Genomic DNA, 57,671 nt, shown 5'->3' with positions numbered 1-57,671 from the left:
TGCAATCCGGGCCGGGGCGAGGTTTTCGGCGTGGGCGGGGAAGGTCAGGTCGAGCGGCGCGGGATGGCGGTAGAGGAGCAGGACGACGTCATCCTGGTAGCCGCTGGGTGGCTCGAGACACGACATGGATTGGCCGACCAGCTCATCCAGTTTCGCGTCGCGTCGCTCGGAGATCAGGTCGGCGAGGCGGCCGATGCCCTCCTCCAGCGCGACGCGCCGGCGTTCGACGAGGCCGTCGGTGTAGAGCGCCAGTGTGGCGCCCGACGACATCGTCACCCGGCCCTCCGGCCGCGGCCAATCAGCCCTCATCCCCAACGCGATGGTGTGGGCGTCGTCGAGCATGCGGATGGTTCCGTCGGCGTGAACGAGGATGGGCGGCGGGTGCCCTGCACTGGAGTAGACCAGCTCACCGGTAGCGGGGTCGAGCACCACGCACACAGCGGTGGAACATCGAGCACCGGGCAGTCGCGCAGCGAAACGATCAAGCCCGATGAGGGCGGCAGCCGGGCTGGGATGATCGAAAAGCAGTGCACGACAGGCGCTTCGCACCTGTCCCATCACGGTGGCCGCAGTGAGCCCGTGGCCGACGCAGTCGCCGACCACCAACGCGATGCGTCCGTCGTCGAGGTCGACGATGTCATACCAGTCACCGCCGACCTGCAGCGGCGGGCTGGCGGCCTGATAGCAAGCGGCGAACCCGTCCGGCAGCTCAGCCGGACCGAGGATCGCATGTTGCAGCGCCAGTGCGGTTTCGCGCTGCTGGTCGACCTGATGCACACGCTGCAAGCCCTGACCCAGTCGGCCGGCCAGTACGGTGAGCAGTGTCTGGTCCTCCAGGGTGAACGACCGCGCTTCGCTGAGATCGATCCAGACCACCAGGACGCCGTCGGGGTGCTGCAACGCGATCGCGGCCGTGCCCGGTTGCACGACATTGGCCGTCAAGAGGTCGCCGTCGCGCAAGGCAGTGAGCGCCTGGCGGGTGTCGCCGGGAAGGTCGGCCCACTGCGCCGACTCGCCGACCGCCACCACCTGCGGACCTGTGTCGTTGCCCCGCGCCGGGGAACGGTGGTCGGAGAACGTCACGGCCAGCACGCGCCGTGCCCGCCACAGCCGCCGGAGTTCCTCCGCGGCCGCCTGCACTGCTTGGTCGACGGTATTCGCGAGGGCCAGCTCCTGGTTGAGCGCATGCTCACGACCAGCCGCAAGCGCCAGGGCGATGGCGGCGTGCCGGGCGAAGTCGCTGACCAGCACGAGGTAGTCGTCGTCGAAGGGGGGCTGATGAGGACGACGCGCGACGGCGATGACACCGAGGACCGCGTCGTCGGAGACGAGCGGCATGACGATGGCCGAGCGCTCACCCACGTCGGTGAAGCCTTCGATGGGGTACTGGAACGAATCGGTGATGAGCGGCAAGCCGCGACGGGCCACGCCGCCTGTGGTGGAGGCGTCCATGGGCACCTGCTGACCGATCACCTCCGTGGCGTAACGGCCTGCGGTCGCGGCCACCACCAGGGTGTCGACTTCGTGAGCGGGCACATCGGGTTCCTTGGGAACCAGCAGGATCGCCTGCTCGGCATCGGCCAGCTCGAGTGCCCGGTTCACGATCAATTGCAGTGGGCCCATCTGTGGATCACCGGACAGCAACGCACTGGTGATCTCCCGGCTCGCCCTGGTCCACCTCGCCGACTCGCGTTCGCGCTCGAACAGTCGCGCATTGTCGATGGCGGCGGCTGCGGCCGTGGCCAACGCGCGCACCGCGCTCTCCTGCATGTCCGAGAACACCCGGCCGGGCCGGTCGTCAGCCAGGTACAGGTTGCCGAACGCGGCCCCCCGCACCGTGATCGGTGTGGCGAGGAGCGCCCGGATCGGCAGCGCTCCGGCCAACTCCATGTGCTCTGCGAGGTCGTCGATGCGTAGGCCGTCGCCCACCGGGATGTCGCCGAGTCGGCGCGTGGCGGCCTCGGGCATCCCGGCGTCCACGAAAGACATCAGGGAGCCGTCGGTCGCCCGAACACCCAGTGCTGCGTACCGGGCGCCGGTCAGTGTCAGCGCCCCGTTGACGATCCGTTCCAATGTCACCTTGAGATCGAGATCGGAGCTGATCTCGACGATGACCCGCACCAGTTGTTCCATCTGATCCCGGACGGCGACCAACTCGTCGAGCTGCTCGTGCATTCGCGTGACGAGCTCGCGGCGGCCCGGCCAGGTGAACGCCGATTCCCCATCGGCACCGGTCATGGAACGAAGCTACCCCGCTACTTCAGCAACCTCCTACCGTTCGCGGCTCCGCCCCCAAGCATGGGCCGCGCCGGTGACCGTCATGCAGTTGCCAAGGTCCGCGCAGAGCTTCGTGGAGGTCCCGCTGATCTTGGGTGATTCGTCACAATCCGACCTTTCGCGATTAGCCCGTGACGTTGGCGGCAATTCCACTGGCACGTGCGCGTCAGCGCCAGAACCATGTCATCCGACTTATAAGGAGTTCAATCTTGTCCGCCACCGACACCGCGAAACTGCTCAGCCAGCTCCGAGCGATCCTCGACTTGACCAACACCGAGATCCAGATCGCCGAAACCCGCGTCGCCCAGGCGCGCACCGAAGCCGTCCGCACCGAGCTGGAACAGAACGCCGCCAATGGCCGCTCCCGCACCGAGGCCATCGAAACCGCCATTCGCGAACTGGGTGGCTACCCCGACGTCATCGGCCCGTTCATCGGCCGCGCCGCCGCCGCAGTCAAGGCGATGACCGAGCAGGCATCGCCGTTCGACGAAGCACTGTTGGGCGACCTCGCGCTCGAGGACCAGCTCCTGCAACGGTCGCGGTACCTCAAGGCCCTCGCCGTCGCGGCGAAGAACAGCGACGTGCAGGCCCTCGCCGACCGGCTGATCACCGCGCACACCGCCACCGTCGAATGGCTGGCCACCGTTCTCGCAGAGGAAGCCCTCGGCGGCCCGGCCGCATTGCGCCGCACCCCGCTGCAGGCCGCCACCGGCGCCGCGGTGCGCGCGGTGAACCTTCCCATCACCTGGACCACCCGCGGCGTCGACCGCACCGTCGAAGCCTTGCGCAGCACCGGCCCGGCGTTCACCGAGCTCGTGAACCGCGGCCAGCGCGTGACCGACGTGGCCACCAAGACGCTGAGCGCATCGCGCGATGCTGCGCTTGCCGCCGCTGAGCAGGTCACCCGTGAGGAAGGTGCGGGCAAGGCCGCGGACGCGTTGCATTCTGCGCGCACCGCCACCGGCGTGCTCGACTCGTCCGAGCTGCCGATCTCGGACTACGACGAGCTGACTGTCGCCGATGCAGTGGCCGCGGTGAAGGACCTGACCGATCCCTCGGACGTCCGCGCCGTCGTGGCGTGGGAGGAAGCGCACAAGAACCGTGCGCGCGTCGTGTCCGCGGCGCAGACGCGCCTCGCCGCGATCGCACAGGAAGTTGTCGGCATCAGCTGACCGAGTTCTTTCGATGTAACGCCCCCGCGGCCGTGGTAGGCGGGGGCGTTGCCTCGCCATGTGCACCGCCTGTGAAGGATGCGTCGGGGTCGGGGTCGCCACCAAAAGCCCGACGCGTGTTTGCTGAAACTGTTAGCCTGCTCGAATGAAAGTGACGGGAACGAAGCGCGTGGGTAGCGAGGTGTCGGCGCAAGAATCGTTTCTACACTTGTGGATTCGTTGACGACGGTGCCCGATAACTTGTGGCGGCGTCTCGACCATTACTACTTCCTGACAGCGTTTCTGGCTTCGCGGGATGTTCAGGCGTTGTGTTGTCGTGTCGTCGCGGCCATGCTCATCGGCCTCGGTGTCATCTCGGTGGCACTGATCGCGAGCCCCCTGGGACCGCACGGCGCCACGAATCGGGCGGTTGCCGTCGCAATTGCTGTGTGCTGCCTGGTTATGAGCGCGGTGTGGCTACGCCGCCGCTGGCCGTCGGCTACGGAGTCCCGGATGACCGTGGTGGTCGGGACCGTGTGCGTCGCGGTGTCATGCCTGATTCAGTCCGACCCGGTCGCCGGCCTGTTCGGCGCGAGCACCTTCGGGTTGGTGTCCGCCTACACCGCCCTGTTCCACACCCCGCGCCTGCTGGCACTGTGCTGGACCGCGGCAGCCGCCACGTTGACCGTGCTGACCGTTCGGTGGGCGGGCCACGACCTGGCATTCGTGGTGTCCTCGGCACTGCTCGTCGCCCTGGTGGTCGTGTTCGTCACCTTCGCCGGCCGAATGACCATCTGGCTGCTCGACGCCGACATCTTTCATCCGAACCTCGACGCCCTCACCGGTCTGCTCAACCATGACGGGTTCCACGAGAAGGCCGCCACTCTGTTGACCTCGAGCAGCCGCACTGACGACCGCTTCTTCGTGGTCGCAGTGGTCAACCTCGACAGTTACTCGCTGCTGCGCAGCCTGGCCGGCACGATCGGAGTCGACCGGGCCCGGATCGAGGTGGCCCGCCGATTGCGTGACACCGCGCGCAGCAACGCGGTACTCGCCCATCCCAGCGACTCGGAATTCGTGATCGCCGACCTCTTCACCGAGCCCGACACCTCGCCGTTGATCGAGCGGGTACAAGGCACCATCAACGCGGCTTCAGCCCGACTCACCGCCAGCATCGGGGTGGTCTGCACGCCGCTCGCGCCGGTCGCGAAGCTGCCCGCTCCCGACGTGATCGACGAACTGATGGCCGTCGCCAGCAACGCCATGTACAACGCCCGCCGGGCGGGCGGCAACCGTGTGACCTACGTGAACGACCCCGCACTGACGGTGCTCGACGCGCCACCCACTGATGAGTGGCCCGACGACGACACCCGTTGAGGCACGCGTGCACTGCGATGTCGACGAGGGCATCGGCATCGCAGTCGGTCTCCTTCACGGTGTGATATCGCGCACCGCATTGGTTTGCAGGGCCACGTGTGAGGCAACTGTCTTGCCAGGCGAATGTAGAGGTCGACTTCTACATGCGCTCAGGCCGCGTCGGTTCAGACCACGAGCCGGCGAGGCCGTCCCGAACGGCGTTAGCCGGCTATGACTGCGCCGTCTTACGTGAGAGGTCTTCGATCACTTGATGAGCGATGTCTCGGAGCTTGACGTTCTCGCGTTGTGATCGCCGGACGAGCAGTTCGAATGCCTCGTCGGCGGTGCACGCCATCGCAACGCGCAGCGCGCCCTTGGCTTGATCGATCTCGGAGCGGGAGTCCAGCGCCTGTTCGAGCTGAGTGACAGTCTGCAACGTGCGCCGCCAGCGATGGGCATCGGTGACCGCCCGGCTCGCCGCGTCGGTGTAGAGGCACAGCAGCTTTTCGTCGACCAGGTCGAACGCCGACACGGTTCGGCTGTAAATGTTCACCGATCCGACGAGCTCGCCGTCGTGACCGGCCACAGCGCCGACGATGAGCGGGATGGACAAGGTAGCGCGGATGCCTTCGGCCTGCGCTACAGCGAGAAAACGCGGCCATCGCCGCTCAGTCGAGTCGATCATCACCCGCACCGGCTGCCGGGTCTGCGCGGCCTCCAGGCACGGCCCCTCCCCCTCGGCGTACTGAGCCGCATCCAGTTCCAGAACCGATTCATCGGTGTGCGCGGCGGTGCGCGGAGTGCTGCCCATGACTGTGATCGAGACAGTGTCGGCCTGCGGAACGGCCGAGACCGCGTTGCGCGCTATTCGCGACAGCGCAGCGTCCAGTGACTCCTCATCGGCGAAGATGGCGTTGAGCTCCGTCAGAGCGGCCATCGTGGAATCCAACCGGTGAAGCACATCGGGCCGATCGGCGTTCATGGACCCCTCCTCCTCGTGCCCTCTATTATTTCACTCAGTGAATCGTTCGAAACCTGTGATGGGTTGGATCGCACGAATGAGGAACATCACTTGTGAGCGTCGATGCGGAAAACGTCGAGCCGACGGATCGGGCGGTGTTGGAGGCGCTCCTGTCCGCCGACCTTCGCGCTCTCACCGCCGAATCCGACCGAATCGGTCGGATGTTCGCCGAGCTGCACCACCTGAGCGCGAACGAGTTCCACGCGCTTCTGCACATCATGGTCGGAGAGACGTCGGGCATGCCTCTCACCGCAGGACAGCTGCAGCAGCGGCTGGGACTGACGCACGCAGGCATCACCTACCTGGTGCGGCGGATGATCTCCGCGGGTCACATCCGCCGCGACGCTGACCCCGCCGACCGGCGCAAGGCGATCCTGCGCTACGAGCACGACGGTATGGAACTCGCCCGCGCCTTCTTCACGCACCTCGGCGCAGCCAACCGCGCAGCGTTGGCCGGTTTCTCCGACGACGATCTGCGCACCGCGCATCAGGTGATGCACACACTCACCCAGGCGATGGACCATTTCCGCAGGCGACTGACCACCTCGGCCGAGGCAGACGGTTCCGACGGCCGCACGTGATTGCCACGTCGAATGCTCATCGCAGGAGTACGCGACACATGGTGCGATCAGTACTCTTGCAGGCTCTCTCGCAGGGTGGTGCCGGGATAGCGCGTGCGAAACCGGCCGCGGCGCTGCAGCTCCGGCGTCACGACGGCGTTCTCACGTGTCTATGAGGAGTCAGGTGGTCGGCCCCAGCAGTGGCGGGACTAGGTAGCGGCGCGCGAAGGAGCGGGCGGCGTCGTCGTCACCGAGGGCGACGTTCTGCGACGGAGTCAGCAGGAACGACAAGATGATGCGGACCGTCACCTCGGCTATTTCGAGCAGTTCGAGCTGTGTGCGGTCGTCGCCGGGCAGCTCGACCGACAGCTGGTAGGCCAAGAACTCCGACGCGGTCTGGATGACACCGGCGCCTTCGACGGTGAAAAAGGGCAGCACGGTGTCGGGTTCGGTGGCCAGCAAGCGTTGTAGCAGTGCATGGTCACGCAGGGTGTTGTGGGTGAAGACGAAGCCCTCAACGAGTTTGTCCTCCTTCTCGGGGAACCGAGCGGCCTCGTCTCGCAGGTCGGCAAGGAACTTCTCGAGTTCCCGTAGCAGAACGGCCTCGATGATTTCGTTCTTGCCTGGAAAGTGCCGGTAAAGGGTGACGCGGGCCAGACCGGAACGGCGGGTGATGTCCTCGACGGTCGAGCGGGTGATGCCGAACATCTCGAACTGCGTCAACGCGGCGTCGAGGATGCGTCCGGCGGTCCCCTCAGCCGCCGCCGGCGAGCCGAACCGCGCCACGGCCTTGGCCAACAAGCTGCCGTATTTCACCGATCGTACCGCGCTGTTGAAACAATCATACTAAGAATGTACCTTCGTTCTTCATGGCACACCAGGACGATCGTCGCGGCGATGCGGCCACGGCGATGATTACGCCGAGCCGGCCCAGCAGGGCGTTGTTCGCGGTGAGCCGCACGGTGATGCGCCCGGTCGCCGGGATGCTCCCCGACAATGCCGCCGGCATCGCCGGTCTGGACGCAATCCTGCGGGCCTTCCTGGCTGCGGCCGCACACCCGCGCCGAGGTCTGGCGGTCACACCGGTCGACACGACGTTCAGTGACCGGCGGGTGCGAGGCGAATGGGTCTGCGCGCCTGGCGTCGATCCTGACGGGGCGGCGGTGCTCTACATCCACGGCGGTGCGTTCGTCGCATGTTCACCGCGCACGCACCGCGGTCTGATCGGCGAAATCTCAGCGTCCTCGGGTCGCCCGGTATTCGCCGTCGAGTACCGCAAGGCACCGCGGCACCGCTTCCCGTGTGCATCCGACGACGCCCTGGCTGCCTACGCGTGGCTGACGTCGGCGGGACGGGCCGTCGCCGTGGCCGGCGATTCCGCCGGGGGTCAGTTGGCAGTGGCGACCACGTTGTCCGCACGTCGTCACGGCCTACCGGACCCGGCCGCGGTACTGCTGTACTCACCCGCCTTGGACCTGACGGGCGCGTTGGCGCTCGCCCTGGACGGGCGGCGACGCGACGCCTTCGCCCCGGCCCGGCGGGTGGCGCCCGCGTTCGCCCTCTACGTCGGCGACGCCGACCCTCGTGAGCAACTCCTGTCAGTGCTCGACGCCGATGTCGCCGGCTTCCCGCCGACGATGATCCACGTCGGCAGCACCGAGATGCTGCTCGATGATTCCCGCCGACTCGCCCAATCCCTGCGCGCCGCCGGGGTGACGGTCAGCTTGCACGTCGCCAGGGGCCAAATTCACGTCTTCCCCGCCATGTTCCGCTTCGTTCCAGAAGCGCGCGCCGCGATCCGCCACAGCGGCGCATTCCTGGACGGCCATCTGCCCTCCGGACCTGCCCGGGCCTCCGTTACCGCCTGAAACGTCAACCAACACAGAGGAGTTCGTCATGGCCTTGGACCTGTCCGACATGCTGACCAAGATCAAGGACCGCCAGTGGGCGCTCGGTGACATCGACTGGGACGCCCCGGGCGCCGAGCTGATCACCGAGGAACAACGCCCGAAACTCAAGGAGTTCATGTCGGATCTGGTGTGGATCGAGCAGGTCGGTGCCCGCGGATTCGCCGCGCTGGCACTCAAGGCGCCCGATGACACCCTCGCCGAGATCTACCGCTACTTCCACGCCGAAGAGCAACGCCACGCCAACGCCGAACTGGCGTTGATGCGCCGGTGGGGCATGCTCGAAGACGACGAAATCCCCGAACCGAACATCAACATCCGACTCGTGATCGACTGGCTCGACACCTACGGCGACCGAGCGTCGCTGAGCATGCTGGGCACCGTCATTCCGATGCTCGAGGTGGCCCTCGACGGCGCGCTGCTGAAGTTCCTGCTCGATGAGGTCAAAGACCCGGTGTGCCACGAGGCGTTCAAGCTGATCAACGCCGACGAATCCCGGCACCTCGCCGTCGACTTCCACGCCCTGGAACTGCTCGGCATGGGACCCGCCCGCAAGCTGCTCATCAATTCCGTAGGCGCAGTAGTCAGCCCGGCGTTTCTGATTGGCACATTGGTGTACACACCGCTGTTGTCGAAGATGCGCGACAACGTTGTCGCCATGGGACTCAAAGAGGAGAGCCTGTACGCGGCGATCAAACGGTTCTCCAATGTGGGAGACCGCAGCGAGCACACCAGCCGCAACCCGATGTATCGCATCGTGCGGGGGCACGGGAACCTCGTCGTGGAAAGCAATGAACCGTTCAGGAAGTTCATCGCCAACCCTCTCATCGCGCTGTCCGCGCGCTACCCGCGGCGGATGCTGCGACCGGTGCCGTCGTGGATCAAAGAACTCACCCCCGAACCGGTGGCGTCATGACCAACTCAGTGGTGATCATCGGGGCCGGGTTTGCCGGCCTTGGAGCGGCTATTCGGTTGCGCCAGAACGGTATCGAAGACTTCGTGATCGTAGAACGCGACAGCGCAGTTGGCGGTACCTGGCGGGACAACACCTATCCCGGGGCCGCTTGCGACATTCCGTCGCTGCTGTATTCGTTCTCTTTCGCCCAAAACCCGGACTGGCCACAGGGCTACTCTGGCAGTCACGACATCCTGGGTTACATCGAGTGGATGGTCGAAAAATTCGACCTGCGCCGGTTCATCCAGTTCAACACCGAAGTGACCGCTCTGTCCTTCGACGAGGCCGCCGGCGTGTGGTCTATCGCCACCGCCGAGGGCAAGACCTTCACGAGCGTCTCGGTCATCATGGCCCAGGGGCCACTGTCAAACGCGAGCCTGCCACCGATCCGTGGCCTGGACACCTACACCGGCAAGACGATACATAGCGCCCGCTGGGACCACGATTACGACCCCACTGGGAAGAGGGTCGCCGTCATCGGGACCGGCGCCAGCGCAGTGCAGATCATCCCCGAACTGGTCAAGACCGCCGCCCAGGTCAAGGTGTTTCAACGCACGCCCGGCTGGGTGTTGCCGCGGCTGCAGTACCACACCCCGGAGTGGAACAAGCGGCTCTACCGGCAGTTTCCGTTCACCCAGAGCGTGGCACGCAAGGGCGTGTTCTGGGCGCACGAGTTCATGGCACTAGGGCTGGTCTGGCCGACCGCGATGACCACGGCCCTGCAGGGACTATCCAGACTGCAGCTGCGCCGCCAAGTCAAGGACCAGTGGATGCGACGCCAGCTCACGCCGCGCTTCACCGCCGGCTGCAAGCGCCTGCTGGTCACCAACGATTACTATCCGGCGCTCGCCAAGGAGAACTGCAAGCTGATCACCTGGCCGATCGCCACGTTGTGCCCCAACGGTATTCGCACCGCCGACGGGATCGAACACCACGTCGACGCGATCGTGTTCGCCACCGGCTTCGACGTGTGCAAGACCGGCACCCCGTTCCCCGTCACCGGCCTGAACGGTCGCTCACTCGGGGAGGAATGGTCTACGGGGGCTTATGCGTACAAGAGCACCAGCGTCGCCGGTTACCCGAACCTGTACCTGACCTTCGGCCCGAACTCCGGGCCGGGTCACAACTCGGCGCTGGTGTACATGGAGGCTCAGATCGACTATGCGGTGCGGGCGATCCGGACTCTGAACCGGTGGAATCTGAAGTACCTCGACGTCCGCGACGACGCCCAGCGCCGCTTCAACGAGGGGATCCAGCAGCGGCTGGCCAAAACCACCTGTAATTCAGGGTGCCGCAGCTGGTATCTGACCGATGACGGCTTCAACGCCACCATGTATCCCGGCTTCGCCACCCAGTACCTCAAACAGATGGCCGAACTGCACCACCCCGACTACCACGCCGTGCAGAAAGCGACTCAATGACTCAGGAAGCGACGACATGACCGCATACCGTTCGGCTTGGCTCGACGACGACCTCGACGCGCTGCGCGAGCTTGCCCGCTCATTCTGCGAGAAGGAAATCAAGCCCAACGCCGAGAAGTTCATCGAACAGCACCACGTCGACCGCGAGCTGTGGATCAAGGCCGGTGAGCTGGGTCTGCTGTGCATGTCGATTCCCGAGGAATTCGGCGGCGGCGGCGGCACCTTCGCTCACGAGGCTGTCCTCATCGAGGAACAGGCCCGCATCGGCGACACCTCGTGGGGCCAGTCGGTGCACAGCGGGATCGTCGCGCACTACCTCAACGCCTACGGCACCGACGACCAGAAACGCCAGTGGCTACCCAAGATGGCCAGCGGAGAGGTGGTCGCGGCGATCGCCATGACCGAGCCCGGAACCGGGTCGGATCTACAAGCCGTGACGACCAAAGCCATCCGCGAAGGTGACGAGTATGTGGTCAACGGTTCGAAGACTTTCATCACCAACGGCGCGCAGGCCGACCTGATCGTCGTCGTCGCCAAGACCGACACCGCCGAAGCCGCCAACGGAATCTCGCTGGTGCTGGTGGAGGCCGACCGGCCCGGTTTCCGGCGCGGACGCGTGCTGGACAAACTCGGCCAGAAGGGTCAGGACACCTCCGAACTGTTCTTCGAAGATGTCCGGATACCCACCACGAATCTCCTCGGCACCGAAGAAGGCCAAGGCTTCGTGCAACTGATGCTGCAGCTGCCGCAGGAGCGATTGATCATCGCCGTCGGCGCGGTCGCCGGCGTCGAGGAGGCATTAGACCAGACGATTCGCTACACCAAGGACCGCCAGGCGTTCGGCAAGCCGCTGTTCGCCTTCCAGAACACCAAGTTCAAACTCGCCGAAGTGGCCACCGAAGCCCGAATCGGGCGGGTCTTCGTCGACGACTGCGTGTCGCGGCACTTGCGCGGCGAACTCGACATCCCCACCGTCGCGATGGCGAAGTGGTGGACCACCGAACGGTCGATGGCCGCGCTCGACGAATGCCTGCAACTCCACGGCGGCTACGGATACATGACCGAGTACCCCATCGCCCGCGCGTGGGCCGACAACCGCGTGCAGAAGATTTACGCCGGGACCAACGAGATCATGAAGGAGATCATCGCCCGCTCACTGTAGCGATCAATCGACGGTCGATCGCCGCAGGCGTCATCCTCGGCGTCTCAGTTCGTCGAGTCCCGCCACCGGTCGCCCCAGTTCGGGTGCGCATCGAGACGCTCACGCGCATGGACAACTACAGGAACTCCTGACTGCGACAAGGTTTCGACGAGACCGACCTGGTGATCGGCGGGTCCGAACGGCTGGCTCGCGCGCTGGTCGGCATGGGAACAGCCGAACAGGCCGCCGCCTCGGTCACCGCACATCTCGACGCCGGCGCCGACCACGTGGTCGTGCAGGTCGCCGTCGACGCGCCGACCGACGACCCGCTGCCCAACCTGCGAGCACTCGCAACGGCATTGAGCCTCTGATGCGCGTCGGAGTGACCTACCCCCAAACCGAACTCGGCGGCGACCCCGGCGCGATACGCGCCTACGGACAGCAAGTCGAGGAACTGGGGTACAGCCACATCTTGGCCTACGACCACGTTCAGCGAGCCGCTGGTCATGTTCGGCTACCTCGCCGCGGTCACCAGACGGTGGAACTCGTCACCGGCGTGATCATTCTGCCGCAACGCCAGACCGTCCTGGTGGCCAAGCAGGCAGCCGAAGTTGACCTGCTCAGCGGCGGCCGGCTGCGGCTCGGTGTCGGCGTGGGCTAGAACGCCGTCGAATTCTAAGCCCTCGGACAGGATTTCACCAACCGGGGTGAGCGCACTGAGGAACAGATCGCCGTGCTGCGCCGATTGTGGTGCGAGCAGAGCGTGACGTTCGCCGGCACGTATCACCGCATCACCGGAGCCGGCATCGCACCAATGCCGGTGCAACGCCCAATCCCGGTCTGGATCGGCGCAGCATCAGCACCGGGCTACCGGCGGGCCGGTCGGACCGCCGACGGATGGTTTCCGCTCATAGACCCGGGAACCAAACTCGACGACGCGCGCGCCGTCGTCGCTCAGGCCGCCCTCGACGCCGACCGTGACCCCGCGGCGATCGGAATGGAGGGCCGGACACCTCGCCGCCCTGACGGCGGTGGCCGAGGCGCTGCTTTGATGTCGGACGCCCTCAAGGCTCCCCGCATGACAAGACAATCGAATCGCTAAGAAGCGATACTGATGGAGCACATCACACTTGGAGACCTCGACGTCGGGCGGATCGGCCTCGGCGCGATGGGCATGTCCGCGGTCTACACCGGAGCGGGCGCCGACGACGCCGAGGCCATCCGCACCATTCACCGGGCCATCGACATGGGCGTCACACTCATCGACACCGCCGAGGTCTACGGGCCCTATGTCAACGAGGAACTCGTGGGTCGCGCGCTCAAGGGCCGCCGAGACGACGTGGTCCTCGCCACCAAGTTCGGCATGATGTCGCACACCGGCAAGGGCCCCCTGGACAGCTCACCGGAAAACATCCGCTTCGCGGTGGAGGGTTCGCTGCAGCGGCTCGGCACCGACCGCATCGATCTGTTCTACCAGCACCGCGTCGACCCGGCGACCGCGATATAGGACACCGTCGGTGCGATGGCGGACTTGGTGGCAGAAGGCAATTTCCGCTACCTCGGCCTGTCAGAGGCCGGGGTAGACAACGTCCGGCGCGCCCACGCGGTGCACCCGATCACCGCACTGCAGTCGGAATACTCACTTTGGACCCGGGACCCCGAGACAGCCGTCCTGCCGCTGCTGCGCGAACTCGGGATCGGCTTCGTGGCCTACTCCCCACTGGGACGTGGCTTCCTCACCGGCGAGATCAAGTCCACCGCCGACTTCGACGACAACGACTTCCGCAAGACCAACCCGCGCTTCTCGGGCGACAACTTCGAGCGCAATCTCCGCGCGGTCGAAGAAGTGGTGGCGATCGCCGAACGGGTCGGGGCGACCGCTGCCCAGGTGGCTCTGGCGTGGCTGCTCGCCCAGGGTGACGACATCGCCCCGATTCCTGGCACCAAACGCGTTGCTCGCGTTCAGGAGAACATCGCTGCCGACGCGGTCGAGTTGACACAGGAGCAGATCGACGCACTGACGCGGGTATCCCCGGCCGCCGGTGAGCACCACAGCGAGCAGCAGATGAAATGGCTTGATCGCTGACAGCTCTACCGGTCGGCCCCCCGGACGATGGCCTGCCGGCACGTTCTCAGGACTCCGGTATCCACCCGGGTCTACATCGACCAGATGACCAGCACTACAACGCCATCGTGGACGTCATCCGTTCTCGCGGTCGGCTCGCCCGTAGCTCGTTCGAGCTTTTGACTCAATTCGCCGATGGACGCATGGGTTATATGGGCACCGTCAAGGACGACGTTCCCTATCTGCTAGGAAGGCCCGCGATCGGGGTCCGTGCTTGGGCGGAGATGCACAAAGCGCAGTTGCTCGCACTCGTTGACCAACCTCCAACCTGAAGAAGTCTTTGACCGGATCCCCGTCGCTGCCCTGAACGACCATCGCCGCGCGTTGACCGCTGGTCAGTATCTGCCCGTCACGCGCATGGTGCCCGACTCCGACGTCGCCCAAGTCTGCACTCTGTGCGGTGACTCTTTGACGACCGCTCACCGCTGCCGCAGCATCGACGATCGGCGAAGCCGTGCCCGTCGGATTTTGCGGCCGGCCCGACGTTTTGCATGGGGCTGCCCCGCGCATTCGAGCGCCGACTCTCATCCAGGCTCGGGCCTGGGTGGGTGCGAGACACCCAGGTTGAGACGTCCCCCAAAAGGCATCGTGGATGACATGGCAACGATCTCCCGGCATGGCCGCCGCCCAGCTTTGCAGCGCTCGGCTGTGCAGTGCCACCGCCGCGGGGTCTTGATGCGCTGCACACCGGGGCACTCATCAACGGAGTTGGGCCGATGGACCCTGCAAAGCTGACCCGCGCAGGGCCCTCCGCGTCTGGTCAACGGGCCTGCGCTCACCCGCTCGCCGCACTGGTGAACCATCTGCCGAATACGCCCGCAATCGTGGTCAACGACATCGGTGATGTCCTCAGCATCAACAACCTGGCACGTGAATTGTTCTCCGAGTTCACCATTCACGACAACGTGGTGCGGATGACGTTCCTCGATCCGGCAGCACGGTGGTGCGCGGACGCCTGGCGTGATCAAGCCCGTGATGCACTCGGGACGCTGCGCCGGGCGTACCAGCGAGCACCGTCCAACACCGAAACCAGCAGTCTGGTCTGTGAGTTGCTCCGGCTCAGCGAGCCTTTCCGGACGATGTGGATGCAGCAGGACCGGACCGCGAGCAATCGGGCAACGCGGGTTTTCCCCCACCGCGAGGTGGGCGCGCTGGTGGTCGATGAAGTGGCGCTGGGCAGCGCCGCCGAACCGGGCACGATGGTGTTGGTCTACGTCCCGGCACCGGGATCAGTCAGCGACGAGTCGCTTCGGATCCTCGGAAGCTGGTGCGCCTCCGTTCGCTGATCGCAGAACTGACCCGACCTGCGTCAGGAGGCCACCTCGGCACCAGAGAGGTTCGCGCTGCCAGGACGGGACCGATCTCTGAGGGACAGCAGCCGCGCCTCGCTGATGCTGCCGGGTTCCGGTTGATACACCACAAGCTGCTGACCGGGCGCGCTCATCACCTGGAAGGCATGGAAGTTGATCAAGATCTCGCCGGCCTGCTCATGCCTGAGCAGCTTCGTCTCCTGTGTCTTGGGGCTGATGTCGTACTTCTGCCAGAGCCGGTCGAACTCGTCGTCAGCGCGGAGCTCTGCGACGAGGGCGTCGCGCTCCTGCGCGCTGTGGTGCTGGTGCATGGTCGCCCGCAGAGACCCGACAGAGGACTCGGCAGCGCGAGTCCAGTCGACGAAGAAGCGTTTGCCTGCCGGGTCGAGAAAGACGTTGCGAACCAGGTTCGTGTGGTCGGCGAACGAGCTGAAGAGCGCCGTCGCGAGCGGATTCAGCTGGGTGAAATTCAGCAGCGGGTCCAAGATGAAGGCCGCTGCGCCGTCCCACGCATCGAGCATGTGGTTCAGTGTCGGATCCACCGACGCCGTCGACGGAATCACCTGCGGGGCGAGTCCGGCAAGCAATCGCAGATGGTCGCTCTGGTGCTGGTTCAATTTGAGGGCGGCCGCCAAGGCCTCGACGACCTGTTCGGACGGATGCTTTTCGCGGCCCTGCTCGAGCCGCACGTAGTAATCGGTGCTGAGCCCGGCCAGCTCGGCGACCTCCTCGCGACGAAGCCCCGGGACACGGCGACCCGTCAGCGTGGCGAAAGGATAGATTTCGGCCGCAGCGGCATTGCGACGAGCCCGCAGGAACGCCCCCAGCGTGTCATCAGCCATTTCCACAGGATACTGACCATCCTGTCGCGCCGCGCGGCCGACGATCGGCGTGCGCTGAGGTCGGTGTCACGGCCCGCAGCGCCACCGTCAGCGGTGTTCAGGGTAGGAGTCTCCCACCCTGTTTCCGGTCCCAGGACTGACCAATAGTGGTTTGCGGGAGTACGGACTCCCACGACAAACAGAACCGACGCAACGGTTCTCTTCGCACACTGAAGGAGCAGACATGAACACCCTCATCGCAGGAACTCCGCTGGCCGGCCGTGTTGCGGTCGTCACAGGGGCATCGAGCGGTATCGGTGAGGCGACCGCCGAGCGGTTCGCCGAGCTCGGCGCCAAGGTCGCGCTCATCGCGCGCCGTAAGGATCGCCTCGACGAGATCACCGAGCGAATCGCCGCGAAGGGAGGGATCGCGCTGGCCGTGCCCACCGATGTCACCGACCGGGCCGCCGTCCACGCTGCGGCCGAGCAGATCGCTGCCGAGCTGGGCGCGGTCGACCTCGTGTTCGCCAACGCCGGGGTTCAGCTCATCTCCGAGATCGGGGATCTCAGAGTGCAGGACTGGGACGCCCAGATCGACCTGAACATCAAGGGCGTCATGAACACCATCGAGGGATTCGTCGGTTCACTCGAGGCGGCGGGCGGTGACGGCCGGCCGGCCGACCTCATCACGACCTCGTCGATCGCGGCGACCAGGGTTCTCGAGAAGTTCCAGGTGTATTCCGGCACTAAGGCTTTCATCAGCCACATCACTCGGCTGCTACGGACCGAACTCGGTCGCAAGAACGTGCGGGTCGCCACGGTCGAGCCTGGCATGGTCGACACCGAACTTCCCGACCACGTGACCGATCCGGACGCGTCCAAGTTGATGGCCGACCTGATCGAGCAGATCGACGTCCTGCAGTCCGCTGATGTCGCGGAGACCGTGGCCTTCGTCGCCGCGCTGCCCAAGCACGTCAACCTCACCGAGATCACCATTCTGCCGACCGCGCAGATCATCTGACCGAATGATCCGCGGGTGAGCCGATCATCCTCCCGAACCGACGAACGAGGTTCACATGCCGAACAATCGACCCGACGTGGTTTCACCGGCGGCTTCGCCGGAGGCGAATGGCCAGACCAACGTGGCATTCGCAGTCGCCAAGCCCGCTATGGCGGAGCGTCTCGGCGACGAGCTGTTGAAGCTGGTTGCGCCCACCCGCGCCGAACCTGGCTGTCAGCGGTATGAGATTCATCAGTCAGTCCACGACCCGCATATCTGGATGATCCTCGAAACATGGGGCGCCAGGGCCGACTTCGACACTCACATGCAGCAGTCGTATGTGCGCGACTTCCTGGGTCAGGTACCCACTCTGTGTGTCCGTGACGTCGAAATCGGCGAATACCGCGCAGCTTCCGCCACCCACTGAAATACAGGAGGAACTCATGACTACACAACCGTCACAAGTCTGGATGGTCACAGGATGCTCCACCGGCTTCGGCCGCAGTCTTGCCGAGCACCTGCTGGACCGTGGACAGAAGGTCGTTGCCACGGCACGTGACGTATCCAGTGTGGCCGACCTCGCCGATCGCGGGAATGCCTTGATACTGCCGCTCGACGTGGTGAACCGTGAACAGTGCAGTGAGGTGGTCGAGGCCGCGGTGAGGCATTTCGGCACCATCGACGTACTGGTCAACAACGCCGGCATCGGCTACTTCGGCGCCATCGAGGAAACCGACGACAAGATCGCTCGACTCCTCTTCGACGTCAACTTCTTCGGCACCGCCAATGCCATCCACGCGATCTTGCCCGTCATGCGGACCCAGCGCAGCGGCACGATCATCAACCTCACGTCGATCGGCGGACTCAGCGGATTCGCCGCCGTAGGCTACTACTCGGCGAGCAAATTCGCTGTGGAAGGCCTTTCCGAGTCGTTGCGGATCGAGGTGGCTCCCCTGGGGCTCAACGTCATGGTGGTGGAGCCCAGCGGCTTCCGAACCAACTGGGCGGCGTCCTCCAACGAGGTGGAGAACCCGATCGAGGACTACGACCAGACCGCCGGACAAGCCCGACGTGCCTACCACCAATCTGTCGGCAACCAGGCGGGGGACCCGGCGCGGGCTGCCGCAGCCATCTTCTCAGCCGCCACCAGCGCACAGCCACCGCAGCGGTTGCTCCTGGGCAACGAGGCGGTCGACGTCGCTCTGGCCAAAGCAGCGACGCTGCAGTCCGATATCGCGGCCTGGGAGCACGTTTCGCGCGCAGCCGATTATCCCGACGAGGAAAGCACCGACGAACAGGACAACCAACGATGACAACGGTGACCAACATCGCGTTCGTCAAGGCCAAGAGCGGGCTTGGTGACGATCACGGCCGTCGACTCATGGATCTGGTGGAGCCGTCCCGCGAGGAGGCGGGCTGCATCATCTACGACCTACACCGGTCCGAGACAGATCCCGACCTCTGGTGCGTGTACGAGAACTGGCGCTCGGCAGAGGATCTGGCCGAGCACTTCGACCTCCCGCACATGCAGGCGTTCGCAGCGGAGGTGCCGCGCCTCGTCGAAGGTGATCTCGACCTGCGACGCTTCCGCATGATATCGAAACCGGCATCGTGATGATCCGGGCCGCCATCGAATACCGTTCGACCACAACAGATGTCGCATACATCGTTCAGGTATCAAGTGAAGAGGAGTGTCCATGAAGGTGACGGTGATCGGTCGAGGCAACGTGGGCAGCGACTCGGCCGGCTGTGGAGCAGCCGAGGCCATCAGGTGAGTCTGCTCGGGCGTGACGGCGCGGTGACGCGTCAACGGCGGACGTGATCGTCGTGGCCGTCGCGGCCGCCCACATCCGGGAAGCACTCGATGCCGTCGCGGGACTGGCAGGCCAACCGACCATCGACGCCTGCAACATCTACACAGGACGCCACGACAACAGTCGCTCCCTGTCGCACCAGATCCAGTCCATCATCGGCGGCCCCACCGCCAAGGCGTTCTCCACCAACTTCGCCAGCATCTACGCTCAGGTCGGCGATCAGCGAGTCGCACCCAACAATCTCTACGCCGCCGATGACGCCGCTCGACAGTACGCAGAACAGCTCAGCATCGACGCCGGCTTCGCGCCGCTGTACATCGGTCCGCTGGACCCGGGCGCTCGGCTGTTGGAGGATGGCGCCGGACTGACCCGGGCTCTGGCCGCACAGCTGGGGCCGTTCTTCTACCGCTACGCACCAACCCGGGAGTTCTGAATGAAAGCAGTCAGGTTCACCCGATACGGCGGCCCCGAGGTGCTCGACGTCGCCGAGGTCCCCCGCCCCGCGCCCGCAGCCGACGAAGTGCTGGTCGCGGTGGTCGCGGCCGCCACCAATCCCGGCGAGATCGGTATCCGAGAGGGACGCTACGCCACCATGTGGCCGGCACACTTTCCGGAAGGGCAGGGAAACGACTTCGCAGGGTATGTCGTCGAAACCGGTACGGCGACACCGGCCTTCCACATTGGTGACGAGGTGATCGGAATTGCCCCGCGCCGAGCGCAAGCCGAGTATGTCGCACTCGGCGCACACCGCCTCGCGCTCAAACCCGCGGGTCTGTCATGGGAGGTCGCGGGCACCATCGCAGGTGCCGGCGCCACCGCATGGGCGTCCGTGGCCGCGGTCAACCCCCAAGCCGGCGAGACCATCGTGGTGTCGGCCGCAGCCGGCGGCGTCGGCATCTATGCGGCCCAACTGGCTCGGCTCCGCGGTGCTGATGTGATCGGGACTTGTGGCGCAGCCAATTTCGAGCGTTTGGCCGCGTTAGGTATCCGTCCGGTGCACTACGGACCGGACCTGGCACGCCGGCTACGCGACCTCGCACCCGGCGGCATCGACGGCTTCATCGACACCTTCGGCGCCGGTAACGTCACCACGGCAATCGAACTGGGCGTGCAGCCCCACCGTATCAACACCTTGATCGACCACGAAGCCGTGCGCCGCTTCGGAGTTCACTCCAAAGCTCAGGAGCAGGCCGACACCCCCGAGGTGTGGTCGGCATTGGCTACACTGCTCGCGCGGGGAGAGATCAGTGTGCCGATCGCCGATGTGTACTCGTTCACCACTGACGACGTTCGACAGGCGTACCGCGACGTCGGCACTCGGCGCGTGACGGGCAAACGCGTCCTGCGTATCGCTCCATCGCCCGAACGCGTACGACCGCTAGCTGACTCCGTGGAACGCTAGGTCCGCCACCTGGCGGCAGTCCGCCGATGCCGCGCAGTCAGGCGATGGTGTGCACGCGGCGGCTGGTCATCACTGCATCCGGCTGTCGGCGTATGCCAGCATTGCTTCGCGGAGGTACTCCGCCAGGCGGGGGTCCTGGCCGTTGTAGTACGAGCGCAGTTCTGATGGCTGCCGCAGGCCTTCAGCCTGCTCGATGTAGCTGGCCTTGTCCGGATTCCACAGCTTGCGCTGTAGGGCCAGGTCGTCGTCGAGGATCGCGAAGGTCTTCGCGTCGTCGGCGGCCACACCGGCGCGCAGCAGCGCCACCATTCGCCGCGTGAGCTCGTGGCCTTCGGCGTTGAATTGATCCCAGTCCTGTTCGGCCCATCCGGCGGTGTTGCGCTTGATTTCGGCGATCTCCGGTTGCTCTGTGCTGCCGGTGCTTTCGATGCGGCGGGCCTCCACATCGTCGAGGTGTTCGGGGCTCATCTCGAAGCCCTCGAACATGTGCTCTGCAGGCATATCTGTTCCTTCCTCCAGGTGTTTGATGGTGGCGGCCACAGTGGCTGCGAGACGGTCCAACCGGCCTCGCTCGTCGAGAAGCCGGCGGTGATGCCGGCGCAGCGCCTCGATCGGATCGTGCTGGGCGTCGACCACTTGTCCGATCGTCGTCAGATCCAGCCCCAGATCGCGAAGCAACAGAATCTGCTGCAGCCTGAGCAGCTGCTCCTGCTCGTAGTAGCGGTAACCGTTGGAACCGACACGAGCGGGCCGCAACAGCCCGATCTCGTCGTAGTAGCGCAACGTCCGGGCAGTCACGCCCGAAACCCGAGCCGCCTGCTGGATCGACCAACTCACTTACCTCAACCCCTCTCGCTGACCAACACCCACGCTAGAAGTTGCCGCTACGAGAAGGTCAAGACCCGACAATCGGGTGGAGAGCCCGAGGCGCCACCCAACCCACGCGGCTGACCGCACAGCCGATCGCCGAACCGCCGGCGCAGAACCGTTCCGAGAACGCCCCGGCTCTCATCCCTCGGCAGTGCGTGAGGCGGGCGTGGCGGTCGCTGACCCGTACTTGCCTGGCGGCGAGGCCTGACGAGGCAACCGGCCACGGCGCGGTCGACCGGTCTGAGGTCTCGTATTCCCCAGCACCGGGGTACAACTGATCCCTGCCTGGCCAGACTGAATTGCGCTGTACTCGTTCCATGGCCAACAACGACAACCTCATCGCCCTGGTGACCGGAGCCAACGCCGGTATCGGTTTCCACATGACACAACATCTCGCACGCGCCGGTATACGTGTGCTGCAGGGATCCCGCGATCCGGCGCGTGGTACGAACGCTGCCCGCCAACTGAATGCAGACGGGCTTGAGGTGGATCAGCTGACCCTTGATGTCACCGATGACCAGACGATCGCGGCCGCCGTCAAGCACGTCGCCGACAAGTACGGGCGCTTGGACATCTTGATCAACAACGCCGCCATCGTAGGTGACGGTTTGCCGGCTTCACAGGTGAGCCGGGCGTCGTTGTTGCAAACATTCGACACCAATACCGCCGGCATCGCCGCCGTCACCAATGCATTCCTGCCACTGTTGCGAAAGTCTGGGCGCCCGCGCGTACTGAATGTCTCGAGCGAACTGGGATCGACCCGCCTGGTCAACGATCCGGACTGGCCGCACAGCAATGTAGCCGCGGCAGCTTATCAGTTGTCGAAGAGCGCCCTGGACATGCTGACCGTGCTGTACGCCAAGGAGCTTGCCGAGGAGAAGATCTCCGTACTCTCCGTGAGCCCCGGCTACCGAGCAACAGGCCTCAGCAACGGCGAACCCATGCCGGGCGCCGGCGATCCTTCCGAGGGTGCTGCCGGCATCGTGGCCGTTGCACTGGCCGTCGATCCTCCCACCGGCCTGTTCTTCAACTGGCAGGGCGAGGTGGTCGCTTGGTGATCGACCGATACATCTCACGGAACGCGCGGGCACATATGCCTCACCCGATCGTCTCGGGGGTCGACGCCGGCCGGATCGGGGTCCTCGCGACCTACTACCTGCGTGAACCGCTAGATCTGTGCCGCTGGCGATTCGGGTCTGCGCTGAGCAACTCTCACACGGCCGTCATTGGTCGAGGGCAATCATGGAGCTGACCTTGTCGTCGCCGACGACACCGAGCAGCTGTAGCTTGCTGTAGGACTCCGAGGTGGGATCGGCGCTGAGGATGACGAGTCGCTGACCGTCACCGTAGGTGGCGAGCAACTCACACTCGACGGTCAAACGCCCAACCTCAGGGTGCATCAGAGTTTTTCGAGCAGCGTGGTGGACCTCGACATCTTGGCGGTCCCACAGCGAACGAAACTCTTGGCTGCGCACGAGCAGCCCGTCGACCAGTGCTGCGACGTCGGCGTCGGCTCGGCGCCGCGACCACGTGGCGCGCAGGTCAGCAACGCGGACACGGGAATGCTCGTCGTGGTCCTCCGCAGGGTACAGCTCGCGACACTTCGGTTCGACGAACCACTGCCAGGTCATGCTCGATGCCGCATCGTGGCGCTTCGCACGGCGGTCACCCATCAACAGAACGGATAGCCGATTCTGGGCAAGCATGATCTCCAAGTCGGAGACGACGAATGCTGCGCAGTCGTCGAGTTGGGTGAGCAGATGGGTGAGTACCGGCCGCACGAACGAACTCGGTACGTTGCCGCTGTCGGGGGGATGGTGGCCGGCCATCCGGTACAGGTAGTCGCGCTCATCACGAGAGAGTCGCAATGTGCGTGCGAGCGCCGCCAAGATACTGGTCGACGGCTGTGGCGAACGACGCTGTTCGAGACGTGCGTAGTAGTCGACGGACATCCCGCTGATCTGGGCGACTTCCTCGCGGCGCAACCCCGGAGTTCGCCGACCCGCACCCGACGGCAGACCGACATCGGAAGGGGACAACGCCTCACGTCGCCGCCGCAGAAAATCTGCCAGCGTGTCCCGGTCCATGCGCGCCATATCGTCAATTGTGCTGCAGGTGTGAGGCGCAGTGCCAGGGATCGGCGATCCCTGGCTGGTTCGGATTTTGATGTGAAGGATCGGATCCATGAGTTCCGACATGAGCACGCCCGAATCCGTTGGAGATCGTGGGCAGTGGCGACCATCTCGGCGCCGCCTGCTTCAGGTCGGCGGGTTGAGCGCGGCGGCAGCAGTAGCCGGAGGTGGGGTCTACGCCGCTGTCGCCGATGGGCATGTCTCGACGCCCGAGGCCGGCGCGAGTGGAGGCGTCGACCGACGTCAAGCACCCCCACCCCAGTCGCCCGCCGGTACGGTGACTCGCACGATACCGGGAACCGACATCGCACTGCCCGCAATCGGGCTCGGCACCTTCCAGACCTTCGATGCGCTTCCCGGACAGACCCGCAGCGTTCGTGACGAGGTGCTGCGCCGATTCTGGGCGAGCGGAGGCCGCGTGGTGGACACTTCCCCGCTGTATGGACTGGCCGAGGAGAACATCGCACGCTCCGCCGTCGAAGACGGCATCCAGAACGATCTCTTCGTCACCAACAAGATCTGGTCGACGGGGGGCTACCTCGGCGATGCCTCACACGCCGAAGCAAGCCTCGACATGTCGATGAGGCGACTGTCGAGAAGTGCTCCCATCGACGTCATGCAATGCCACGCGCTGGTAAACGTCGACATGATCGTGCCGCTGCTGCACGCGTGGAAGTCCGAAGGCCGCATCCGCCGACTTGGCGTGACCCATCACGACCCGGCCTACTTCGGCCCGCTCGCGACCTGGATCTCCGGTGGCAACCTCGATTTCGTGCAGATCCGGTATTCCATCGCCGAACGGCGGGCCGAGGACACTATTCTGGCACTGGCAGCCGACAAGGGCGTTGCGGTAACAGTGAACATGCCCCTGGAAAAAGGGAGGCTGCACCACTTCGTGGGGGACCGGCCGTTGCCAGATTTTGCCCGCGAGTTGGGAATTCGCACGTGGTCGCAATACTTCCTCAAGTGGGTCATCTCGCACCCCGCGGTTACCGTCGCCCTGCCGGCTACCTCAGATCCCGAACACCTCACCGACAACATGGCCGCTTGTCAAGGACCCCTACCCGACGCTGGCATGCGCGCCCGGATGCTCCAACACCTGCGCACCATGCCGGGGTTCGACGGAATTACGAGACAACCTTGGTATCCCGGCAAGAACTATCCAGGAATCATCAACCGCGACATGGGCGCGATTCGTGCCCGCAGCTCATGGAGGTCGACACAATGGGTGTAGACCAACGTGAGCCGAAAATTGCGCGACTTCTACCGTCCGGCCGGGTCTGCAGCACGGGTCAACAACTCACGGTCCAGCACCGACAAACAAGCTCAGCCAGCCTGCGATGGGACGGGGTCGCGGCAGACGTGCTTTGCGCAACGGATGCTTACTACGCGAGTGGCGGCGCTCGAATCGCAGCGCAGCCGCGGTTCGGTTAGACGGCTGAGCTGCGTCTAGAGCGGGCGGTCGGCCCGCACCGGCATTCCGCACCTGTCACGTATCAATGCCGACCGCATACGAGATCATCTGGTACGCCACAACGACACCGAGGTCCCGCGATCACATCGCGAACTAGGCGCGCTCCTCGGGAGCGCTACTTGTCGGCGGCGACTCCTGAAGTCTCTACGATGTGAAGAGTTCGTCGAGATGCTGATCGATTGCCGCGAGCGCGTCCCCGGGTTTGATGACCTCCAGGTCGAGAAGGGGTGTCAGGCCGGTCAACGCAAGGATGCGGTCGGTCTCGGTGTTCGCGTCGCGATCGCGAGCGATCTTCCCATCAGCGATCGCTTGGGCGATGAGCACTCTGACCTGTTCCCGTCCCTGACGTAATCCCTCGCGGGCACGATCGCGAATCATGTTGTCGTGCAGCGCTTCGAGCACGTATGCGGCATTCATTCGGCTCGTCGCGCGCGCATCGTCGTGCAGCGGCAGCATTTCGATGAGTATCAACCGCAGGACGTCTCGAGGGTGCGGCGCCGCGCCGAGCGCCTGCAGACCACGGGCCACCCGCTGACCAGTCTGTTCGGCAGCGAAGTCCATTGCGAACGAAAGCAGCTCCTGACGACTGGCGAAGTAGTGCTGTATTTGGCCGTGTGACATGTCGGCCTCCGCCGCCACCTCCCGCAGACTCAGCCGCAAGATGCCGCGTTGATCCACCACACGCCACAGAGCGCGAGCGATCGTTTCGCGACGCTCCTGATGATCGACCCGTTTGGGCACTCGAACCCCTTCACCGTTCCAATACACTTGAAATAATACACGTGGATGATTAACGTCTGAGCACGTCGCTCGAACAGATGGAGTAAGCATGCAGGGACATCCGCGAGTCCGAACAGAGCGGCGGATCGTTGAGGGCCGCCTACGGCGGGGGAACGCCGTCTTTCGCGGCGTCTCATATGGGCAGCTGGGTGAGCGCCGCGGACCCGCGTTGGTGAGTGCGCGATGAGCGCATTCGCCGCCCCTGACCTGGAGGCCGAATATTTCGGAGCCTACGACGCGGTGATGGCACACTGGCCGGTGCCGCTCGAGACGGCAGATCTTCCGGGTCGGTACGGAACGACAAGGGTCACTTCCGCCGGCCCGGCCGCAGCGCGGTCGCTGGTTCTGCTCCACGGATACGGTGGCACGTCCGGGATGTGGTATCCGGTCGTCGGTTCACTGGCCGAGGAGCATCGCGTGCGGGCCGTGGACATCATGGGCGAGCCGGGCCGCAGCCGACATACCGGCGCGGCCTTGACCAGCATGGACGATCTCGTGGACTGGCTGGCGGAAACGTTCGATCTGCTCGGGCTACCCGCGGCCGACCTGTGCGGCCAGTCTCTGGGCGGTCACCTCGCGCTCCGGTTCACGCACGCCCATCCCGAACGGGTGCGACGGCTGGTCCTGCTCGATCCGCCCCTGGTCTTCGCCGGGCTCAGCCCCGAATTCGAGGAGCTGGGCCGGAACCGCGACCCGCACCCCACATTCGAGGCCGCCCGCGCGATCCTGGCACCGGACGGCCCGGGCAGCGGACCGGCGCACCTGGAGTCCTACTTCGACCTGCTCGCGCACGGGGCCGCACACTTCCCGGCCTCGCCGATCGTCTATCCACACCTGCCGGATGGGCTGACCCAGCTGCCGGTCCCGACCCTCGTCGCGCTGGCCGGGGCGAGCGAGGTGCACGATTCGGAGGCGGCCGCGGATGTCGCGCGGCGTGCCGGGGCCCATACGGTGATTCTCCCCGGTGCCGGACACAGCCTCCTGGCCGACATCGAACCCGTCCGCAGCCTCGTCCTCGAACACCTCCGGCGAACGGACTCGCCGGACTGACGCCGCATCAGCGGATTTCGAGAAACCCCCTGCCGTGGAGGTACTCTCGCGTTCATTTCGGAATCCCGGTAAGCACTCGCCGATAAACCTTGCCCAACTGGGGCGCGCGAGACATCTACGCGAGCCTGCTTGCAATGGGCCTGACGGGTGGCGCGCGAGATCGGTTCCTCCAAAATGGCGGTGTACACCTAGTTCCGGGGCATGCCCACGATCATCGATGCGATGCTGCGAGAAGGCTTCTGACCCGGTTGACGCCCGCTCGGCGAGCGTCGTACATGGCGGCGGGCGTCGTACATGGCGTTGGTGGCGACCGCCATCAGTTCGTCGATCACGTCGGGCGCAGGCCTATGTCAGCCGTGGCCGGCCTGATGACAGGGCACCGATCGGCGGTCGGTCGGACTTGACTTCGGATGGTGCTGACTCGAGTCGACCAGGTAGGTAGACCGGCGCCAAGTGACACCGCTCGCCCGGTCGAGGGAGTGACGGATGCATTGGCCGAGGCGCGGTTTGGCCGAGCCCGTACTCGGAAATTGTCCGCGATGTGGTGTCGGCCTACGAGATCAGCGACCTTCTTCCCCTTCCCACTTCAGGATAAGGCGTAACCGGGGGCTTGCCGCAAGGCCCGGGTGGTGCTGCATGCTTGCGCGTCCTTAGCGTTTCGTCAGAAGGGTGTCAGTTGTCCAGCTCGCTTGATGAGGGTCCGTATTTCCATGGCACGATCGCGGACTTGACGGTGGGTGAATTCCTCACCGCGGGTTATCGATCGAACTACCGTCCCGAGGTCGTGATGAACCACATCTACTTCACCGCTCTCGTCGATGGAGCCGGCCTTGCTGCGGAAATCGCCGCAGACCTCGCCGGGGGGGACGCTCGTCCGAGGGTGTACGAAGTAGAGCCAACCGGAACGTTCGAGGACGACCCGAACGTGACCGACAAGAAGTTCCCCGGCAACCCCACTCGGTCCTACCGCAGTGCGGCCCCACTGCGGATTCTCGGCGAGGTCACCAACTGGACGCGACTGACACCCGAGCAGTTGCAGACGTGGCGGGAACGACTGTCTGCGCTGAGGTCCAGCGAGCGAGGCGAGATCATCAACTGACCGTATTGCATATCGCCTTTCGCGATGGCGCAGAATGCGCACGGTTGATCGACCGAATTTGCGAGGTGGTGTACGTCGTCGTCTTGGAGACGAGCGTCGAACTTGGAACGCCGTCTGGGGATGATACTGCGACTGTGACGGCCGGTCGCGTGTCGCTTAGCGGTACGGCGGCCGCGGCCGTGCAACACGAAAAGGCATACGTAATCCCAGCCAAATGTCCTAAATGAGATCGGCATGACACCTCAAGTGGGATTAGGACACCGAGATTGGGACCCTACAGCGGGGCTCTCCACCAACGAGGGCGTCGGAAAGCACGCATTAGCTCAACTAATGCCAGCGCAGAATCTTTAGCTGTACTGCGACGGGCGCAGTACATACCGTCGACCCCATGGCCACCCCTGTCGTCGTCGGATTCCTCGCCTCGTTCACGCTGATCGCCGCCATCGGCGCGCAGAACGCGTTCGTGCTGCGCCAGGGCATCCGTCGCGAGCATGTCGCGGCCGTGGTGGCGCTGTGCACGGTGTCCGACATAGTGCTGATCGCGGCGGGCATCGCCGGCTTCGGCGCACTGATCAACGCCCACCCCGCCGCGGTCGATATTGCCCGTTACGGCGGCGCCCTCTTCCTCGTCGGCTACGGGTTACTCGCTGCCTGGCGCGCATGGCGTCCGTCGGGGCTGACCCCGGCCGAGAAGGGACCCGCCCGCCTCGTCGACGTGCTGATCACCTGCGCCGCAATGACATGGCTCAACCCGCACGTTTACCTCGACACCGTGGTCCTGCTCGGCGCACTGGCCAACGAGCACAGCGACGACCGCTGGCTGTTCGGCGTCGGCGCCGTCACAGCCAGCGCCGTGTGGTTCGTCGGCCTCGGCCTCGGGGCCCGCCGGCTGGCCGGACTGTTCGCCTCGGCCGCGACGTGGCGCATCCTCGACGGCCTGATCGCCGTGGTGATGATCGCGCTCGGCATCACCGTCGCCATCGGCTGACAGCCGTCCGACGTTCCAACCACCCTGATTCTTGGGCCCTCGCGTCGAAGTCCGCAGCCCAAGGCATCGGCCGGCGGCGACGCCGACAACTCGGCCCGTTCAGTAGGAAGCCCTCTGCCAGCATGGAAGTCGCTGATCCCCCAGCCGCCCCTTCACCGCTTCGAGGTCTCCGATGCTCGACCTACGCCGGATGATGCTTGTTGAACGACCTCGCCGACCTCGGCACGGTGGCCGCCGTCGCCGAACGTCGTCGCATCACCAGTTCTGCTGTCTCACAACAACTCCGGGTGCTCGAAGAGGAAACCGGCGCGACCCTGTTCCGGCGCGACGGCCGCACCCTGGCTTTGACCCGCAGCGGTCAGGTGCTGGCCGTACAGCTGCAGCAGCAAGACAGCGACGCCGCGCTGCGCCTGCTGCGCCAGGGCGAGATCGATGTCGCCATCACGTGTCACCACGACTTCGGCGGTCATCAGCTTCCCGGTGGACTCGTCGCCGAGGCACTGCTGTTCGAGCCACTCGTGCTGCTAACCGCGACCGATGATCACACCGGGATCCGCACCGGCAGGCTCGCGGTACTCGCCGACGGCCCGTGGGTGAGCGGGACTCCGGACTCGACTCCGCCTTGCGGCGCGCGTGCGAGTCGGCCGGTTTCACCCCACACGTGGAGCATCGGCTCGTCGGCGCGCAGAACATCTGCGACCTGGCCGCGACCGGAACGGCGTCGGCGCTGGTGCCCGCGCTGTCGGTACCCGTCCCGCTACAGCCGCTCGTCGTCGCCGACCTCGATCTCGGTGGACGCACCATCAGCGCAGTCGTCCGCAACGGCAGGCAGTACGACCCGAACGTCTCGGCCGTCCTGCGCGCGCTGCGGTCGATCGCCGCCGCCGCCCTGGCCGGCGTTGATCCGGCAGAGCTCGGCGCGGCGTCGTGACCGTCAATTCAACGCGAAATTCCTGGTGAACCGCCCCATGGCGGCGTAACGTCGAAGGTGACCTGGAGCCCATCCGATCGGTTCTCCCTAGCGCCGAGAAGACGGGCTCCAGGCCCTTGTCCGGCGACGGTCGGACGTTTGCGAACGGCCTCCATGGGCCACAATCTCGTATGCGCAGCAACAGGGCCGTATTCATCACCGGCGCCGCAGCGGGAATCGGACGCACCACCGCGCTGACCTTCGCCGCCCGCGGTTACACCGTCGGCGGCTACGACGTCGACGAGACGAGTCTCAAGACATTGGCCGACGAGATCGACGGGCGCGGCGGCACGGTCGTGACCGGTCACCTCGACGTCACCGATCCCGACGAGATGGCGCAGCGGGTGGAAGAATTCGTCGTCGCCGCGGGCGGACGGCTCGACGTGCTGATCAACAACGCCGGCGTCATGGCGGCCGGGCGGTTCGAGGACATCGACGTCGCACGACATCTCAAGGAGATCGACATCAACGCGAAGGGCTTGGTCAACGGCCTGCACGCGGCGTTCCCCTACCTTCGTTTCACACCCCGGTCGACGGTCGTCAACCTCGCGTCGGCCTCGGCGATCTACGGTCAGGCCGAACTCGCCAACTACAGCGCCACCAAGTTCTTCGTCCGCGGCCTGACCGAGGCGCTCGACCTGGAATGGAACCGCTACGGCATCCGGGTGATCGCGATGTGGCCGCTCTACGTGCAGACCACGATGACCCACGACGTCACCACCGGCACCACGCGGTCACTCGGCATCCGGCTCACCGCCCAGGACATCGCCGACTCCATCGTCGCGGCCGTCGAACCACCGCTGCTGCGGCGGGCGATCCACCAGGTCCACTACGCCGTCGGTTCGCAGACCAAGGTGCTCGCCACCGGCGCCCGGTTCTCGCCGGCGTGGCTGACCCGGCTGGTCAATAAGCGGCTGGCCGGCTCCTGAGGTGGAGGCGGGTCAGCAGCGGGTGCGGTCACGCGCGACAACAGGCGGCCGGCACGGCGGCGTCACCCGTGAGTGCGCCGACTCAGCGGAGTCCACGATCGGTACCGACCGGCTCTGTGCACCCAGTTTCGTGTACGGCCGCAACGCCGGACCATCGACCATCACGCACTGCAACCCGGTCTCGCAGTACTCGTCGGCGACCGCGAACAGCGCCCGGAATGCCGAGATCCCGAGGAACTCGAGCTTGGTCAGATCGAGTATCAGCGGAGTGCGCATGGAGGTGAACCTGCGCAGGGTCGCTATGACTTGATTGAGATTCGACGCGTCGACCCAGCCGGCCAACTTCACGACGACCGCAGAACTCGACGCCTGGGTCTCGATCCGCGCGCCGCCGCAGCAGAGCACGTGCGCCTGTCGCCGCCGAAGTATCGAACCCGTTCTCATCGCACCGTCGATACTCACCAGGAGCCTCCTGACCACTCGTCGATGTCTCACACGGCACGACAGCGGGTCGTGAGGTGGGGGCCAACTCGGTACCGACCGTAGGTGGCGCTTTCCCCGACGTCAATTTAGCCCACTTACCCTGGGTCGGCAGCCTCGCGAGATGGCGCAGCCATCCCGCGGTGATGAACACTACGGTTGCAACGCAATGGCTTTCGCGTTGAATACCGGCTACTCCACCGCTCTGATCGTTCGCTGACTGGCCTGTCCGACCGCGATTCACTTCGCGATGTGGCTACCCCGCGCGCGGCGCTCACCTCGGACGGCACCCAGTTCCTCGTCTGACCCCCTTGGGTTGGATTCGCACTGATCGCAACCGGTGTCGACCGCCCGGGGCGCGGGTAGGTTGCCAACCCATGAATGAGGACTGGCTCGCCGTCATCGTCGGCCTGGCGCTGCTCGCGCTCGTGCTCGCCGGCGCGATCCCGGGCAGCGTGATCCCGTGACCGAGCAGGCCACCGAGGAGGAGTACGCGGGCGAGGAACGCCGCGACAACCGCGGCATCGGCTACGCCGTCGCCGGCGTGCTCGTCGTGCTGGCGCTGGGCGCCCTGACCCGCTTCTTCGAGGCGCAGGTGCCGCAGTGGGCGGATGGCACGCCGTTCGAGCGTGTCGCCAAGTCCATCGAATTCCCGGTGTACGCCATCGCATTCGGCCTACTGGGCAACGCGGTGCTGAGCAGGCTGGCACTGCGTGACGCGCTGTCGGCCGGGTTCCGCACAGAATTCTTCATCAAGACCGGGCTGGTGCTGCTCGGCGCGTCGATCAACCTCAAACTCCTCGTCACCGCCGCGGGCCCGGCGATCATCCAGGCCCTGCTGCTGATCTCGATCGTCTTCGGCTTCACCTGGTGGCTCGGCGGCCGGCTCGGACTGGAGGACAAGCTGCGGGCACTGCTCGCGTCGGCCGTGTCGATCTGCGGGGTCAGCGCGGCGATCGCGGCCGCAGGTGCGGTGCAGGCCAAGCGCGAGCAACTCGCCTACGCCGCATCGCTGGTCATCGCCTTCGCGCTGCCGTCGATCTTCCTGCTGCCCTGGCTGGCCGGCGAGTTCGGGCTGTCCGACGCCGTCGCCGGCGCGTGGATCGGCGGCAACATCGACACAACCGCCGCGGTGGCGGCCTCCGGTGCGATCGCCGGCGAGGACGCGTTGCAGATCGCCACCATCGTCAAGACCACACAGAACGCACTCATCGGCATCGTCGCGATCGCCCTGACGGCCTACTTCGCACTCAAGGTCGAACGGCGCAGCGCCGAGGACGCCCGGCCCACCCTCGGCCAGTTCTGGGAGCGTTTTCCCAAGTTCGTGCTCGGCTTCATCGCCGCGTCGGTGATCGGCACGCTGTACCTGCAGTGGGGCGGCGACAAGGCCGCCATCACCACGGTCAACGATCTGCGGACCTGGTTCCTGATCTTCGCGTTCGTCGCGATCGGCCTGGAGTTCTCGCTGAAGGGGCTGCGGGAAGCCGGATGGCGGCCGGTCGCGGTGTTCGCCTCGGCCACCGTGGTGAACATCGTCGTCGCGCTCGGCCTTGCGCTGGTGTTGTTCGGCAACTTCGAGGTCGGCTAGCGGTTAGGCTCGGCCGGTGCGCACGGCCTGGTCGAGGCGCGGCTTCCTGGCCTCCGCCGGGGTCGCGACACTGGTGGCCGCGTGCGGCTCCGACAAACCCGGCACCGTCGCGAAGGACGGATCCGTCACCGTCACCCACGCCTTCGGCGAGACCCGCATCCCGGCCCCGCCCACCCGCGTCGTCAGCGCGGGCCTCACCGAACAGGACGACCTGCTCGCCCTCGGCGTGGTGCCCGTCGCGGTGACCGAGTGGTTCGGCGCGGAACCGTTCGCCGTCTGGCCGTGGGCCCGGCCCCGGCTCGGCGCCGCCCAGCCCGTGGTGCTCAGCCTCGCCGACGGCCTGCAGATCGAGCCGATCGCGGCACTGAAGCCCGACCTCATCGTGGCGACCAACGCCGGGCTCGACGCAGACACCTACACCCGGCTGTCCGAGATCGCACCGACCATCGCGCAGTCCGGACCGGCCGCATTCTTCGAGCCGTGGAAAGAGCAGGCCACCGTCATCGGCCAAGCCGTCTTCAAGGCCGACGACATGGCCGGCCAGATCGGCGCGGTCGACGAGAAGTTCACCGCCGCGGGCCAGAACAATCCCGAGTTCGGCGGCAAGAAGGCCATCCTGCTGCGCGGCACGCTGTACCGCGACAGCGCACAGGCCACGGTGCCCGGCTGGCGCACCGAGTTCCTCACCGCGCTCGGATTCACCGTCCCCGAGGTGCCCGCCCTGATCCCGCGCGACCAGATGGCGTCCGTTCTCGACGCCGCGGACGTGCTGATCTGGACCACCGAGAGCGACGAGGAACAGGCCGCACTACTGGCCGACCCCACGGTCGCGGGGCTGTCCGCGACGTCACGCAACCGCAACGTCTTCACCGGGCGGGAACTCGCAGGCGCCATCGCGTTCGCCTCCCCGCTGTCCTACCCACTGGTCGCCGACCAGCTCCCACCGCGGCTGGCGGCCGCACTGTCCTGAGACACTGTTCGGGTGACCAGCACCGATCTCGACCACCGCGGTTCCGCCAGCATCGGCTCGGCCTACTACCCGACGCTGCTGGCCGTCTTCACCGGACTGGTGCTGATCTCGAACGTGGCCGCCACCAAGGGGGTGGCGTTCGGACCGCTGCTCACCGACGGGGGCTTCCTCGTCTTCCCCCTCACCTACGTCATCGGCGACGTGCTCAGCGAGGTGTACGGCTTCCGTGCGGCGCGCCGCGCGGTGTTCGTCGGCTTCGCGATGCAGGCCCTGGCGGTGCTGGTGCTGTGGCTCACGGTGCGGCTGCCCGCCGCCCCCGACTACGCCAACCAGGACGCGCTGGCCAGCACCGTCGCGTCGATCACGGGGCTGGCGATCGCCGGCCTCGGCGGGTTCCTGGCCGGGCAGATGGTCAACGCCTACCTCGTCGTCTGGATCAAGCAGCGCACCAAGGAGAGCCACCTGTGGGCCCGGCTGCTCGGCTCGACGGTGGTGGGCCAGTTCTGCGACACCCTGGTGTTCTGTGCGATCGCGGCGCCGATCATCGGGTTCGGCAACATGAACTCCTTCGCCGTCTACGCGGCGCTCGGCTGGCTGTACAAGACCGCGGTCGAGGCGGCGCTGCTGCCCGTCACCTACCGCGTCATCGCCGCCATCAAGCGCCGCGAACCGACCTACCAGCCGGCCGTATGAGCGAGCGTTAAGGCTCTTCTGGCAACTGTCTCAAGATCCGCTGTGATCATATTACTCAGCGGTAGGTTAGGAACATGACAGTGGCAGCAGAGTCACCTCAATCGATCACCGTCGGCACAGTGCGCGACTACGGCGATCGAGCACTATTGCTTGACTTCGACGATATCTCTGAGGTTTTGGCGTGGGCCGCCGCCATCCACCACGCCGATCTACCCGGTGTCCTCGACGTCGTCCCCGGCGCGCGCACCGTGCTGGTCACGCTCGCCGGGCCGCGGTACCAGGCCCCCACCCGGCAACGCCTCGCAACGCTTCAGCCGGACCGGTCGGAGGTGGCAGCCGACGCTGCGGACCGCCGGGCCGACGTCGTCATCGACGTCGTCTACGACGGCCCCGATCTCGAGGAGGTGGCGCGCCTGACCGGGCTCGACACCGCTGCGGTGGTGGCGGCCCACACCGGCACGCTGTGGCGTGTCGGTTTCAGCGGTTTCGCGCCGGGTTTCGCCTACCTCGTCGGCGGGGACGACCGGCTGCAGGTACCGCGCCGAAGCGAGCCACGGACCAAGGTGCCCGCCGGATCGGTCGGCCTGGCCGGTGAGTTCAGCGGCGTCTACCCGCGCCAGTCCCCCGGCGGCTGGCAGTTGATCGGCCGCACCGCCGAGGGTCAGGCCGCGCTCTGGGACATCGACCGCGACGAACCCGCCCTGCTGACGCCGGGCAAGTGGGTCGAGTTCCGGTCCGTCGACTAGGAGGCACGCGATGACGACCACGCTGGAAATCCTGCGAACAGGGCCGCTGGCGCTGGTCGAGGACCTGGGCCGGCCCGGCATGTCCCACCTGGGCGTGTCGCGCTCCGGAGCCGCCGACCGCCGCTCCCACACCCTGGCCAACCGCCTGGTGGCCAACCCGAACGACCGGGCGACCGTCGAGATCACCCTCGGCGGCCTGACCGCCAGGGTGCACGGCGGCGACGTCGCCATCGCGGTGACGGGCGCCGACGCCGACCCGTCCGTGAACGGAAAGCCGTTCGGCACGAACAGTATTCACTATGCGCACGACGGCGACGTGATCTCGCTGGGCGTCCCGTACTGCGGCCTGCGCAGCTACCTCGCCGTGCGCGGCGGCATCGACATCACGCCCGTGCTGGGCTCCCGGAGCTACGACGTGATGTCGGCGATCGGACCGACCCCGCTGCGACCCGGCGACGTGCTGCCGGTCGGCGAGCACACCGCCGACTTCCCCGAGCTGGACCAGGCGCCGGTCGCCGCGATCGACGACGACGTGCTCGAACTGATGGTTGTGCCCGGCCCCCGGGGCGACTGGTTCACCAACCCCGACGTGCTGGTGCGCACCAACTGGCAGGTCACCAAACACAGCGACCGGGTGGGGATCCGGCTCGTCGGCATGCCGCTCGAGTACCGCAACACCGACCGCCAGCTGCCCAGCGAGGGCGCGACCCGCGGTTCGATCCAGGTGCCGCCCAACGGTTTTCCCGTCATCCTCGGACCCGACCATCCGGTGACGGGCGGCTACCCCGTCATCGGCGTGGTGTGTGGCGACGACATCGACAAACTGGCGCAGATCCGGCCGGGCCAGACCCTGCGGCTGCGCTGGGCGCGGCCACGCCTGCCGTTCGGCGCCGGGTGAACCGCTGACCCGTGTGCGCCGGCGCGCATCCTGGTAGAACATCCATGTGCACACCGTGGTCCACACCGCGCGCCTGGTCCACACCGCCGACCTCGACGCCGAGACGCGCGACCGCGCCCATCGCATGGTCGTGGACGCCTTCCGCGGCGATCCGGACGGTGACTTCGACGACGACGACTGGGAACACGCGCTCGGCGGGATGCACGCCCTCATCTGGCACCACGGCGCGATCGTCGCCCACGGCGCAGTGGTGCAGCGCCGGCTCATCTACCGCGACACCCCGCTGCGCTGCGGTTACGTCGAAGCGGTCGCGGTGCACGAGGATTGGCGGGGTCGCGGGCTGGGCAGCGCGGTGATGGATGCCGTCGAGCAGGTGATCCGGGGCGCCTACCAGGTCGGCGCGCTGGGTTCCTCGGAGCAGGCCCGCGACATGTACGTCTCGCGCGGCTGGCTGCCGTGGCAGGGCCAGACGTCGGCCCTGACGCCGACCGGAACGGTCCGCACGCCCGACGACGACGACGGCGTGTTCGTGCTCCCGGTATCCGTCGAGCTGGACCGCTCCGCCGACCTGACCTGCGACTGGCGCGCCGGCGACGTCTGGTGAGCGGCACCCTCACCTGAAGTAGGGGTACTCCTGCACCCACTGGAAGCCCCGGCTGTTCAGGGGCAGGGCTTCGACGTCGACCCGCCGCAGCGACATCTCCACCCGCCGGCCATCCATTGTTCCCTCGAACCGCAGTGCCTCGGGCGACGGCCGGCCGACCGTGAACCGCGCCTCGATCGACGGCATGCGGACCTCGCGGCCGTCGGCGTCCACCTCGGCGGGCACCGACACCAGCTCACCGTTCATCCGCTGGTACGTCAGAGCCCCGGGTTCGTCGACGACCACGCGCTGCCAACGTATCTCGTCACCGAGCAGTGCGGGCGCCTCCTTGCCGTCGACCTCGAAGCCGGTCACCGACCAGATCCCGTACAAGTCCGGCTTCTGGCGGCCACCGCCGTACTCGTACCAACTCTGGACACCGATGGCCACGCAGCCGGCCAGCACCCAGACCCCGAGGACAGCCACCACCGCCGCCGCGATCCGGTTGGCCCGCGGGGTGTCGAACAGCGGCGGCTGTACGGCCGGCGCCGCCTGCCGCTCCAGGATCAGCATGTCGGCCAGCCGGCCGAACTGCGGTGCGAGGATCACCAGGCCGATGACGAGAAGGTGGAACGACAGGATCTTCACCGGTACGTCGAACGTCATGTTCAGCACGAATACCTGGGCCATCGACATCACGCTGACCAACGCGCCCAACGTCGCGGTGCGCGACCAGAACAGCAGCACGCCGCCGATCACCTCGGCCGAACCGAGCAGGATCTCGTAGGGAAACGAGCTGCCGACCTGCAGCCACAGCACCGACGCCGGGCTGAGCTCGCCGAACGGCCGCAGCAGCGCCGCCAACGGCGGCGCGGGCATCTGCGTCGGGATCAGCTTGGCGAAGCCGTAGAACAGCATCTGCCCGCCCAGACACAGCCGCAGGAACAGCAGGAGCCATGACCACAACCTCGGGTAGCCGGTGCGCCGCCGATCCACCGCCGTCCAGACCGACGTCGCCAGCAGCGACACCGCGAACAGGGAGAACACCAGCACCCAGATCACGGCCTGATCGCCGCTGCCCGAATCCCGGTGCAGCACCACGTCGACGCCGAACACGGTGTGCGCCACCCACCTGGTGGGCGCCTCGAGCGCCATGAGCTGCCACATCACCGCCCAGTCCGGCAGCCATCGGCTCACGATGCCGGTGAACACGAAGGTGATCTGCGCGAACAGCAGGCAGAACAGACTCAGGTAGACGAAGACGAACCGGAACGCGACCCGGGTGATCGGAGACCATGCGCCGTCGCCGGGGCGTCCGTCGATCTTGTTCACCCGTCCTTGGTACCAAAGCAGGCAACCGATTTTCGACGGTCCTCACAGGGCCCGAACGCCGTGGGTGAGTGGAATTTCACGCACGAGTCACCGCGGAGCGCTTTCGGGTAACGCAGCGTTCCTAGCGTGTGCGCCATGCCGCATCGCATCACCGACTGGGATCCCGAGGACGTCGTCGCCTGGGAGGCCGGCAACAAGCAAATCGCCCGCCGCAACCTGATCTGGTCCGTCGCCGCCGAGCACATCGGCTTCTCGATCTGGTCCATCTGGTCGGTGATGGTGCTGTTCATGCCCGAGAGCGTCTACGGCTTCTCGGCGGGCGACAAATTCCTGCTCGGCGCCACCGCCACGCTCGTCGGCGCCTGCCTGCGCATCCCCTACACGCTGGCCACCTCGACGTTCGGCGGCCGCAACTGGACGGTGTTCTCTGCCTTCGTGCTGCTGATCCCGACGGTCGGCACGATGCTGCTGCTGGCCAATCCCGGCCTTCCGCTGTGGCCCTACCTGCTGTGCGCGGCGCTGGCCGGTTTCGGCGGCGGCAACTTCGCCTCGTCGATGACCAACATCAACGCGTTCTACCCCCAGCGGCTCAAGGGCTGGGCGCTCGGGCTCAACGCAGGCGGCGGCAACATCGGCGTGCCGATGATCCAGCTGGTGGGCCTGCTCGTCATCGCCGCCGCAGGCAACCGCCAGCCGTACTGGGTGTGCGCGGTCTACCTGGTGGCGCTGGCGATCGCCGGCATCGGCGCCGCCAGGTACATGGACAACCTCGAGCAGCACAAAATCGACTTCACCGCGATGAAAGACATTCTGCGCGAACGTGATACCTGGGTGATCTCGCTGCTCTACATCGGCACCTTCGGCTCGTTCATCGGTTTCGCCTTCGCGTTCGGCCAGGTGCTCCAGATCAACTTCGCCGCGGGCGGGCAGTCGCCCGCCGAGGCCTCGCTGCACGCCGCGCAGATCGCGTTCGTCGGCCCGCTGCTCGGCTCGCTGTCGCGGGTCTACGGCGGCAAGCTCGCCGACCGCATCGGCGGCGGACGGGTCACCCTCACGGTGTTCGCCGGGATGATCCTGGCCGCCGGGCTGCTGGTGGCGATCAGCACGATGGACGACCACAGCGCCGGCGCGGCCACCGCGACGACCATGGCGGGCTATGTCGTCGGCTTCATCGCACTGTTCCTGCTGTCGGGAGTCGGCAACGGGTCGGTGTACAAGATGATCCCGTCGATCTTCGACGCCAGGAGCCGGTCGCTCGATCTCAGCGAGGCCGACCGGGTGAACTGGTCACGGGCGATGTCGGGCGCGCTGATCGGCTTCGCCGGGGCGGTCGGCGCGCTGGGCGGGGTGGGCATCAACCTCGCGCTGCGCCAGTCCTACCTCAGCAGCGGGTCGGCGACGTCGGCGTTCTGGATCTTCGCGGTGTTCTACGTGGTGGCCTCCGTGGTCACCTGGGCGCGCTACGTGCGGCGTCCCGGCATGGCCGAGATCACCCCCGATCGCGACGAGCGACATACCTCGGCAATGGCCGGGTAACCGTCCCGAAACACGAGCTGAATAGACAGAGAGCATGAGTGAGCCTGACTGGGCGCCGCTCACCGGCTTCCGGGTAGCGGTGACCTCCGCCCGCCGAGCCGACGAACTGGCCACGCTGCTGCGGCGCCGGGGCGCCACCGTGACCAGTGCCGCCGCCATCACGATGGTGCCGCTGCCCGACGACGACGAACTGCGCTCGCACACCGAGGCGCTGATCGAGGTACCGCCGGACATCGTCATCGCCACCACCGGCATCGGTTTCCGCGGCTGGGTCGCGGCCGCCGACGGCTGGGGGCTGGCGAGCGAGCTCATCGCCTCGCTCGGCAAGGCCCGCATCGTCTCCCGCGGACCCAAGGCCACCGGGGCGCTGCGCGCGGCCGGACTGCCCGAGGAGTGGTCGCCGGAATCGGAGTCCTCCCGCGAACTGGTGCACTACCTGGTCGAGGGTGGCATCGCCGGCATGCGCATCGCCGTGCAGCTGCACGGCGCCACCAACGACTGGGATCCCTTCCCCGAGTTCCTCGACGAGCTGCGAGCCGCCGGCGCCGAGGTGGTGCCGATCATGGTGTACCGGTGGTACCCGGCTCCCCGCGACGGCGAGTTCGACCAGTTGGTGGCGGGCATCGCCGACGAGAAGTTCGACGCCGTCAGCTTCACCTCCGCGCCCGCGGTGGCGTCGGTGCTGATGCGGGCCACGGAGCTGGGCATCGCCGACCGGGTGCTGTCGGCGCTGCGCACCGACGTGCACGCGATGTGCGTCGGGCCCGTCACCGCGCGACCGCTGGTGCGCCTCGGCGTGCCGACCTCCGCGCCGGAACGGATGCGGCTGGGTGCGCTGGCCCGGCACATCACCGACGAGCTGCCACTTCTGCAGTCGCGCACCGTGAAGGTCGCCGGGCACGTGCTGGAGATCCGCGGCACCTGCGTGATGGTCGACGGCGTGGTCAAGTCACTCTCGCCCGCCGCCATGGCGACGATCCGCGCACTGGCGCACCGGCCCGGAGACGTGGTGTCGCGCACCGACCTGCTCGACGCCCTGCCCGGCGGCGGCACCGACACCCACGCGGTGGAGACGGCCGTGCTGCGACTGCGAACTGCGTTGGGCGACAAGCACATCGTTTCGACCGTGGTGAAGCGCGGCTACCGGCTGGCGGTCGACGAGGGAATGGCGGCGGCCCGGTGAACCCCGCGGCCCACCTGGTGCTCGTTGCGCACGGCACCCGCAAGCAGCGCGGCGTGGCCCTGGTGGGTGACATCGCCGCGCAGGTCGCCGCGACGCTGGGGCGTCAGGTTAACGTCGCGTTCGTCGACGTGCTGGGGCCCACGCCGGCCGAGGTGCTCCGGAGGTTGCCCGACGCACCGGCGCTCGTGGTGCCGGCGTTCCTGTCGCGGGGTTACCACGTCGGAGTCGACATCCCCGAACACGTGCATGCCAGCGGCCATCGGGACGTGACGGTCACCGACGCGCTGGGGCCCGATCCGCAGCTGATCCGTGTGCTGGCCGACCGCCTCATCGAATCAGGTTGGCAGCAGGGCGATTCGGTGGTGCTGGCCGCGGCGGGCACCTCGGACCCTGCGGCGCAACGCGACCTGCATACCACCGCGACGTGGCTGTCGGCGCTGACCGGGTCCCGCGTCGAGCTGGCCTACGCCGCCACCGGCGAGCCGCGGGTGGCCGACGCGGTCGCCGATCTGCGCCGGCGCGGCCGCCGCCGCGTGGTGGTGGCGTCCTACCTACTGTCCGAGGGCCTGTTCCAGGATCGACTGCGCGCCAGCGGCGCCGACATCGTGACCGCCCCGCTGGGCACGCACCCGGGGCTGGTGCGCCTGATCGCCAGCCGGTTCCGGCGGGCGCGGGTGACGGTTCCGGCGTAGCGCTCGACCGGTGATGTCAGTTGACGTTGTCGGCGTCCTGCGGGCCGCCCGCGACCAGTAGCCGGGCCACCGACTCGATCGAGTCGTGCTGCTCCTTGGCCATCGCGACGAGCAGCGAGTACGCCTGCGCGACGTCGGCGCCGAACTTTTCCATCAACAGCAGCTTCGCCTGATTGATCACGTCCCTGCGGGCCGACCCGCGGCGGGACTGCCCCGTCATCAGCAGCCCGATGTGCCGCGCGAGCAGTTCGGCGGTTCCCTCGACGCCGTCCTCGAGTGCGCCGGCCTGGTCGGCGTAGAGATTCAGCGCCGCCCGGACCTCGCCTCCGAGGCACACCGGAACCGCCACCACCGCGCGTACCGGCGTGCTCACCATCGCCTGCCGGGCGAACGCCGGCCACCGGGTGTCGTCGGTCAGGTCGTCGGCGCGGTACGGCCGGCCGTCGTAGGCCGCACTGAGACTCGGGCCCTCGCAGACGCGGCGCGTGATGTTGTCCAGGACGAGCGGATGGCCGTCCGTGGCGGCCATCGACCGGATGAGGATGCCTTCCCCGATACAGGTGATGCCCGCGTGGTCGACACCCGGCAGCAGGCGCACCGCCAGCATGGTGATGTCACCCAGCCGCTCGGTGTTGGCGCGGCGCTGACCGTTGTCGGCCATGAGCGCGATCGCGTCATCGATGCGCCTGCCGATGTCGCGGCGCCCCAGCGAAGGTTCGTCGACGCATTCACCACCCGGCGACATGCGGCGGAGGTACCCGCGCAGCGCGCAGGCAAACGTCAGATTTGGCGCGACCGTCGCTAGGCCGGCGCGACCTCGACGAACCCGTCGGCGGTGATCCGGGCGCGGTACACCGGCAGGGACGCCGCCGGATCGTCCAGGCAGCTGCCGTCGTCGAACGCGAATGCCTGCTTCTTGATCGGCGACTGCACGGTGGCGCGGCCGGCCCGGTCCCCGACGATGCCGCGCGACATCACCGCGGCGCCCGAGAACGGGTCGATGTTACCGACGGCGGCCAGCGTTCCGTCGTCCAGCCGGAAGAGCGCGACCTGGGAGCCGTCGGCGAGCAGCACGCCGACGCCCCGGTTCGGGATCAGGTAGTCGTACCGGCAGGCCGGCGTCCAGTCCGCATCATGCTGCGGATCGCGTTCCATGCGGTCGTCGATGAGCGTCATGTGGTCTCCTGCATGGGCTTGATCGTGGGCATTCCGATCGACACCGGCACCTTGCGACCGCCGTTCTCGGTGAACTCGACGGTCGGGTCGGGCACGTCCGGCGCGTTGACGAACGACACGAACCGCGACAGCTTGTCCGGGTCCTCGAGGACGCCCTTCCATTCGCAGGCGTAGCCGTCGACGTGGCGGGCGACGGCGTCCTCGAACTCGGCCGCCAGGCCCAGCGAGTCCTCGCAGACCACCTCACGCAGGTGGTCCATCCCGCCGTCGAGCGCGTCGACCCACGGCGCGGTGCGCTGCAGCCGGTCGGCCGTGCGGATGTAGAACATCAGGAACCGGTCGATGTAGCGCACCAGGGTCTCGTCGTCGAGATCGCCGGCGAGCAGTTGGGCGTGCTTGGGTGTCATGCCGCCGTTGCCGCCGACGTAGAGGTTCCACCCCGTCTCGGTGGCGATGACGCCGACGTCCTTGCCGCGCGCCTCCGCGCACTCGCGGGCACAGCCCGACACGCCCATCTTGATCTTGTGCGGGGATCGCAGCCCGCGGTAGCGGAGTTCGAGGTTGATGGCCATTTGCACCGAATCCTGCTGGCCGTAGCGGCACCAGTCGCTGCCCACGCAGCTCTTCACCGTGCGCAGTGACTTGCCGTAGGCCTGGCCGGACTCCATCCCGCCCTCGACGAGCCTGCGCCAGATATCGGGCAGCTGATCGACCCGGGCGCCGAACATGTCGATGCGCTGACCGCCGGTGATCTTGGTGTAAAGGCCGAAGTCGCGGGCGATCTCACCGATCAGGATCAGGTGCTCGGGCGTGATGTCGCCGCCCGGCACCCGCGGCACCACCGAGTAGCTGCCGTTCTTCTGGATGTTGGCCAGGAAGTGGTCGTTGGAGTCCTGCAGCGACGCCTGCTCGCCGTCGAGGATGTGGTCGGAACTCGTCGACGCCAAGATCGAGGCGACCGTGGGTTTGCAGATGTCGCAACCCTTTCCGGTGCCGAAGCGTTCGATCAGGCCGGTGAAGGTGCGGATCGAGGTCGCGGAGACGATCTCGAACAGCTCACTGCGCGACTGGCTGAAGTGTTCGCACAGCGCCTTGGACTGCTCGACGCCCTCGGCCTCCAGCAGCTGCTTGAGCAGCGGCACGCACGACCCGCACGACGTGCCTGCCTTGGTGCACGCCTTCAGCCCCGCGACGTCGCAGCAGCCGCCGGCGATGGCGCCGCTGATGTCGCCCTTGGTGACGTTGTTGCACGAGCAGATCTGCGCGGCCGGCGGCAGCGCGCCGACACCGAGTTGACCTGCGCCACCCTCGCTTCCGGCCGGTGCGATCAGGGCCATCGGGTCGCCGGGCAGCTCTTCGCCGACCATCGGCCGCAGCACCCCGTAGGCCGACGCGTCGCCGACCAGGATCCCGCCGAGCAGCGTCTTGGCGTCGTCGGAGAGCACCAGCTTCGCGTAGGTCTGGTTCACCGCGTCGTTGACGACGACCTCGAGGGACTTCGGGGTGCGGCCCATCGCGTCGCCGAAGCTCGCCACGTCCACGCCGAGCAGCTTGAGCTTGGTGGACAGGTCGGCCTCGGGGAACTCGGCCGCACCGCCGAGCAGTCGATCGGCGACCACCTCGGCGCTGGTGTAACCGGGGCCGACGAGTCCGTAGCAGCGGCCCTCGATGGCGGCCACCTCGCCGATCGCGAAGATGGCGGGATCGCGGGTGGCACAGGACAGGTCGGTCAGCACGCCACCGCGCTCGGCGAGCTCCAGCCCGGCGTCGCGGGCCAGTTCGTCGCGCGGCCGGACACCGGCGGCGAAGATGACCACCGCGGCGTCGATGAAGCTCCCGTCGCTCAGCGCCACCCGCATCGAGTCGTCCTCGGCGGACTTCTTCAGCGGCCGGTTGCGCTGCGCCGGCCTGATCGACTCGGTGCCGACGTCGGTGTGCACCGTGATGCCCAGCTCGGTGATCATCCTGCCCAACAGGGCGCCGCCCGCCTCGTCGAGCTGCTGCGCCATCAACCGCGGCGAGCGCTCCACGACATGGGCGTTCAGGCCGAAACCGCGCAACGCGTTGGCGGCCTCGAGACCGAGCAGACCGCCGCCGATCACCACACCCACCGGGGTGCGGCCGGTCTCGCGGGCCCGCACGGCGTCGGCGCGGATGGCGTCGAGGTCGTCGAGGGTGCGGTAGACGTGGCAGGCGGGCAGGTCTCGGCCGGGCACCGGCGGCACGAACGCATAGGAGCCCGTGGCGAGCACCAGGGCGTCGTAGCCGATCGTGGCGCCATCGGCGGTGGTGACCGTCCTGGCGTCCCGGTCGATGGCGGTGACCGGGCTGCCCAGCTTGAGCGTGACGCGGTCGTCGCCGGCGTAGTCGTTGCCAGGCAGCGCCAGCAGCGCGCGGTCCCAGTGTTCGGTGTAGGCGGTCAGCCCGACCCGGTCGTAGGCGGCGTCGACCTCCTCGGCCACCACGGTGACCTGCCAGGTTCCTGCCTCGTCGCGCGCCCTCAGGGCCTCGACGAACCGGTGTCCGACCATGCCGTGGCCGACGACCACGACGTTCTTCGTTGACGGCATGGCCCGAGGCTAGGGAGCCGATATTGCCGCAATGTCGCCCTGTGTGACGCTGCCATCACGGTGTGCTCACGGGCGGCGGGGCGGGGGTGTGAGCGCTTCACTTCCAGCGGTCGAGCAACTCCTTGGCCCGCTTGGCCAGCGCGAACTGCAGGAACGGCCCGAAGCTGACCCGGGCGACGCCGAGCGGACCGAACGACGCCGGGTCGTCCTCGTCGGGCAGCCCGATCGCGTTGACCGGCAGCGGCAGCTCCGAGGTGAGCCGGCGCAGCGTGTCCGCGTCGTGGCGGCCCACCGGATAGAGCACGTCGGCGCCCGCCTGCGCGGCCTCGGTCAACCGGGCGACAGCCCGTTCGACGCGGTCGGCGTCATCGCCGTCCTTGCGCAGGAAGAGGTCCGTGCGGGCGTTGACGACGACGTGCACACCCGCGTCGTCGGCGGCTTTGCGCAGCGCGCCGACGAGTTCGGCGTGGTCGGCCGACGACCGCAGGCGGCCACCCTCGGCGTGCACGGTGTCCTCGATGTTGAGTCCGACCGCGCCCACCCCGAGCAGTCCCTCGATCAGCCGCGTCGGGGCCTCGCCGTAGCCGGACTCGATGTCCACCGACACCGGCACGTCGACGGCCTCGGTGATCTGCGCGACCCGGGTCAGCAGTTCGTCGAACGTCATGCCCTCGTTGTCGGCCCGACCGACCGAGTCGGCCACCGGATGGCTGCCCACGGTCAGCGCCGCGAACCCCGCGTCCACGGCCAGCTTCGCCGACCAGGCGTCCCACACCGTCGGCAGGATGACCGGGTCACCGGGGCGGTGCATCGTCAGCAGCGCGTCCGCCCGGGTCTTCAGAATTTGCTTGTCCACCACGAAGTCGCTCCATCTGACGTGATCTGTCTCACGCCGCAGTCGGTGATGTGGCTAGCATCAATTGCGTAATGTGATTCACGACACCCTTCAGCCCAAGGAGGTCACTTGTCCAGCACAACCGAGTTCAGCGAGCTGCACGAACTCATCGGCGGCCTGCGCCGATGCGTCGCTTCGCTGGCGTCGAAGTACGGCGACTCGCCAGCGATGCGTCGCATCGTCAATGATGCCGAACGCATCCTCAACGACGTCGACCGCCTCGACATCGACGCCGAGGAGCTCGAGCTCGGTCGCGGGGTGAGCCGCCACCACCACATCGGAGAGAAGATCGCCATCCCCGACACCCAGTACGACACCGATTTCTGGCGCGGCGTCGACGACGAGGGTCTCGGCGGCACCCGATGAGTCACCGCGCGGGTGACGTCTGCCCGCGCGCCGCTTGAAAGCCACCGCCGCGGGTAACCGCCCGGTTGGTCGACCTCGACAGATTCGCGAAAGGTAACAGTGAGCGCACCCACCGCCGACCGGGACGGCACCGGCGTCTTCTCACCGACACGAGCCGAGATCAAGCAGCGCACCCTGCGCACCGACCGCTGGTGGCAGTCACCGCTCGTCGTCGACCTGGGTTTCGCCGCGTTCGTGATCTACGCGACGGTGCGGGCATTCCTGCAGCGGGACTACTTCGTCCCCGAGTACCACTACCTGACGCCGTTCTACTCACCGTGCATCAGCACCGGCTGCCTGCCCGAGGCGAGCGGCTTCTGGCCGCAGTTCGTCCCGGCCTGGCCGATCCTGCCGTACGCGCTGCTGTCGCTGCCGTTCCTGCTGTTGTTCCGGCTCACCTGCTACTACTACCGCGGCGCCTACTACCGGTCGGTGTGGCAGGCGCCCACCGCGTGCGCCGTCGCCGAACCGCACGCCAAGTACACCGGCGAGACCCGGTTCCCGCTGATCATCCAGAACACCCACCGCTACTTCTTCTACATCGCGGCGCTCATCTCGGTGATCAACACCTACGACGCGATCATCGCCTTCCAGTCGCCCAGCGGCTTCGGATTCGGCCTGGGCAACATCATTCTCGTGGTCAACGTGGTGATGCTGTGGGTCTACACGATCTCCTGCCACTCCTGCCGCCACGTCGTGGGCGGACGTCTCAAGCACTTCTCGAAACACCCTGTGCGCTACTGGCTCTGGACGAAGGTCAGCGTGCTCAACACCCGGCACAAGCTGTACGCCTGGATCACCCTCGGCACGCTGATGCTCACCGACTTCTACGTGATGCTGGTGGCCAGCGGCACGATCTCGGACCTGAGGTTCATCGGCTGAGATCACCCGACCGACAGTGCAATTCGAGACAACAGGACATGGAAGACGAGTGAGGACACATGGCTGAGGCCGAGCTGGAACGGCACGAGTACGACGTCGTCGTGATCGGTGCCGGTGGCGCAGGACTGCGAGCGGTGATCGAGGCCCGCGAGCGCGGCCTGCGCGTCGCCGTGGTGACCAAATCGCTGTTCGGCAAGGCGCACACCGTGATGGCCGAAGGCGGTTGCGCTGCGGCGATGAAGAACGCCAACCCCAAGGACACCTGGCAGATCCACTTCGCCGACACCATGCGCGGCGGCAAGTTCCTGAACAACTGGCGGATGGCCGAGCTGCACGCCCAGGAGGCGCCCGACCGGGTGTGGGAGCTGGAGACCTACGGGGCGCTCTTCGACCGCACCAAGGACGGCCGGATCAGCCAGCGCAACTTCGGCGGCCACACCTACCCGCGGCTCGCGCACGTCGGCGACCGCACCGGCCTGGAGATCATCCGCACCCTGCAGCAGAAGATCGTGTCGCTGCAGCAGGAGGACAAGCGCGAACTCGGTGACTACGAGGCCCGCATCCGGGTCTTCCACGAGTGCTCCATCACCGACCTCGTCCTGGACAAGGGGCCGAGCGACGATCCCAGCGCCGAGCACGAGGCGACCGGGGCGCCGGGCAAGAACCAGGGCAGGATCGCCGGCGCGTTCGGCTACTACCGCGAGACCGGGAACTTCGTGCTGTTCGAGGCGCCCGCCGTGGTGCTGGCGACCGGTGGCATCGGCAAGTCGTTCAAGGTGTCGTCGAATTCGTGGGAGTACACCGGTGACGGCCACGCGCTGGCACTGCGGGCGGGTTCGAGCCTGATCAACATGGAGTTCATCCAGTTCCACCCCACCGGCATGGTCTGGCCGCTGTCCGTCAAGGGCATCCTGGTCACCGAGGGTGTGCGCGGCGACGGCGGAGTGCTGAAGAACTCCGAGGGCAAGCGGTTCATGTTCGACTACATCCCGGACGTGTTCAAGGGCCAGTACGCCGAGTCCGAGGAAGAGGCCGACCAGTGGCTCAAGGACAACGACTCGGCCCGCCGCACCCCTGACCTGCTGCCCCGGGACGAGGTGGCCCGTGCCATCAACTCCGAGGTGAAAGCGGGCCGCGGCACGCCACACGGCGGCGTCTACCTCGACATCGCTTCGCGCATGCCGACCGAGGAGATCAAGCGGCGGTTGCCGTCGATGTACCACCAGTTCATCGAGCTGGCCGAGGTCGACATCACCAAGGACGAGATGGAGGTCGGACCGACCTGCCACTACGTGATGGGCGGCATCGAGGTCGACCCGGACACCGGGGGCGCCGCCACCGCCGGGCTGTTCGCCGCCGGCGAGTGCTCCGGCGGCATGCACGGCTCCAACCGTCTGGGCGGCAACTCGCTGTCGGACCTGCTGGTGTTCGGCCGTCGCGCCGGTCTCGGCGCCGCGGACTACGTGCGGGCCCTGTCCGACGAGCGGCCGAAGGTGTCGCAGGAGGCGGTCGACGAGGCCGTCAAGATGGCACTCGCCCCGTACGACACCCACGAGAATCCGGAGAACCCGTACACCCTGCACGCCGAGCTGCAGGAGTCGATGAACGACCTGGTGGGCATCATCCGCAAGGAGGACGAGATCCAGTCCGCCCTCGACAAGCTCGACGAGCTGCGCGCCCGCGTGCAGAACGTCACCGTCGAAGGCGGCCGGGCGTTCAACCCCGGCTGGCACCTGGCCATCGACATGCGCAACATGCTGCTGGTCAGCGAGTGCGTGGCTAAGGCGGCGATGCAGCGCACGGAGAGCCGCGGCGGGCACACCCGCGACGACTATCCCGAGATGGACTCCAAGTGGCGCAACACGCTGCTGGTCTGCCGCACCGACGACGTCGCGACCGTGGACAAGATGGTGCCGGGCGTGACGGTGGAGGCCGAGGAGCAGGTGCCGATGCGCGAGGACCTGCTCGGCTGCTTCGAACTGTCCGAGCTGGAGAAGTACTACACCGACGGTGAACTCACCGCGCATCCCGAACGGAAGGGCTAGACATGGCTGCCTACACCGCAAACCTGCGTGTCTGGCGCGGCGACGTCAGCGGCGGTGAGCTGCGCGACTTCCAGGTCGAGGTGAACGAGGGCGAGGTGGTGCTCGACATCATCCACCGCCTGCAGGCCACCCAGACCCCCGACCTCGCCGTGCGGTGGAACTGCAAGGCGGGCAAGTGCGGGTCGTGCTCGGCCGAGATCAACGGCCGGCCGCGGCTGCTGTGCATGACCCGGATGTCCACGTTCGGTGAGGACGAGACCGTCACCGTGACGCCGCTGCGGACGTTCCCGGTGATGCGCGACCTCGTCACCGACGTGAACTTCAACTACGAGAAGGCCCGGGAGATCCCGGCGTTCACGCCGCCGAAGGACCTGCAGCCCGGTGAGTACCGGATGCAGCAGGAGGATGTGAACCGCAGCCAGGAGTTCCGCAAGTGCATCGAGTGCTTCCTGTGCCAGAACGTGTGTCACGTGGTGCGCGACCACGAGGAGAACAAGGAGGCGTTCGCCGGGCCGCGGTTCCTGATGCGCATCGCCGAACTCGACATGCATCCCCTCGACGTCGCCGACCGCCAGAACATGGCGCAGGAGGAGCACGGCCTCGGCTACTGCAACATCACCAAGTGCTGCACCGAGGTGTGCCCCGAGCACATCAAGATCACCGACAACGCACTGATTCCGATGAAGGAGCGCGTCGCCGACCGCAAGTACGACCCGGTGGTGTGGCTGGGCAACAAGCTGTTCCGGCGGGGCTAGGGCTTAGCGCCAACGTCGTCGCCAGTGTGAAACGTGGGCGGAAATCCTCAGGGATTTCCGCTCACGTTTCACGTTCGGGGCCCACCGCCGGGAACTCATCGGCGTACCCTCGGCAACAGCGGCCAATCAACGACGAAAGGCAGCCAGTCCATGACTCAGATCCACAGCGTCAACGACATTCGCACCGCCATCCGCGAGCTGTCCGCCCGCGCAGCGCTGGCACGCAAAGAGGGCCGGCCCGGCGACGCGGACGAGATCGAACAGCGGATCCAGCACTACCGCGAGGAACTCGCCGCCCGCCCCTGACGGGCATCAGTCACCCAGCCGCCGGAAGGCGCTGCGGTGGAACACGATCGGCGCCACGTCGTCGTGCACCCGGATGTCGTTGACCCGGAGCACGACAATCGTGTGGTCGCCGGCGGTCACCAGCTGTTCGATGGCGCTCTCCAGCCACACACTGGTGCCCTCGATGAACACGGCGCCGGTCTCTGTCGAGACGGTCTGCAGGCCCGCGAAGCGGTCACCGGTCTTGGCCGCCAGGGTGCGGGCGGCGGCGTCGTGGGCCTCCCCGAGCACGCTGATGCCCAGCGACGGCAGGCCCTTGAGCTTCGGCCAGGTGGTCGAGCTGTTCTGGACGCAGAACGACACCAGCGGCGGATCCAGCGACACCGGCACGAAGGTGCTGGCCGCCAATCCGACCCGGGCGCCGTCCACCTCGGCGGCGATCGCGATGACACCGGTCGGGAAGTGTCCGAACGCTTCGCGCAGCAAGGCCGGACTCAGGTCTGTGGCGCTCATGTCCTTCCCATCTTCACACAGCGGTCGTCTGTCCATGATGGCCGTCGACGGCGGCGCCGACCACAGTCGCGATCGCCGTGAACGCAAGCCCGCGCGACCGGCGGTGTCCGGCGGATCATGGGGGCGGGAGAAGTCGCCGCGCGGCCGGTAACGTGACGCCGACCATGTGGATACCGCTGCTGATGATGGCCGTAGCGGTCAGCCTGGAACCGTTCCGCATCGGCATGACGGTGCTGATGGTCAACCGGCCCCGGCCGGGCCTACAGCTGCTCGCCTTCCTCACCGGCGGGTTCGCGATGGGCATCGCGGTGGGCGTGGTGGTGCTGTTCGTCCTGCGGCCCGCGCTGGGCTCCGCGCACTTCACCCTGCCCCGGGTGCAGATCGCCATCGGTGTCCTGCTGCTGGCCAACGCGGCGCTGGTGACGGCCGGCCTGTGGGGCGGTCAGCGCGACGACGGGGCGCCGGGCCGATTCCGGGGACCGCTGGCGACCCGGGCGCGTCAGCTGGTCACCGGCGGTTCGCTGTGGACGGCGGGCGTCGCGGGCCTCGGCATCGCGCTGCCGTCCGTCGACTATGTGGCGGCGCTGGCGCTCATCGTCGCCTCCGGCGCCACCGCCTCCGTACAGGTCAGTGCCCTGGTGCTGTTCAACGTCGTGGCCTTCGCGCTGGTCGAGATCCCGCTGCTGGCCTACGTGGTGGCCCCCGACCGCACCCGCGCCATGCTGGCGGCGCTGTACGAGTGGCTGCGCTCCCACGGCCGCCTGGGCGTCGCCGCACTGCTCGCTCTAGTCGGCTGTGTGTTGGTCGGCGCGGGGATCGCCGGACTTTAGGCCGCTACGGCTTCGGCGGGTTGTTCAGCACGAACTGCGCACCGGACAGCAGCTGCGAGATCGGATCGGTGCCGCCGCCGCCGAACGATGCGTCGGTGGACGGCGCGGTGACCTCCGCGGGGTCGTAGCCGTTGACCGGATCCACCGTGATCGGCGCGGTAGCCGGATCGTTGTTGCGCGAGTATCCGGCGTCGACCATGGGCAGCAGGACACTGTCCAGCCGGTTCAGCGTCGGCTCGTCGACGCCGAGGTACTTGAAGGCCATCACCAGCGGCAGATGCTGCTCGGGCACCATGTACGACGTCGTCTTCGCACCCTTGGAGTTGACCGTCGTCCGGATGTTGCGCTCCGGCACCTTGATGTTGCTCGGGTCGGTGAAGGCCACGGCGGTGTGACCGGTCGCGAGACCCGCGATCGCGTTCACCACGCTCATCCAGTTGTTGTCCGGCTGATCCGGCCAGTCGGCGATGCTGTCGTAGGGCGAGATGAATTGGTACGTGTCGTACTGACTTTCGACCGGCGCAGGGATGCGGTAGTCCAGGGACGGAACGACGGCGCCGACCGGGAACATCTGGGTCAGGAAGCCCTCACCGAAGGCGTGCTTGCCCACCGGGTCGCCGAACATCGCGAAGCTGAGCTGATCCCGCGGCGGCGCGTTCGGGTCGTTCGCGAGCTGCGCCTGAACCTCGTTGAGCACCATCGCGCCCTCGGAAAGGCCCATCACCGTGCCCGGGCCGCCCGCCTTGATGGTTTGAATGGTGTGCGGCGCCCCCACGGTGACCGATTCACCGACGCTGGGACCGTCGAGACCCAGACCGGGCAGGATCTCCTCGCCGACCGCGCCGATCCCCGGGAAGAACCGTTCGAGCGTGTGGCCCTGCACCTGCCCCGCCGGGTAGCGGACGATCTGCTTCTGTTCCTGGTTGTCGGGGAACCACTTCTTGCCGGTGTCCATGATGTATTGGTCGTACGGGATGCCCAGCACGTGCGCACCGCCGAGCGCGTAGCCCTTGCCGGGCGTCCCGATCCCCGGCGGCGAAGGTGAGGTGTCGGGCGCCCCGCGATCGGCGGTCCAGCCGGGCTGCGGTTCTTCGGCCGCCGCGGATCCGGTGCCGCCGAAAACGCCTGTGGCACTTACCGCCATCAACGCAGTGACCGAGACGAGAAGCCTCCGCATTACCACTCCCGCCTATGCGTGTGCACTGATCCGAACCCTACCTTGTCTTCCATTCGCCCAGGTCAGGCGTCGAGCCGGACGAACTCGTCCTGCCGGTACTGCTCGACGCACGCTGCGCGCCGGATCTTGCCGCTCGTGGTGGTGGGGATCGAGCCGGGAGGCACCAGGACGAGGTCCCCGACGTTGAGGCCGTGGGCGTTGGAGATCGCGGAGGTGACGTCGCTCTTGACGTCACTGAGCCAGTGCCCCGCCTCGACCGTCGACTCACCACGCTTCTTCACCTCGATGACGGTGACCAGCTTCTCGGTGCTGTTCACCGGGACCGCGATCGCCGCGACCCGGCCGCCGGTGATCTGTTGCACCGTCGCCTCGATGTCCTCGGGATAGTGGTTGCGCCCCCGGATGATCAGCAGGTCCTTGATGCGGCCGACGATGAAAAGCTCGCCACCGGAGACGAATCCGAGATCGCCGGTTCGCAGCCACGGCCCTTCGACGGTGCCCGGCGACGGGTCGACGATCGTCGCCCCGAAGCAGCGCTGCTCCTCAGGCGGCCTGCTCCAGTAGCCGGACGCGACGTTGTCGCCGTGTACCCAGATCTCGCCGACCACGTCCTGCGCGCATACCCGGTTGGTGTCGACATCGACGATCCGGACCACGGGTGACTGCGGCAGGATGTAGCTCGCCAACGCGGAGCCGGCTCTGGGCGCACACCGCTTGGCGCGGCCCGCGGACAACTCGTCGACGTCGAAGTGCGCGGCGTCCGCCGACTCACTCCAGCTGCCGGTGGCCACGAACACCGTCGCCTCCGCCAGCCCGTACGACGGGCGCAGCATGTGGTCTCGGAAGTCGAAGTGCGCGAACCGGTCTGCGAATCGTTCCAGAGTCGCCGGCTCGACGCGTTCGGCGCCGTTGATGATGCCCACCACCCCGCCGAGGTCGAGTCCGGCGAGGTCGCTGTCCTTGGTCTTGCGGGCGGCCAGGTCGAAGGCGAAGTTGGGCGCCGCGGAGAAGGCGCGGGGATTCTCCGCCAGCGCCCGTAGCCACCGGGACGGCTTCTCCAGGAACGCGACCGGGCTCATCAGCGCACCGGGATAGCCGCTCAGGATGGGGGCGCAGACGCCGAGCACCAGACCCATGTCGTGGTAGAACGGCAACCACGACACGAATGTGCCACCGGTGGCGGCGGTCTGCGCATCGGCGAAGAAGGTGCGCATCAGCTGCTCGAAGTTCACCTGCAGGTTGCGGTGGGAGATGATGACACCGGTCGGCAACCGGGTCGAACCCGAGCTGTACTGCAGGTAGGCCGTGCTGGGATATCCGTCCGCCTCGAGGCCCGGCCCGTCGGCGGCGACGTCGAGATTCAACGCGTCGACCGCGACGATCTTCGGTGCGGTGTCCATCTGGGACTGATCGACGTAGTCGCCGACATCCTCGGCGGCGGCGGACGTCGTGAGCACCACTGCCGGTTTGGTGTCGAGAAACACCGAACTCACACGCTCGTGGCTCGAGCCGCGATGTGGCAGCGGCAGCGGCACCGCGACGAGACCGGCCTGCATGGAGCCCAGGAACGCGAGGATGTACTCCATGCCCTGCGGGGCGAGGATCACCGCCCGGTCACCCACCGAGGCGTGCAGCCGGATCTCGCGCGCCACGTTCATGGTTCGGCGCGAGAGCTGCGACCACGTCACGGTCTCGGTGATCCCGGACGGGTCATCGGCGTACTCGGTGAAGGTGAACGCGACGTCGTCGGGCCGCATGCTGGCGCGCCCGTGCAGCATCGACAGGATCGTGGATGCGGGGACATCCGCGCCGCTGAAATCCGTGGGGAGCTTCGTCATCCGTACTCCTGATCGCTCGGCTTCGTTCCGAAGCCTCGCATACATCGTGTGTGTGGCTCGCCGCCCATGGCTAGGCACTCGGTTCCGGTGTTCGAGACACCGTCGGTTGCGCCGCAATTCGCGACGGCCAGAAGTTCGCCCGTCCCAGCAGTGCGGCGATGGCGGGCACCGTGATGGTGCGCACCACGAACGTGTCCAGCAGGATCCCCACCCCGATCACGAAACCGCCCTGGATCACGATGCCGATGCTGGAGAACAACAGACCGGCCATCGAGGCCGCGAAGATCAGACCCGCCGCGGTGATCACACCACCCGTCGAACCGAGGGTGCGGATGATGCCGTACCGCATGCTGTGTGGAGACTCGTCGCGCATTCGTGACACGAGCAGCATGTTGTAGTCGGCGCCCACCGCGACCAGCACCACGAACGCCAACGGCGGCACGCTCCAGTGCAATTGCTGGTCGAGGAAGAACTGGAACGTCAGCACGCCGACGCCGATCGCCGCGAAGTACGAGATCACCACGGAGCCGACGAGATACAGCGGTGCGACGACGGCGCGCAGCAGCACCATCAGCGTCAGCAGCACCACGATGATGGTCGCGGCGATGATGAACCGGATGTCCTGCTGGTAATAGTCGCGGGTGTCGCGCAGCGCGACCGGATAGCCGCCCATCGAGATGGTGGCGTCGGCGAGCGTGGTGTTCGGCTGGGCATCCCTGGCGATGTCACTGATCTGGTTGACCTGGTCCATCGCCTCCGCACTGAACGGGTTCAGCTTGGTCTGCACGAGGTACCGCACCGAGCGGCCGTCCGGCGAGACGTACGCCGCGGCGGCCTTCTTGAAGTCCGGCAGACCCAGCACCTCGGCCGGGATGTTGAAGCCCGCCTGCGCCGGGTCCGCGGCGTTGTTCCTCATCGTCAGAAGGAATGTCGACGCCTCGTTGAGTCCGGCGGCGATCACCTTGAGCTGCTTGACCAGTTCGTCCACTCCGCCTGCCACCTCGCGGCTTCCGCCGGCCAGTTGGTTGGCGCCCTGCTGCAGGTCCTTCAGACCCGCCTGCGCACCTCCGGGGGAGTTCAGCCCCATCGCGTTGACCGCCCTGGTGACGTTCGCGAGGGCGCTGTTGAGCTTCTTCACCGTCGCGTTGAGGGTCTGCTTGTCGTCGACGCCCTGGAGCTGGTGTGCGAGGTCGTTGATCTGGTCGAGCCTGCCGTCGTTGTTCGCGTCGTTCAGCCGCTGGAACTGGTTGCGGGTGGCGCTGCAGGAGGGGTTCGCGTCACAGACCTGGTTGTTCTGCAGCGCGGCGAGGACGGGCCCGATCCAGGCGAACATGTCCCTGACGGCGGCGAAGTTGATGCCCATCGAGTTGGCGAGCACGTTGACGCTCTGCACCAGTTTCGCCGCGACCTCGACGTCGCGCACCAGCTTGTCGCCGCCGTAGTCGGTGCGCACCGAGGAGAACGTGTCGACCAGGCTCTGGATGCTCGGTGCGATCTGGTTGATCTGGCCGCGCACCTCGGCGAGCCTGTCGGCCAGTGTGTCGGCGCCGGCGGTCAGCCGGCCGAGATCGCCGCTGCGCTGGCCGATCTGTGCGGAGCCGTCGGCCAGCCGGTCACCGACCAGGCCGGCCTGGTACGTGGCCCGGAACTCCGGCGGCACGTCGCCGAGGGGCCGGGTGACGCCGCTGATCAGGCCGATGTCGGGCAGCTGTGCGACGCGCGACGCCAGCTGCTCGAGGTCCGCCAGCGCCCGCGGGTTGCGCAGGTCGTGCGGTGACTGGATGAGGATGTACTCGGGGATCGACTGGCTGATCGGGAAGTGGCGTTCCAGCGCGGTGTACCCGATCGAACTCGCGGCCGAGGCAGGCACGACCTTGCGGTCGTCGTAGTTGTAGTTCGCGAAGACGGCGATGCCGGCCAGCAGACCCAGTACGAGCACACTCGCCACGAGGTGCGGCACCGGCCTGCGCACGATGCGGATCCCGGAGCGCCGCCAGAACCGCGCGGTCAGTTCACGCCTCGGCTTGACCCAGCCGCGCGGACCGGCGAGCACCAGGATCGCGGGCAGCAGCGTCAGCCCGGCGAGGAATGCCACGGCGATGCCGATCGCCGCCGACACCCCGACCGTCCGGAACACCCCCATCTGCGTGAAGCTCAACAGCAGGAACGTCAGGCCCACCGTGGTGGCGGACGCGGTGATCACCTTCCCGATCGAGATCATCGCCGCCTTGACCGCCTGGTCGTAGTCCTTACCCGACCGCAGATAATCGTGATATCGGCTGATCAGGAAGACTGCGTAGTCGGTGCCGGCGCCGGCCATGATCGCACTCAGGAAGACGATGGACTGGTTCGAGACGCCCCAGCCGGTCAGCTGGGAGAACGACGCCACCACCGCCTGCGCGATCACCAGGGACGACCCGATGGTGACCAAGGGCAGCAGCATCGTGACCGCACTGCGGTAGACCAGCAGCAGCACGGCGAGGACCAGGACGGCGATCGCGATCTCGATGGGCAGCCGATCCTTCTCGCCCGCGACGGTGAGGTCGGCGACCGTGGCGGCGGGGCCGGTGAGGTGCACGTCCACCGAACTGCCTGCGACGGCGGTCTTGATGACGTCGGCCACCCGGTTGAACGATTCGAACGCCCGCGGCGTGCCCAACTCGCCCGCCAGACCGACCGGCAGGACCCACGTCGTCTTGTCCTCACTGGTGAGGAACTGACGCAGTTGTGGGGTGCCGACGAAGTCCTGGACCGACACCACGTCCGTCACGTCGTCGCGCAGCGCGTCGACGAGCTTGCGGTAGGTCGCCTCGTCGGCGGGTTCCAGCCCGTCTTCGTTGATCAGCGCCACCAGCAGCAGGTTGTCGTTGCCGGGTTCCTTGAAGGCCTCGGTCATCTTCGCCGCGGTGACGCTCGACGGCGCGTCGCTGGGCAGGATGGCGAGCGGATTCCTCTCGGCCATCTCGCCGAGGGACGGGGACGACAGCGGCAGGACGACCGCCAGTGCGATCCACACCCCGATCACCGCCCACGGCCAGCGCACAAC

At 67.0% G+C, this 57,671-nt stretch carries 53 protein-coding genes and 3 pseudogenes (2 of these 56 cut by a window edge); 39 read left to right on the top strand and 17 right to left on the bottom strand.

From position 1 onward, the window contains the following. Positions 1-2,238, bottom strand: partial view of a SpoIIE family protein phosphatase gene (locus tag O6P37_RS13960; RefSeq protein ID WP_269894631.1) — the 5' portion only. Its footprint begins 318 nt before the window's first position; 2,238 of the gene's 2,556 nt are visible here — the first part of the coding sequence; it begins with the start codon at positions 2,236-2,238; its stop codon lies beyond the left edge, outside the window. Positions 2,239-2,486: 248 nt separating this feature from the next. On the opposite strand from O6P37_RS13960, the gene O6P37_RS13955 reads away from it, so the two are divergent. Both O6P37_RS13955 and O6P37_RS13950 read left to right on the top strand, forming a co-directional pair. Continuing rightward, the gene (locus O6P37_RS13955) at positions 2,487-3,449 is read left to right on the top strand and encodes a ferritin-like domain-containing protein (RefSeq protein ID WP_269894630.1); all 963 of its coding nucleotides are present in this window, start codon (positions 2,487-2,489) and stop codon (positions 3,447-3,449) included. Positions 3,450-3,941: 492 nt separating this feature from the next. Next, positions 3,942-4,805, top strand: coding sequence for a GGDEF domain-containing protein (locus O6P37_RS13950; RefSeq protein WP_269894629.1), 864 nt, complete (start codon positions 3,942-3,944; stop codon positions 4,803-4,805). A gap of 208 nt (positions 4,806-5,013) precedes the next feature. Here O6P37_RS13950 and O6P37_RS13945 read toward each other — a convergent pair whose 3' ends face one another. Beyond that, entirely contained in the window at positions 5,014-5,766 is a 753-nt protein-coding gene (locus tag O6P37_RS13945) for a GAF and ANTAR domain-containing protein (RefSeq protein ID WP_269894628.1), read from the bottom strand. A 134-nt stretch (positions 5,767-5,900) separates the two neighbouring features. Here O6P37_RS13945 and O6P37_RS13940 point away from each other — a divergent pair, with 134 nt between their 5' ends. Then, positions 5,901-6,386, top strand: a complete 486-nt coding sequence (locus tag O6P37_RS13940) for a MarR family winged helix-turn-helix transcriptional regulator (RefSeq protein WP_269894627.1) — start codon at positions 5,901-5,903, stop codon at positions 6,384-6,386. A gap of 159 nt (positions 6,387-6,545) precedes the next feature. Here the strand turns inward: O6P37_RS13940 and O6P37_RS13935 are convergent, their stop codons facing one another. Continuing rightward, positions 6,546-7,181, bottom strand: coding sequence for a TetR family transcriptional regulator (locus O6P37_RS13935; RefSeq protein ID WP_269894626.1), 636 nt, complete (start codon positions 7,179-7,181; stop codon positions 6,546-6,548). A gap of 53 nt (positions 7,182-7,234) precedes the next feature. Between O6P37_RS13935 and O6P37_RS13930 the strand changes: the two genes are divergently transcribed. The 8 genes and pseudogenes from O6P37_RS13930 to O6P37_RS13895 all read left to right on the top strand — a co-directional run bounded on the left by O6P37_RS13930 (position 7,235) and on the right by O6P37_RS13895 (position 15,200). Then, positions 7,235-8,233: an alpha/beta hydrolase gene (locus O6P37_RS13930; RefSeq protein ID WP_269894625.1), complete on the top strand. Its 999-nt coding sequence runs from the start codon at positions 7,235-7,237 to the stop codon at positions 8,231-8,233. Positions 8,234-8,261: 28 nt separating this feature from the next. Further along, the gene (locus O6P37_RS13925; protein ID WP_269894624.1) at positions 8,262-9,188 is read left to right on the top strand and encodes a ferritin-like domain-containing protein; all 927 of its coding nucleotides are present in this window, start codon (positions 8,262-8,264) and stop codon (positions 9,186-9,188) included. Continuing rightward, a complete protein-coding gene (locus tag O6P37_RS13920) occupies positions 9,185-10,648 on the top strand; it encodes a flavin-containing monooxygenase (protein WP_269894623.1) in 1,464 nt (487 codons plus the stop codon). The genes O6P37_RS13925 and O6P37_RS13920 overlap by 4 nt, the downstream gene beginning before the upstream one ends. 16 nt (positions 10,649-10,664) lie before the next feature. Further along, a complete protein-coding gene (locus tag O6P37_RS13915) occupies positions 10,665-11,810 on the top strand; it encodes an acyl-CoA dehydrogenase family protein (protein ID WP_269894622.1) in 1,146 nt (381 codons plus the stop codon). Positions 11,811-11,971: 161 nt separating this feature from the next. Continuing rightward, positions 11,972-12,160 carry an LLM class oxidoreductase gene (locus O6P37_RS13910; RefSeq protein ID WP_269894621.1) on the top strand — a complete coding sequence of 63 codons (189 nt, stop codon included), beginning with the start codon at positions 11,972-11,974 and terminating at the stop codon, positions 12,158-12,160. Then, positions 12,160-12,891 (top strand): annotated as a pseudogene (locus O6P37_RS13905) (TIGR03619 family F420-dependent LLM class oxidoreductase). The gene O6P37_RS13910 and the pseudogene O6P37_RS13905 overlap by 1 nt, the downstream one beginning before the upstream one ends. A 12-nt stretch (positions 12,892-12,903) precedes the next feature. After that, positions 12,904-13,875, top strand: a pseudogene (locus O6P37_RS13900) (aldo/keto reductase). Positions 13,876-14,630: 755 nt separating this feature from the next. Further along, complete coding sequence (locus O6P37_RS13895; protein WP_269894620.1) at positions 14,631-15,200, top strand: MmyB family transcriptional regulator; 570 nt, start codon at positions 14,631-14,633, stop codon at positions 15,198-15,200. 23 nt (positions 15,201-15,223) lie between these two features. On the opposite strand, the gene O6P37_RS13890 is transcribed toward O6P37_RS13895, so the two are convergent. Continuing rightward, the gene (locus tag O6P37_RS13890; RefSeq protein WP_269894619.1) at positions 15,224-16,066 is read right to left on the bottom strand and encodes a helix-turn-helix transcriptional regulator; all 843 of its coding nucleotides are present in this window, start codon (positions 16,064-16,066) and stop codon (positions 15,224-15,226) included. 223 nt (positions 16,067-16,289) lie between these two features. Here O6P37_RS13890 and O6P37_RS13885 point away from each other — a divergent pair, with 223 nt between their 5' ends. The 6 genes from O6P37_RS13885 (at position 16,290) to O6P37_RS13860 (ending at position 20,261) form a co-directional block, all read left to right on the top strand. After that, positions 16,290-17,066, top strand: a complete 777-nt coding sequence (locus tag O6P37_RS13885; protein WP_269894618.1) for an SDR family oxidoreductase — start codon at positions 16,290-16,292, stop codon at positions 17,064-17,066. 55 nt (positions 17,067-17,121) lie between these two features. After that, complete coding sequence (locus O6P37_RS13880; RefSeq protein WP_269894617.1) at positions 17,122-17,472, top strand: putative quinol monooxygenase; 351 nt, start codon at positions 17,122-17,124, stop codon at positions 17,470-17,472. A 16-nt stretch (positions 17,473-17,488) separates the two neighbouring features. After that, a complete protein-coding gene (locus O6P37_RS13875) occupies positions 17,489-18,358 on the top strand; it encodes an oxidoreductase (protein ID WP_269894616.1) in 870 nt (289 codons plus the stop codon). A 5-nt stretch (positions 18,359-18,363) separates the two neighbouring features. Beyond that, complete coding sequence (locus tag O6P37_RS13870) at positions 18,364-18,660, top strand: putative quinol monooxygenase (protein ID WP_269894615.1); 297 nt, start codon at positions 18,364-18,366, stop codon at positions 18,658-18,660. 212 nt (positions 18,661-18,872) lie between these two features. Further along, positions 18,873-19,292, top strand: a complete 420-nt coding sequence (locus O6P37_RS13865; RefSeq protein WP_269894614.1) for an NAD(P)-binding domain-containing protein — start codon at positions 18,873-18,875, stop codon at positions 19,290-19,292. After that, positions 19,293-20,261 (top strand): NADP-dependent oxidoreductase, encoded by a 969-nt coding sequence (locus tag O6P37_RS13860; RefSeq protein WP_269894613.1) that lies wholly within the window; start codon positions 19,293-19,295, stop codon positions 20,259-20,261. A 69-nt stretch (positions 20,262-20,330) separates the two neighbouring features. On the opposite strand, the gene O6P37_RS13855 is transcribed toward O6P37_RS13860, so the two are convergent. Then, positions 20,331-21,098 (bottom strand): MerR family transcriptional regulator, encoded by a 768-nt coding sequence (locus O6P37_RS13855; RefSeq protein ID WP_269894612.1) that lies wholly within the window; start codon positions 21,096-21,098, stop codon positions 20,331-20,333. Between the two features lie 350 nt (positions 21,099-21,448). On the opposite strand from O6P37_RS13855, the gene O6P37_RS13850 reads away from it, so the two are divergent. Next, a complete protein-coding gene (locus tag O6P37_RS13850; RefSeq protein ID WP_269894611.1) occupies positions 21,449-22,189 on the top strand; it encodes an SDR family NAD(P)-dependent oxidoreductase in 741 nt (246 codons plus the stop codon). A gap of 165 nt (positions 22,190-22,354) precedes the next feature. On the opposite strand, the gene O6P37_RS13845 is transcribed toward O6P37_RS13850, so the two are convergent. Then, complete coding sequence (locus O6P37_RS13845) at positions 22,355-23,227, bottom strand: helix-turn-helix transcriptional regulator (RefSeq protein WP_269894610.1); 873 nt, start codon at positions 23,225-23,227, stop codon at positions 22,355-22,357. Between the two features lie 88 nt (positions 23,228-23,315). On the opposite strand from O6P37_RS13845, the gene O6P37_RS13840 reads away from it, so the two are divergent. After that, positions 23,316-24,497 (top strand): aldo/keto reductase, encoded by a 1,182-nt coding sequence (locus O6P37_RS13840; RefSeq protein WP_269894609.1) that lies wholly within the window; start codon positions 23,316-23,318, stop codon positions 24,495-24,497. A 384-nt stretch (positions 24,498-24,881) separates the two neighbouring features. Here O6P37_RS13840 and O6P37_RS13835 read toward each other — a convergent pair whose 3' ends face one another. Continuing rightward, on the bottom strand, positions 24,882-25,478 hold the full coding sequence (locus O6P37_RS13835; RefSeq protein WP_269894608.1) for a TetR/AcrR family transcriptional regulator: 597 nt from the start codon (positions 25,476-25,478) through the stop codon (positions 24,882-24,884). Between the two features lie 222 nt (positions 25,479-25,700). On the opposite strand from O6P37_RS13835, the gene O6P37_RS13830 reads away from it, so the two are divergent. The 5 genes and pseudogenes from O6P37_RS13830 to O6P37_RS13805 all read left to right on the top strand — a co-directional run bounded on the left by O6P37_RS13830 (position 25,701) and on the right by O6P37_RS13805 (position 30,553). Further along, entirely contained in the window at positions 25,701-26,567 is an 867-nt protein-coding gene (locus O6P37_RS13830) for an alpha/beta fold hydrolase (RefSeq protein ID WP_269894607.1), read from the top strand. 676 nt (positions 26,568-27,243) lie between these two features. Further along, positions 27,244-27,666, top strand: coding sequence for an NAD(+)--rifampin ADP-ribosyltransferase (arr, locus tag O6P37_RS13825; RefSeq protein ID WP_269894765.1), 423 nt, complete (start codon positions 27,244-27,246; stop codon positions 27,664-27,666). A gap of 388 nt (positions 27,667-28,054) precedes the next feature. After that, positions 28,055-28,654: an L-lysine exporter gene (gene lysE / locus O6P37_RS13820; protein ID WP_269894606.1), complete on the top strand. Its 600-nt coding sequence runs from the start codon at positions 28,055-28,057 to the stop codon at positions 28,652-28,654. A 227-nt stretch (positions 28,655-28,881) separates the two neighbouring features. Next, positions 28,882-29,585 (top strand): annotated as a pseudogene (locus O6P37_RS28540) (LysR family transcriptional regulator). Positions 29,586-29,755: 170 nt separating this feature from the next. Beyond that, positions 29,756-30,553, top strand: a complete 798-nt coding sequence (locus tag O6P37_RS13805) for an SDR family oxidoreductase (protein WP_269894604.1) — start codon at positions 29,756-29,758, stop codon at positions 30,551-30,553. A 12-nt stretch (positions 30,554-30,565) separates the two neighbouring features. On the opposite strand, the gene O6P37_RS13800 is transcribed toward O6P37_RS13805, so the two are convergent. Continuing rightward, positions 30,566-31,015 (bottom strand): STAS domain-containing protein, encoded by a 450-nt coding sequence (locus tag O6P37_RS13800; RefSeq protein ID WP_269894603.1) that lies wholly within the window; start codon positions 31,013-31,015, stop codon positions 30,566-30,568. Positions 31,016-31,496: 481 nt separating this feature from the next. Between O6P37_RS13800 and O6P37_RS13795 the strand changes: the two genes are divergently transcribed. The 6 genes from O6P37_RS13795 (at position 31,497) to O6P37_RS13770 (ending at position 36,532) form a co-directional block, all read left to right on the top strand. After that, positions 31,497-32,621: a YeiH family protein gene (locus O6P37_RS13795; protein WP_269894602.1), complete on the top strand. Its 1,125-nt coding sequence runs from the start codon at positions 31,497-31,499 to the stop codon at positions 32,619-32,621. A gap of 16 nt (positions 32,622-32,637) precedes the next feature. Next, positions 32,638-33,591 carry an ABC transporter substrate-binding protein gene (locus O6P37_RS13790; protein ID WP_269894601.1) on the top strand — a complete coding sequence of 318 codons (954 nt, stop codon included), beginning with the start codon at positions 32,638-32,640 and terminating at the stop codon, positions 33,589-33,591. A 12-nt stretch (positions 33,592-33,603) separates the two neighbouring features. Then, entirely contained in the window at positions 33,604-34,284 is a 681-nt protein-coding gene (locus O6P37_RS13785) for a queuosine precursor transporter (protein ID WP_269894600.1), read from the top strand. A 74-nt stretch (positions 34,285-34,358) separates the two neighbouring features. Continuing rightward, positions 34,359-35,030 carry a 5-oxoprolinase subunit B family protein gene (locus O6P37_RS13780; protein WP_269894599.1) on the top strand — a complete coding sequence of 224 codons (672 nt, stop codon included), beginning with the start codon at positions 34,359-34,361 and terminating at the stop codon, positions 35,028-35,030. 10 nt (positions 35,031-35,040) lie between these two features. After that, entirely contained in the window at positions 35,041-35,928 is an 888-nt protein-coding gene (locus O6P37_RS13775; RefSeq protein WP_269894598.1) for a 5-oxoprolinase/urea amidolyase family protein, read from the top strand. Between the two features lie 46 nt (positions 35,929-35,974). Beyond that, the gene (locus tag O6P37_RS13770; RefSeq protein ID WP_269894597.1) at positions 35,975-36,532 is read left to right on the top strand and encodes a GNAT family N-acetyltransferase; all 558 of its coding nucleotides are present in this window, start codon (positions 35,975-35,977) and stop codon (positions 36,530-36,532) included. A 9-nt stretch (positions 36,533-36,541) separates the two neighbouring features. Here the strand turns inward: O6P37_RS13770 and O6P37_RS13765 are convergent, their stop codons facing one another. Further along, positions 36,542-37,843, bottom strand: a complete 1,302-nt coding sequence (locus O6P37_RS13765; protein WP_269894596.1) for a DoxX family protein — start codon at positions 37,841-37,843, stop codon at positions 36,542-36,544. A 135-nt stretch (positions 37,844-37,978) separates the two neighbouring features. Here O6P37_RS13765 and O6P37_RS13760 point away from each other — a divergent pair, with 135 nt between their 5' ends. Genes O6P37_RS13760 through O6P37_RS13750 form a run of 3 tightly spaced genes read left to right on the top strand, consistent with a single transcriptional unit; the run spans position 37,979 to position 41,254 of the window. Then, entirely contained in the window at positions 37,979-39,379 is a 1,401-nt protein-coding gene (locus tag O6P37_RS13760) for a nitrate/nitrite transporter (protein ID WP_269894595.1), read from the top strand. A gap of 34 nt (positions 39,380-39,413) precedes the next feature. Continuing rightward, positions 39,414-40,562, top strand: a complete 1,149-nt coding sequence (locus O6P37_RS13755; protein WP_269894594.1) for a uroporphyrinogen-III synthase — start codon at positions 39,414-39,416, stop codon at positions 40,560-40,562. Then, complete coding sequence (locus O6P37_RS13750) at positions 40,559-41,254, top strand: sirohydrochlorin chelatase (protein ID WP_269894593.1); 696 nt, start codon at positions 40,559-40,561, stop codon at positions 41,252-41,254. Before O6P37_RS13755 ends, O6P37_RS13750 begins: the two co-directional genes overlap by 4 nt. Before the next feature lie 16 nt (positions 41,255-41,270). Here the strand turns inward: O6P37_RS13750 and O6P37_RS13745 are convergent, their stop codons facing one another. From O6P37_RS13745 to O6P37_RS13730, 4 genes are all read right to left on the bottom strand, one after another. Then, on the bottom strand, positions 41,271-41,999 hold the full coding sequence (locus O6P37_RS13745) for an ANTAR domain-containing protein (RefSeq protein WP_269894592.1): 729 nt from the start codon (positions 41,997-41,999) through the stop codon (positions 41,271-41,273). A gap of 56 nt (positions 42,000-42,055) precedes the next feature. Next, the gene (nirD, locus tag O6P37_RS13740; RefSeq protein ID WP_269894764.1) at positions 42,056-42,409 is read right to left on the bottom strand and encodes a nitrite reductase small subunit NirD; all 354 of its coding nucleotides are present in this window, start codon (positions 42,407-42,409) and stop codon (positions 42,056-42,058) included. A 17-nt stretch (positions 42,410-42,426) separates the two neighbouring features. Then, the gene (nirB, locus tag O6P37_RS13735; protein ID WP_269894591.1) at positions 42,427-45,000 is read right to left on the bottom strand and encodes a nitrite reductase large subunit NirB; all 2,574 of its coding nucleotides are present in this window, start codon (positions 44,998-45,000) and stop codon (positions 42,427-42,429) included. 97 nt (positions 45,001-45,097) lie between these two features. Continuing rightward, positions 45,098-45,811, bottom strand: coding sequence for an isocitrate lyase/PEP mutase family protein (locus tag O6P37_RS13730; protein ID WP_408633173.1), 714 nt, complete (start codon positions 45,809-45,811; stop codon positions 45,098-45,100). 153 nt (positions 45,812-45,964) lie between these two features. Here O6P37_RS13730 and O6P37_RS13725 point away from each other — a divergent pair, with 153 nt between their 5' ends. From O6P37_RS13725 to O6P37_RS13705, 5 genes are all read left to right on the top strand, one after another. Then, positions 45,965-46,261 carry a hypothetical protein gene (locus tag O6P37_RS13725; protein WP_269894590.1) on the top strand — a complete coding sequence of 99 codons (297 nt, stop codon included), beginning with the start codon at positions 45,965-45,967 and terminating at the stop codon, positions 46,259-46,261. A 99-nt stretch (positions 46,262-46,360) separates the two neighbouring features. Beyond that, entirely contained in the window at positions 46,361-47,182 is an 822-nt protein-coding gene (locus O6P37_RS13720) for a hypothetical protein (RefSeq protein ID WP_269894589.1), read from the top strand. Between the two features lie 59 nt (positions 47,183-47,241). Next, the gene (locus O6P37_RS13715) at positions 47,242-49,227 is read left to right on the top strand and encodes a fumarate reductase/succinate dehydrogenase flavoprotein subunit (RefSeq protein ID WP_269894588.1); all 1,986 of its coding nucleotides are present in this window, start codon (positions 47,242-47,244) and stop codon (positions 49,225-49,227) included. A 2-nt stretch (positions 49,228-49,229) separates the two neighbouring features. Continuing rightward, positions 49,230-49,982: a succinate dehydrogenase/fumarate reductase iron-sulfur subunit gene (locus O6P37_RS13710; protein WP_264011467.1), complete on the top strand. Its 753-nt coding sequence runs from the start codon at positions 49,230-49,232 to the stop codon at positions 49,980-49,982. 150 nt (positions 49,983-50,132) lie between these two features. Then, entirely contained in the window at positions 50,133-50,288 is a 156-nt protein-coding gene (locus tag O6P37_RS13705) for a hypothetical protein (RefSeq protein ID WP_264011468.1), read from the top strand. A 6-nt stretch (positions 50,289-50,294) separates the two neighbouring features. On the opposite strand, the gene O6P37_RS13700 is transcribed toward O6P37_RS13705, so the two are convergent. Continuing rightward, positions 50,295-50,780, bottom strand: coding sequence for a flavin reductase family protein (locus tag O6P37_RS13700; protein WP_264011469.1), 486 nt, complete (start codon positions 50,778-50,780; stop codon positions 50,295-50,297). A 164-nt stretch (positions 50,781-50,944) separates the two neighbouring features. On the opposite strand from O6P37_RS13700, the gene O6P37_RS13695 reads away from it, so the two are divergent. Further along, a complete protein-coding gene (locus tag O6P37_RS13695; protein WP_269894762.1) occupies positions 50,945-51,610 on the top strand; it encodes a GAP family protein in 666 nt (221 codons plus the stop codon). A gap of 4 nt (positions 51,611-51,614) precedes the next feature. On the opposite strand, the gene pe is transcribed toward O6P37_RS13695, so the two are convergent. The 3 genes from pe to O6P37_RS13680 all read right to left on the bottom strand — a co-directional run. Beyond that, complete coding sequence (gene pe / locus O6P37_RS13690; protein ID WP_269894587.1) at positions 51,615-52,787, bottom strand: acyltransferase PE; 1,173 nt, start codon at positions 52,785-52,787, stop codon at positions 51,615-51,617. A 62-nt stretch (positions 52,788-52,849) separates the two neighbouring features. Then, entirely contained in the window at positions 52,850-54,625 is a 1,776-nt protein-coding gene (locus tag O6P37_RS13685) for an AMP-binding protein (protein WP_269894586.1), read from the bottom strand. Between the two features lie 70 nt (positions 54,626-54,695). Further along, positions 54,696-57,671: the 3' portion of an MMPL/RND family transporter gene (locus O6P37_RS13680; RefSeq protein WP_269894585.1), read on the bottom strand. Its footprint extends 21 nt past the window's final position; 2,976 of the gene's 2,997 nt are visible here — the last part of the coding sequence; its start codon lies off the right edge, out of view; it ends in the stop codon at positions 54,696-54,698.

This window comes from Mycobacterium hippophais, assembly GCF_027529605.1.
GTDB classification, from domain to species: Bacteria; Actinomycetota; Actinomycetes; order Mycobacteriales; family Mycobacteriaceae; genus Mycobacterium; species Mycobacterium arseniciresistens.
This window is presented reverse-complemented; position numbering and strand designations above follow the sequence as displayed.

Excerpts from the sequence above, each read along its gene's own strand:
- O6P37_RS13875 (WP_269894616.1), top strand. The coding sequence starts at position 17,489 with ATGACTACACAACCGTCACAAGTCTGGATGGTCACAGGATGCTCCACC.
- O6P37_RS13710 (WP_264011467.1), top strand. The coding sequence starts at position 49,230 with ATGGCTGCCTACACCGCAAACCTGCGTGTCTGGCGCGGCGACGTCAGC.
- nirB (WP_269894591.1), bottom strand. The coding sequence starts at position 45,000 with ATGCCGTCAACGAAGAACGTCGTGGTCGTCGGCCACGGCATGGTCGGA.
- pe (WP_269894587.1), bottom strand. The coding sequence starts at position 52,787 with ATGCGGAGGCTTCTCGTCTCGGTCACTGCGTTGATGGCGGTAAGTGCC.
- nirD (WP_269894764.1), bottom strand. The coding sequence starts at position 42,409 with ATGGAACGCGATCCGCAGCATGATGCGGACTGGACGCCGGCCTGCCGG.
- O6P37_RS13895 (WP_269894620.1), top strand. The coding sequence starts at position 14,631 with ATGGACCCTGCAAAGCTGACCCGCGCAGGGCCCTCCGCGTCTGGTCAA.
- O6P37_RS13850 (WP_269894611.1), top strand. The coding sequence starts at position 21,449 with ATGGCCAACAACGACAACCTCATCGCCCTGGTGACCGGAGCCAACGCC.
- O6P37_RS13830 (WP_269894607.1), top strand. The coding sequence starts at position 25,701 with ATGAGCGCATTCGCCGCCCCTGACCTGGAGGCCGAATATTTCGGAGCC.
- lysE (WP_269894606.1), top strand. The coding sequence starts at position 28,055 with ATGGCCACCCCTGTCGTCGTCGGATTCCTCGCCTCGTTCACGCTGATC.
- O6P37_RS13780 (WP_269894599.1), top strand. The coding sequence starts at position 34,359 with ATGACAGTGGCAGCAGAGTCACCTCAATCGATCACCGTCGGCACAGTG.
- O6P37_RS13945 (WP_269894628.1), bottom strand. The coding sequence starts at position 5,766 with ATGAACGCCGATCGGCCCGATGTGCTTCACCGGTTGGATTCCACGATG.
- O6P37_RS13860 (WP_269894613.1), top strand. The coding sequence starts at position 19,293 with ATGAAAGCAGTCAGGTTCACCCGATACGGCGGCCCCGAGGTGCTCGAC.
- O6P37_RS13685 (WP_269894586.1), bottom strand. The coding sequence starts at position 54,625 with ATGACGAAGCTCCCCACGGATTTCAGCGGCGCGGATGTCCCCGCATCC.
- O6P37_RS13845 (WP_269894610.1), bottom strand. The coding sequence starts at position 23,227 with ATGGCGCGCATGGACCGGGACACGCTGGCAGATTTTCTGCGGCGGCGA.
- O6P37_RS13840 (WP_269894609.1), top strand. The coding sequence starts at position 23,316 with ATGAGTTCCGACATGAGCACGCCCGAATCCGTTGGAGATCGTGGGCAG.
- O6P37_RS13755 (WP_269894594.1), top strand. The coding sequence starts at position 39,414 with ATGAGTGAGCCTGACTGGGCGCCGCTCACCGGCTTCCGGGTAGCGGTG.
- O6P37_RS13695 (WP_269894762.1), top strand. The coding sequence starts at position 50,945 with ATGTGGATACCGCTGCTGATGATGGCCGTAGCGGTCAGCCTGGAACCG.
- O6P37_RS13880 (WP_269894617.1), top strand. The coding sequence starts at position 17,122 with ATGCCGAACAATCGACCCGACGTGGTTTCACCGGCGGCTTCGCCGGAG.
- O6P37_RS13805 (WP_269894604.1), top strand. The coding sequence starts at position 29,756 with ATGCGCAGCAACAGGGCCGTATTCATCACCGGCGCCGCAGCGGGAATC.
- O6P37_RS13775 (WP_269894598.1), top strand. The coding sequence starts at position 35,041 with ATGACGACCACGCTGGAAATCCTGCGAACAGGGCCGCTGGCGCTGGTC.
- O6P37_RS13915 (WP_269894622.1), top strand. The coding sequence starts at position 10,665 with ATGACCGCATACCGTTCGGCTTGGCTCGACGACGACCTCGACGCGCTG.
- O6P37_RS13745 (WP_269894592.1), bottom strand. The coding sequence starts at position 41,999 with ATGTCGCCGGGTGGTGAATGCGTCGACGAACCTTCGCTGGGGCGCCGC.
- O6P37_RS13885 (WP_269894618.1), top strand. The coding sequence starts at position 16,290 with ATGAACACCCTCATCGCAGGAACTCCGCTGGCCGGCCGTGTTGCGGTC.
- O6P37_RS13925 (WP_269894624.1), top strand. The coding sequence starts at position 8,262 with ATGGCCTTGGACCTGTCCGACATGCTGACCAAGATCAAGGACCGCCAG.
- O6P37_RS13715 (WP_269894588.1), top strand. The coding sequence starts at position 47,242 with ATGGCTGAGGCCGAGCTGGAACGGCACGAGTACGACGTCGTCGTGATC.
- O6P37_RS13950 (WP_269894629.1), top strand. The coding sequence starts at position 3,942 with ATGACCGTGGTGGTCGGGACCGTGTGCGTCGCGGTGTCATGCCTGATT.
- O6P37_RS13705 (WP_264011468.1), top strand. The coding sequence starts at position 50,133 with ATGACTCAGATCCACAGCGTCAACGACATTCGCACCGCCATCCGCGAG.
- O6P37_RS13700 (WP_264011469.1), bottom strand. The coding sequence starts at position 50,780 with ATGAGCGCCACAGACCTGAGTCCGGCCTTGCTGCGCGAAGCGTTCGGA.
- O6P37_RS13920 (WP_269894623.1), top strand. The coding sequence starts at position 9,185 with ATGACCAACTCAGTGGTGATCATCGGGGCCGGGTTTGCCGGCCTTGGA.
- O6P37_RS13730 (WP_408633173.1), bottom strand. The coding sequence starts at position 45,811 with ATGCACCGCCCCGGTGACCCGGTCATCCTGCCGACGGTGTGGGACGCC.
- O6P37_RS13760 (WP_269894595.1), top strand. The coding sequence starts at position 37,979 with ATGCCGCATCGCATCACCGACTGGGATCCCGAGGACGTCGTCGCCTGG.
- O6P37_RS13890 (WP_269894619.1), bottom strand. The coding sequence starts at position 16,066 with ATGGCTGATGACACGCTGGGGGCGTTCCTGCGGGCTCGTCGCAATGCC.
- O6P37_RS13930 (WP_269894625.1), top strand. The coding sequence starts at position 7,235 with ATGGCACACCAGGACGATCGTCGCGGCGATGCGGCCACGGCGATGATT.